A 50,216-nucleotide genomic window follows, 5' to 3' on the forward strand; every position below is an offset into this window, starting at 1 on the left:
ATTGGAAACGAATTGGGCAATTTTCCCCTAAGAAAGTTAAACTGATTCGCAGGTCAAACAAACTGTGCGTTGTTTAAATCACGACGGTTAAAACCGTCGTTCGTCTTTCCTCCCCGAACTAAAGTTACGGGGATTCCAGACTCTCGGTTACTTCTCTTGAAGGGGTTAGCCATTGAATGGGGTAACATTCGCTCCCGAGACGTAAGCGTGCTTCGCCAACGCAGTGCAACAAGAACCTGGCTAGAAGCCGTTTGCCCTATGCCGATGCCGACCCGCTTACTAGCGAGTTTTTGGAGAACAAACCCCGATCGCCCGGAGTTGTTCAAACTTAATTTTGTCAAAGCCTGTTAAGAATTTCTCCTCAAATTAGTTTCCCCTCCGATTGATAATAAAACCCAGTTCGCGCAACTGAGGCCAAGGGGAAAATGTGAAGTCTATAAAATGGAGTGTGTTCGAATATGTCTAATCCTGGTTCTCCTGGAAATAATCCACTTGGATCTGAAGAAAAACTGGCCATTTTGGTTGCCTTCTCCACAATCGGCGCAATTTTTGGGTGGTCTGTGATGGGGATGGAGGGGAAGTTGAATTTTTCAGAACCCTTTTCTACTTCGGTATTTAACATGCCGGAGGCGACGAACCCCCTGGGGGGGGAGAAGCCGCCATTGCCCCGCGCCAGTGAGTCTCCCGCCTTGTTTCCGGGTGTCAGTGACTCGCCCGCTATGTTGCCCGATTTATTGTCCGGTGCGACAAGTGCTGGAGTAGAAGAGCCTTCCTCAGGCTCCACCGAGTCCGAACCGGCGGAATCGGCAAGAGAAGAGAACGGGGAGGGGTTGATGGAAATGCTAGTGCCGGGATTTTCTAGAAAAAACCCCCTCGAAGCTGAGGAAGATGGGATGCCCACCGACCAAAGCAGTCCCGGCGAGGAGGCGACTCCTGCACCGGAGGCGGAACCGGGGAGTTCAACTCCCGACCCCGAAGCAGCCGAACCCGAAGCACCCACAGCTTCACCCTCTGTAGAGGAGTCGGAAGCGCCAGCTACGGAAGCCACCCCTGCGCCATAGCCGGCGCTTGGGGAGCCGCGAGATAGCGGTGACGGTGGCGTGGAAACGGGTGGGCGAGAGTTCACCCGTTTTGTTTGTTCGGTTTAAATTGCGATCGCGCGAGGGCGAAGTTTTGGCCGATGGATGCGGGGAAATGCTCTAGGGCTGGGAGATTTATGCCAGCCTTCCCTCACAGATTCCAGAGAAATGTTAGGCAAATTAAATGGTGTTTAACCCGGGCGAGAGGATCGAAAAAGGTCCGGGTGGGGGAGGGGGCAAAGTGCAGGGTGGGTGGCATCCAGGACGGACTTGCTGCGGTTTGAGGTGGGCTAGGGTGTAGGAGACAAACCACCCCCAAAAACGATCGCAAAATCCACAGATGAGAAACCCAACAGATTGGTGGGAATACTGGGGAAAAGGTAAGGTAAGGGAGCGCACGGGCTTATGCTGCGCCAGTTGAAAAATCTACTATTTGGTCTTCGCACCTACACCGATCTCAGCCCTGATGTGAAAATTAGGAAAGAGGTGAATCAGTTATTGTGTCAGCGAGAGGCGCTGACATTAGATGAGTGGTTTAATTGTTTTTGGCAACCGCGCGGTATTGCTAAACCGGTGGTTGCTTTTGTATATAATCAGTTGGGAAAATATTCGGGTTTGGAAATTGCCCGAGTGCGACCGAGCGATCGCTTAAACGGCGATTTGCAGTTGCCTTTGGTGTGCTGGTTCGACTGGCAAATCCGCTGGTGTGAAGATTTTTGCGAGTGTTTTGGGGTGGATATCAGCGATCGCTTTGACATGAACGCCGTGACTACGGTAGAAGAATTGGTGCTGTGCCTGGATGGCCTGCGCTTAACGGTAAAAGCAGTGTCGCGAATTAACCCCAACCCTTAGCAGAGGGAGTGTTCTAACCCAGTGCCAATAGAAATTAGGACGAACAGTTCGGTTCGTCCTAAGCGCACAAGGAGCTACCCTCGCCGATCGCGGCGATCGCTCGTTCACTTGTGGTTTCCACCCCACAGCGATCGGTTTAAACTTCAGACGAGCTTTTGCCGATGACTTGTTCTTTCAACGCGGAAATGTCGCGAACCAATTCTTGACGATTAGAAGCGCGCAGTAAATAGCGATAGACAAACCAAGCAGAGTAGCCCATCCCGACTAATTCAAAAAATGGTGCGAGCAATGGAATATCATTAATAGCATCCACCACGGCGAGGGTGACTCTGACCGTCACTAATGCCGCCAAGAATAAACTCAGGGTGACAATGGGTTTTTGATAGTCGCTGAAAAAACCACTGACATAAGCGGGCATTTCGGCTAACACCGCCATCACGCGATCGGTAATCTCTTGGAAGCGATCGCTGGTTCGCTCAGATGGCGGCACTGTTGCCAGTGCGCCGGCTTGTTCGTCTTTGACATCCATTCTGAGCTGTTCGGCTTCTTGGGCCAACTGTTCGGCTTTCGGGTTAGAGGGTTCAGAAGTTTCGGTTTTTGGATTCATTATTCCTCCTGTTCAAACAAACAACTATTCGATCGTAACTTGGCAGTGCATCAGGGTGCCAACCGTGGAACTGTAGCGGTCAGCCTGACCCTGTTGCAAGCGATCGCCTTTTTACCCCAAGGGGGCCTCCGGGGCGATCGCAAATCGGTTGCCCGGATCGTATTTTGCCGCAAATGGGGGCGAGCGTCCGGTAGAGCGATCGCCCCCCTTGCAGGGCGATCGCAAGAGATGCCTTAAGTTTAAGGAAAAATCGGCTCTACCGACGAAATTTTTACCTGATTCTGTGATTCTCGTTAAGGGCTGAATCGGAAGAAACGGCTGAGGAGATCGCTCCCCGGGGGCTGGCAGAGCAGAAAACTTGTATAACTCGTAACAACGCTCATCAAACATCCCGATTTCGCAGGAAATCCCTTTTTCTGAGGGATTGACAGCCACAGGTATTTCATCCCAAATTTGTTTTGCAAAACGCTGTGCCTGCCGGCGTTGGGATTTCATGGGCCAATGCGGTGAAATAATATGAAACTTGCCGGATCGGTGTTGACCGAGACAAGAGACAATAAAATCGAAACCCCATAGATGGATGGCCTATGAAACCCGACGATAACGAGTTACAGCAACAGCTAAAAAATTTAAAAGAACGATTGCCTGGGTTGAGTACGAGATTGTCGCAGGCGGCGGTGGAACTCAAAGAAGCCGGGGTTCCCGTGGATGAATCCGCGATCGAGCAGACGATCGCCTATCGGCGCGACTTTGCCGAAGTGCGATCGCAAATCATCGAACTAGCAAAATCGAAGGGCATCCCGGGCACCTCGGGAGTCGTCGCACCGTCCCAAGTCTCCTCCCTGTTGGATCTCGAAGGCATACTGCACGCGATCGCCACTTCCCCATCCACACAGGGAAACGACACCGAAAAAGCCTTAGCCATTCTCGATCGCTTTTTAGCCCTTACCCATCGCGATCTAAAGGATTTTCCGCCATTGCAAGCCGCCCAGGAAAAAGGACAAGAACTGCGCCGCATTATTCTCAATGCTCCTGCGAATAATTTACCCATTGATGTAGAGACCTTGATTTCTGGCAAGCATCCCTGCTGCGCGTTACTGACCTTAATCGACCCCGAGGCAGACATTAGCGACGAGCAATGGGGCATTCTCGTGGAAGTAGCGGCCCGGGCGTTTGGCAAACCGCTCACGGTAGCAGCATCCCGAGGCAAATTACAAGTGTCGCCCCACTCCACGCCGAGCACAGAACCTCCCGTCCAAGAGCCAAAGGTGGAAACGCCGGTAGAGGCGAGTTCTCCCCCGCCGCCTGTGGGGCGGCGGATGCCAGAAATGGTGGTAATTGCCGGGGATGATGAGCCGGAAATGGATGCTGAGTCGGAGGCGGAACGGTTGCTGCTCGATCCTCCCAAGCCCTCCTCTGATTTGCCCGATGTGATTGTGTTGCCCAGTATGGATGAATCCCCGACACAGGGGGTACCCCAGGGGCAACAGCCCGGGATGGAATCCCGGGCACCTGCGGCCCGTGGGGGTGGCAGTGTGGGACTGAAGGTGTTGGCGCATATCGAACGCGAGGGCGATCGCATCTTCCGGGAAAATCAATTTGCGGGGACCCGGGGTCAGGCACAACGTCTGGAAGGATTTGCCATTCACATCGATCCGCCGATTCCCGGTTTGGGTCTGCGCTATATGGCTTACCTGCAAGGGATGGGGGATACGCCTTGGATGAGCGAAGGTGAATTTGTTGGCACCCGGGGCATAGGACGACGGATCGAAGGATTTGCGATCGCTTTGACCGGCGACGCGAAAGCTGAGTACAGTGTGTATTACCGGGCGCATATCGAGAATGTGGGCGACACTCCCGAAGCGGCGAATGGCGAATTCTGCGGTTTTCGCGGCAAACAACTGCGCGTTGAAGGGATGAAAGTCCGTATCGAACCGAAGTAATCTGGGTTGCCCTCTCGGTTTTTATGTGTGGATTGTCGCACTATTGTGACGCTCCTTGACCCCTACCTGTGGCGATGTGGGGGAATGGGTCGCTGTGTGGAGTTCAATTAGCTTGCATCGAGGCAAGGGTTGTCTGTCTAGCCCCACCCGTCTCGGGGATGGGGCTTTTCTTTGAAATAAAACTCAATATTTAGCAACAAATTTCAAACATATTGTTTATCAAAAAAGGTTTAAATTGTCAAGTCAAGCGTTAATAATTATTAACAGGTAGGCGGAATTTGGCGGCATCGCTGCTGGGGGAAAAAGGGGATGAAACTCAGGATTTCAGGTAAAAAAGCACCGTTTCCCCGGAAAGATTCGCTTACAATCCGGCGATCAGACAGAGAAATAAAGCCTCGGTCCATTCCACTACAGCGCCGTAGGTATCGCCGGTATGTCCGCCCAATTTGTAGTTAAACCAAGCACCGGTTAGAATGGCGATCGCGCTGCCTCCGGTGGCCATGCCGGCGGCGACGATCCACTCGTCACTGCCAAGCAGAAGTTGGACGCCACTCAAGCCCCAAAGCAGCAGCAATCCCGGGAGCAGATCCCAGGGCGAGTGCATGGATTCTTTGTGCATCGCTCCTTTCCCGGTGGCTTTCAGATAGGGGTAGCGAGCGATCGCCACCAATTGTCCCCACCGACCCCAACCGGCGGCGGCGATGAGGACGATCGCGCGGTGAGCGTCCAAATCGGTCAATGCTGCGGTTTTTAATAAAATCAGCGCGATCGCTGCCATCACGCCAAATGCACCGGTAACGCTATCCGCCATCACTTCTAATCGCCGTTGGGGGTCTTGCACCCCAAGCCCATCGGCAGTATCTATGGCACCATCGAGATGAAGTCCGCCAGTAATGGCAATCCAGGCGATAACGACAATGGCACTGCGGGTCAGCACGGGCATTTCCAATAGCTGTAACAGCCCATCCAACAGACCCAAAAGCAAGCCGATCGCTACGCCAATCCAAGGAGCAAAGCGAGCGATCCCGCGAAATTCTAATGTCCAATTTAGGGGAACCGGCAAACAGGTATAGAAGGCGATCGCCGCCGCCAGTCCGGACCGTAACTTGCCAAATATTGCTGCTGCATTTCGCAGTGTTCTCATCGGCGATCGCACCCCTCGATTATCTGTCATAAGTCTCTCAGTTTTCAGCCATTTTACGGATCCCGGTCCACCCTGACCTGTGCCAGAATTGAATCGAGACTATGCATCACTCGCCCCTCGTGGCGACATTAACCAGAAAAGCTTTTTTAAATCTCCCTCTAGAGGGCACCTACAGGATGCTTCTACTTCCTTTGAGGGCACCATTGTAAACCAAAGGCGGTTTGTCCATGATTCCAGATAAATTTAATACCAAAGTGCCTGCACCTTGCATTATCGACACCGGAATCGTCGTCAACAAGCAGGACATGCTCCGACTTTTGTCCGATCTCGGTCAAGTCCGTTACATGCACCTCCAAGACGGTCAACTCTACAGTCAAGGGGAGGGTTACGTGATGGAGGTCTTTGCCGATCCCGAACGATCCACTTTGATTGCCAATCACGGCATATATTTAAACGTCTATAGTTTTGATTGCCTCGAGCTGAAACACTCTCCCGAGTCCGACTCCTACTTCGATCTGGTTCAAGAAGGACGTCAGCTCAGATTGATTCCCCTGTCTAATCCTTTGAAAGAGCGAACCGATCGCCAGTTCGAAACCTCAGCATTAGAAGCGGTACTCAGAGAGGTACTCGCGGCTAAATTAGATGCTGAAATCGATGATGAAGGAATGTTACCGTTCTGAAACGAGCTATCTGAACTAGGGATTCAACCCTTCAAGCAAGGCAAGAACCGTGTATTTTCCCGCAATGGCGATGAGTGCGCGGTGGGTTTTGAGCTGCGCGATTTTACCTTTTTCTATGAGAAAATACCGTTCGCCAATATAATTATAATAAAGTCGCAACGAGGAACCAATAAGGCATTTTGGGTCGCGAATTTACATTTCAATTGCAGGCAAATTGCAGCCATACCCACGCCCGGGCGGCTGTGTTTAGCACGCCACATGGTGATGTGGAAACCCCTCGGTTTATGCCAGTGGGAACCTTGGCAACGGTGAAAACCGTTACTCCCGCTCAGCTTAAAGCCACGGGCGCTCAGATGATTTTAGCGAATACCTATCATCTGCACCTGCAACCGGGAGAAGAAATTGTCGCGCAAGCGGGGGGTTTGCATCGGTTTATGGGATGGTCCGGCCCGATTCTCACCGATTCGGGGGGTTTTCAAGTCTTTAGTTTAAGCGAGTTGCGAACCATTACGGAGAAAGGGGTTAAATTTCGATCGCCCCGGGATGGTCGCATCATCGAGATGACTCCAGAGCGATCGATCCAAATTCAAAACAAACTCGGGGCGGATATCATTATGGCATTTGATGAGTGTCCCCCTTATCCGGCGACTCGGGAGGCGGTGGAGTTGGCGACGGCGCGGACTTATCGCTGGTTGTCACGCTGCATCGAGACTCATTCCCGGGCGGACCAGGCATTGTTTGGCATCGTTCAAGGGGGGGTTTATTTGGATTTGAGGGCGCAAGCGGCCCGGGCGCTGGCGAAGTTGGATTTACCTGGGTATGCCATTGGGGGGGTGAGTGTGGGAGAACCCCCGGCCCTGATCGAGAAAATCGTCCGGGCGAGTGCGCCGCAACTCCCGGCGGAGAAACCCCGCTATTTGATGGGGGTGGGGACTTATCGAGAAATGGCTCAGGCGATCGCTTCCGGTGTGGATTTATTTGATTGCGTGATTCCCACCCGCTGGGCGCGTCATGGGGCGGTGGCGGTACAGGGAGAACGCTGGAATATTAAAAATGCTCGGTTTCGCGAGGATTTTACCCCCCTGGATGAGTCTTGCCCTTGTTACACTTGCCAGAACTTTAGCCGCGCTTATTTGAATCATTTGTGGCGATCGCGCGAAATTTTGGTTTATACCTTGCTTTCCATTCACAATATCACCGAGCTGATTGGCTTTACTCGCCGGATTCGCGACGCCATCAAGCGCGATCGCTTCTCCGAGGAATTTGCCCCCTGGCTGACCCCGGGCGCAAGCGAGTAACCCTTCCATCCGCTCATTGACTCTACCCCTATTCTCAATTGGCAATCTGCAAAGTAGAGAAATTGAGAAGAAGACAAAAATGAGAGATTCACCCCGGCTTATGTTAAAATCTGTTTCGATTATGAAAATTCTGTTAGAGAGGTAGAGATCGAGTATGGAAGCAGCGATGCTGTTGGCAAAACTGCCAGAAGCCTATCAAATTTTCGATCCGTTGGTGGACGTTTTGCCACTGATTCCCCTATTTTTCTTGCTGCTTGCGTTTGTGTGGCAGGCGGCGGTGGGTTTTAGATAAATTGCATCAAAAAGCCCGGGGAGAGAAAGGGGTGCTCGAGAGAGCGCCCCTTCGATGATTAATGGGATCGAGAGCCGATGGTTTTCTGAAAAGCCGGACGTTGAGAGAGGCGATTGATATACTCCACCACAGCCGGATAAGCGCTCAAATCGAGCTTCAGCATGATTTGCACGTAAGCGAGCATCGAACCTACAGCAACGTCAGCCACGCTAAAATCGTTGCCGAGGAGGAAAGGTTGGTGGGAGAAGCGATCGTTGAGGGGCTTCAGAAGGCGCTGCACCTCGCGATCGCGACTGGATTCCACAAAAATGCCCGGACCGAGGGTCGCGTTAGCAAACAGCACCCATTGCGTCACCGTAGCCAATTCCGTCACGGAGTCAGAAAGGTTCCCATAGGTTTGCGCCAAATAAATTAAAATTGCCCCAGACTCCCACAGCTTAAACCCTCCATCCTCAATAGCTGGAACCTTTCCCATCGGATTAATCTTCAGGTACTCTGGCTGCAAGTGGTCGCCCGCCTGCATATCTAACAAAACGAATTCATAAGGAATGCTCAGTTCCTCCAAATACCACTGAACGATAGAAGCGCGGCTGCGGGCACCGCCATAGAGTTTTAGCAAGACACACAGTGCTCCTTAATCAGCGAGAGTTGCCACTGTTGATTTTAACGGCTAGAGGTTTATCGTGGAAAAGAAGAAAAGACTCTGCCATTGAGTTTTTCACCCCTTTGCCTCAGTTGCCCAAATGCCGAATCGATGCCAGAAAACAATCAAGATTTATTTCAAATCCCCCCAGAATTGAACAGTAACGACCCCCTGAGTCCCCAATTTAAAAAAGCCAACTTCCTCGCCCCCGATCTGAATCAGAAAGACCTCAGAGGCGCGTCTCTCAGAGGAGCCTACCTGCGAGATGCCAATTTAGCCGGAGTAGATTTGAGTGAAGCCACCCTCGCCTATGCCGATTTGATTGGAGCCAATTTAGAGGGCGCGAACTTAGTGGGAGTCGATCTCAAGGACGCCAACCTGAACTTAGCCAACCTGAGCGAGTGCAACCTGAGTGGTGCCAACTTAAAAGGAACCACCTTAGTGGGAACAAACTTAAGTGAGGCAGATTTAAGGGGAGCCAACCTGAAAGGCTCCAACTTAATCGGTGCCAAACTGACCGAAGCCAACCTCAGCGGCGCTAACTTAAGTGCGGCAGACTTGAGCGAGACCGATCTGAGAGGAACCATCTTGCAAAAAGCGGTGTACGATTTGAGGACCCGCTTCTGCGAGGGTCTCGACCCGGAGACGATGGGCGCTTACGGGATTGGAGCGGATATTGCGCTTCCCGGAGCCAATCTCAGTGGCGTCGATCTCAGCGGCGTGAACTTGAAGCGAGCGGATTTGCGCGGCGCTAACCTCCGTTATGCCAAATTAATGGAGAGCAACCTCGAAGGGGCAAACCTGTTTCGCGCCAACCTCAGTGGTGCGAATTTAACCGGGGCGAATTTAAAAGGGGCGATCCTGCAAAAAGCCGTCTACGACTTAAAAACCCAGGTCAGCGAAGGAATCGAACTGAGTTTAGCCGGGGCCTACTGGATCGCGCCGAATGTCTCCCTTTCCGAAGTGAATCTCAGTGGCGTGGATCTCAGCGGCGCGGACTTGCGCGGGGCGAACTTAAGTAGCGCGAACTTAAGTGATGCAGAGATGATGGGGATTGACCTGACGCGGGCGAACTTGCGGAAAGCGTACTTAGCCGATGCCAATCTGAAAGGAGCCGATCTGCGATGGGCCGATCTGATTGGGGCTAGTTTAAATCAGGTAAATCTTTCTCAAGCAGATTTGAGGTCGGTAGACCTGACGCGAGCGGATTTGCGCGGGGCTAATTTAAAATTAGCCGATTTGCGAGAAGCGGATCTGACCAGCGCTAGTTTAAATCAGGTGAATTTGAGCGAAGCGGATCTGCGCGGCGTGGATTTGACCCGATCGGATTTGCGCGGCGCAAACTTAAGCGGCGCGGATTTGAGAAAAGCCGATTTAACCAAAGCGAATTTGAAGTGGACGAATCTGGACGGAACCAATTTGCTCGAGGTAGATTTAAGCACCACATTTCAATAACAACATCCCCCGATTGGGTGAAGCGCGGTAAAACTGTGTGTGTAGCAGACTACCTTTTGCTGGCTCTCACCCACCATCTACCCGGGAAATTTTCAGATCGATCGCCAGCTTTTATCCGAGAAAATACAGAAGAGCACCCCGAGCGACTAAAGTATCAATAATTATACGGTATTTTTACTAAATCTTTACGAAAAAAGCAATATCTATGAAGAATGAAAAAAGTTGGTCATATCTCCTAGACAAACAGACGCACCGTATATTATCACAGAAGCAACAGGGCACAGCCCCTGGAAATACATCAACGTTAATAGGGTAAGAAAAATGAACGCTAAACTTTATGCCCCAATCTGTGTTGGATTAATCGCGGGTAGTTTGGGCTTTGCCTCATCAGCACAAGCCTTTTCCTTCACCACTCACTACGATGAAGCGTTAAGTACCAACCCGTCGCAAGGAGATATTTGGCTCGAAGCCGTAGAATTTGACGGAAAAATCGTGAGCAACTTCAGCTTGGTCGATCGGGTGGATATTCTCCATAATGACCTGTGGACCGGCGGAAACAGCGGAGCCGGTAGTGCGGACAAGGGAGACCAAGCTACAGTGGGGTTATCCGAGGAACGGCTGACCAATGACGGAGCGCGAACCGCACTGAGAAATACCAACCTGAATAGCATTATCGATGGGGAAGATCGCGGCGAATTTTCCATGAACCTGTGGTTTGATAACGCGGTGGATAATTTGTTCTTCTGGGAACGGGGGCGCAACAGTGCGATGACGATTCAAGCCATCGACACAGCGGGGGATATTTTGGGTGATAGCCTGACCATCAACTCGCGCAATTGGGATAATGCGGGATTCCGGCTAGATACCATAGAAATTGGTGGCTCGCAGCGCGTCGGTTCTCTGGGGGTGTCTTTAGCCGATTTAGGACTGTCTTCTGCGATTCAGGGCGTTCGTGTCAGCGCTGAGGGGACGAGCTTCTACAATGGACCGGACTGGAAAGTGGTTGGTGAGAAAGTTCCGGAACCGGGGACGGTTGTAGGCTTGGGATCGATCGCGATGGCATTGGTGGCATCTCGGCGTCGGCGGTCTTCTGCGAGTTAGCCTAGATGCAAACCATACTCTGGCCACGGAACGTTGCTGCGCAAGCAAAGAAAGCTCCCGTTGGCGGGGAAATTTAAAAAAGCTGCTTGCAAGTGGAATGTTCTATGACTCTTGAAGCATTACGATCGCCCGTAGGATAGGCTCTCAGCCTATCCTATTTTTTTATGGAGGGCAAAATTTGCCATTGCGTCCCACCAGCTAGGGCGATCGCGCCGCAGACCCCGGTGGAGAAACCGATACAATAAAAAACGATGTCTTTTGCTGGGGATAACTCAAACGTGTCGGCAAATTCTCCTACATTTATTTTAGTGGACGGTCATTCCTTGGCCTTTCGCTCGTATCATGCATTAGCCAAAAGCCGCGATGGGGGGTTGAGGACCTCCACGGGAATTCCCACCAGCGCGTGCTTTGGATTTCTCAAGTCCCTGATCGAGGTGATGGCGGCGCAGGAGCCGCAATATTTGGCGATCGCCTTTGACCTGGGTTTACCCACCTTTCGCCACGAAGCCGACGCCACCTATAAAAGCGATCGCCCGGAAACCCCAGAAGACTTGCTCGTGGACCTGGAACACCTGCAAGAACTGCTCGCCGGCTTTAACGTTCCCATCGTCACAGCGGAAGGCTACGAGGCGGATGATGTGTTGGGGACCTTGGCGATGCGGGCCAGCAGCGCCGGACATCAGGTGAAAATTCTCAGCGGCGATCGCGACCTCTTTCAACTAGTAGACGACAGCAAACATATCAGCGTCCTCTATCTCAGGCGCGGATCCTTTTTTGGTCATTCCGCCTTCGCCAGCTACCAAGAATTTACCGACGAAGAGGTGCGAGAAAAAATGGGCATTCCCCCCGCACTTGTGGTCGATTATAAAGCCCTTTGCGGCGATCCCTCGGATAACATTCCCGGGGTGAAAGGAATTGGCGATAAAACCGCCGTCAAATTGCTCAGCACTTACGGTTCCCTGGAGAACATTTACGAGTCTCTAGAAGACATCAAAGGTGCGAACCGCAAAAAGCTCGAAACCGGCAAAGAAGACGCCGATCGCTCGCAACATCTGGCTCGCATTGTCTGCAATGTTCCCTTAGATATTGACTTAGAAACCTGTAAGCTCGAAGGATTTAACGAAGCGCAACTGATTCCGATTTTGGAGAAGTTAGAATTTAAGTCATTTTTGCCGAAAGTCAAGCAACTGCAGCAGCGCTTTGGCGGAACAAGCGAAGAAAGGGAGACGGAACGCGCCAGTGCGGTTTCTGACGACGAGGAGACTGGGTTTTGGAGTGCCGCCGAAACCGAAGCCGCCGCCCGGGAAAAAGCAAAAGAAGAGCCTGCGATCGCCCCGCGCATCATCGACACCGCACAAAAGCTAGAAGCCTTAGTCACCCAGCTCAAAACCTGTCAAGATCCAGCCCACCCGGTGGCTTGGGATACAGAAACCACGGATTTAGAACCGCGCGATGCGGATCTGGTGGGTATCGGGTGCTGTTGGGGAAGCGAGAAATCCGAAGTTGCCTATATTCCCATCGCCCATCACCGGGGAACCACCCTGGAGTTAGCCACGGTTATCGAGGCTCTGCGTCCTATCTTAGAAAGCAGCGCCTATCCGAAAGCCTTGCACAATGCGAAATTCGACCGTTTGGTGCTGCGCTGTCAGGGCATCGAGTTGGCGGGGGTGGTGTTCGATACCATGCTTGCCAGTTACGTACTCAATCCCACGAATAGCCACAGTCTCAGCCAGTTGTCCGAGAAGTATCTCTCGGTTGCGGCGCTCAGTTATAAGGACTTGCGAATTCCCAAAGGCGAAACCATCGCCATCGTGGATATTCCCACCATCGCCAACTACTGCGGCCTGGATTGCTATACTACATATAAACTCCTGCCGATATTGCGTGCGAAGCTGGAAGAAAACCCAAAACTCCATCAATTGCTGCTGGATATCGAACAGCCCCTCGAAGCGGTTTTAGCCGAGATGGAATACAGGGGAATTCGTATCGATACAGAGTATTTAAACGAACTCTCACAACAGATTCAAAGCCAACTGCAAGACATCGAAGGGCAAGCGTATGAGAAGGCGGGAGAAAAATTTAATTTAGGTTCGCCGAAACAATTGAGCGAGATTTTATTTAAAAAACTCGGCTTGAATCGCAAAAAATCTCGCAAAACTAAGACGGGTTACTCTACCGATGCAGGGGTATTGGAAAGACTGCAAGGCGATCATCCGATTATTGACAAAATCACCGAATATCGTACCCTCTCGAAGTTAAAATCTACCTATGTGGATGCCCTACCGCAGATAGTGCGCCAGGATACCGGGCGGGTGCATACGGATTTCAATCAAACGGCGACAGCAACGGGAAGGTTATCTTCTTCTAATCCGAATTTGCAGAATATTCCGATTAGAACGGAGTTTTCGCGACAAATTCGCAAAGCATTTTTGCCAGAACCGGAGTGGCGATTGGTATCGGCGGATTATTCGCAAATCGAGTTGCGGATTTTGGCGCATTTAAGTCAAGAACCGGTTTTGTTGGAGGCGTATCGCAATAATCAAGACGTGCATAGCGTCACGGCGAAACTGTTGTTTGAAAAGGAAACCGTGACGCCAGAAGAAAAACGGATGGGGAAAACTATCAATTTTGGGGTGATTTATGGGATGGGTTCGGTGCGTTTTGCCCGGGCGATCGGGAAAACGACGAAGGAAGGAAAGGAGTTTATCGATCGCTTTTACGAGCGTTATGAAAAGGTGTTCGAGTATTTGGATGGGTTGGAAAATCAGGCGATCGCGCAAGGATTTGTGGAAACCCTCTTCGGGCGTCGTCGCTATTTTGAATTTGAAGATAAAAAACTGCGCGAACTTCAAGGCACCGATCCCAGTGATATTTCCCCGGAAGTAAGGAAAAAACTGTCAGCGCGAGACGCACAAAACTTGCGGGCGGCGGCGAATGCACCGATTCAAGGTTCTAGTGCGGATATTATTAAAGTAGCAATGGTGAAAATGCACCAACTTTTGCAAGACTATCGCGCCCGGTTGTTGCTGCAAGTTCACGATGAATTAGTGTTTGAAATTCCTCGGGATGAATGGGAGGAACTGCAACCTAAAATTAAATCCACGATGGAAAACGCCGTGTCGTTAAGTGTGCCCTTGGTGGTGGATATTCACGCTGGGGACAATTGGATGGAAGCAAAATAACCCGTTGCTCAATTTAACTGTAGGGTGGGCATTGCCCACCACACCGATTACTTCTTCAACGAATTTTATGTCTGTAGGGGGAGCGTTTTTGCCCTGGGTTTTGTGGTATGATGAATGGCGAAAGTGTTGTCTGGTGTGCCCGGAAAACATTAAGGGTCGCATCATGTGATTAGCCGATGGATAGGGAGGATTTGCCTATCAACCAGTTGAATGAGAATCGTTGGAGATTAATTTTATGAGTATGACGTCGTTATTATACCAGAAAGATGTAAAAGAAAAATTTCGGCAAGAGTTTCCGGTGCCCAAACTGAAAGTGAAAAGCAATCCGCTTGCGCCGGCATTGACGAAACATTATGCCCTGGTTGCCACGGCGTTCGATTATTTACTGCGATTTTATCTGGAATTTAGAAATCCGAAGGCGAATTCGCGCAAGTGGATTGCGGAAGTTTCCCTGGGGTTGCTGCGCGAGCTAAAAATGTTGGTGAGTTCGATTGAGGAAGAGGAGTTAGCGCCAGATAAGCTAACGGAAGTGGAGGGCGATCGCCTGTTAAAAGTGATGCCCCAGACGCAACATATTTGTAAATATCTGGTCAAGAAAGGCATTGCCCGCAATCGAGAAGAATTTGTCAATATTTGCACGCGCTTGGAAAGGCAGGCTGATTTTATCATGGCAAAAGCCAAGGAGAATTATTTTTTATTTCTCAAAACTGGGGAATTAACCGATAGTCTGCTAAAATCTTGTTTGTTTCTGGCACAGTTAGACCCGATTTACCGGGTGGGGAAAATTGATAAAAATACGGGCATTCTCAATCTGAAAGATATGGAGGATTTAAAACAATTAATTGCTTTGGTGGATTTCGATAAATTCCACGCCGAGGAAATGATGTTGCTCAATCCCACATTTGGTAGGGGTTCGGCATTGGTGGGCGGTGCGGATGCGGATTTAGCGATCGATGATATGTTGGTGGAAGTCAAAACCGCAAATAAACTGGCGTTAACGAGCGATTATTTTCACAAGTTAATGTTTCAATATCTTTTACATCGGGTGGCGAAAATCGATGGCGCGCCGCCAAACCATGAAATCCACCGTTTGGGAATCTATTTTTCTCGATACGGTTATCTGCATACCATGAATGTGGCAGATATCGTGGATGAAAGACAATTGGAGCGGTTTTTTAACTGGTTTAGAAAGCGGGTAAGTGCAGGAGAGGAGGAAGAGCGGGCGGCGGGGTAATTGCTACTGCACTGAAGCGGAAAGAAGGTTTAAAATTGAGATTCGGCGCGCTCTAAGGCGCTGTCTAAATCTTTGATTGCTGCATCGATTCCGATTTGGATTTCGCCCCAAGCATCGGAACTGGCGGAACGCAGTTGTGCTAACTGTATTTCTAGTTCTTCTTGCTGTCTTTCTAGCTGGGCAATTTCTGCTTCGAGTTCCGCTTGCGCCTGCGCGCCGAGGGTTTCTGCTCTTGCTTCCAATTGCGCGATGCGTTCGTCATAGGTGGCGATTTGTCGTTCGGTTTGTTCGATGTATTGGTTGATTTCTGCTTGGGTATAGTTGGCGGTGGTGCCGATCGCTTCTTCGGTTTCTCGTTCTACCTCTTCTGCGGTGGGTCCGGGGGAAGCATTCATTTCGCTTTCGGTTTCCATTGGCGCATTACAGGCGGCGATCGCGCCAGAAAGGGCAAGAGCGGCGATCGCAATTTCAAAACGGAAGACTTGAGATAATTTCATGATTTTATCGGTTATCTTTGCTTCCTCATTGAACTGCAATATTCGGGAATTGTCATCTATCGGGGGAGAGATGTTCTCAGATGAAATATACTGCCCATTCTCATATTATTTTTCTACAACTGTGATGAGAGTGCGAGCTTCAAGCTCGCACTTCGGGGCGGTGAAGCTCTCGCACTCGCAAGGGAGGCGAATTAAATCATCCTCAAGGTATCGGAAATTGCCACCTTACCGGGGGTGAGGATTTTTGCCAGAACCCCGGTTTGTAGATGTCCGTATTTTTCTTGCAACAAGGGTAACAGAGGCAAATCGCGATCGCCGGTATCCGGATTGACTTCGATATTGGGACAGCGCCCGATCCGCGCGGTAATCGCCACAGTTGCATCACCTAAGTGAAACTGCTGGCCGACCCAGTTAAATTCTTCCCAGGCTGGAACGCCTTCTAGCAGGACGTTTGGCCGAAACCGCCGCACGTCTGCGGGTTGACCGCTTGCATCACTTAAGTCCTGTAACGTGGCCTCACTCAGTAAAGAAATATGAACGGGTTCGCGATCGGGATAGCGGGTGTCGCCGGTGCGGGTACCCACGAGATGCAAGGGCGATCGCTGGGGATGGCGCGCTTCGGGGGTGGGGTGCAAGGAGGCGAGATAGCCGGTAAAAAAGGCACTGATGCGATCGCGCCCTTCGGGGGTGCCCGTCTGTGCCTGCAGTAACCTCGCCCCGCCAGCGCGCACCGTCAGGATATCGTCGCTACTATCGTAGTGACAATCCAGTGCGGCTAATCCGGGCCAGTCGTTTTGCACGGCAAATTTGCCTTTGCTCATCCAGGGCACAATATCCGGGGATTGTGCGCCATCCACGAACATTAGGGCGAAGGCGCGATCGCCGCGAATTCCATGCCCGACTTCGAGAAAAACGCGATCGATTGCTTGCGGGGTCAGCCCTTTAATCGGATAGGTAAATAACTGCTTTACAGTAGCGATACTCATTGTTTTACCCCCCACTTTCCAGCGATCGCTCAGTCTTAAGCATACCCCCAGTAATGCTTTGGAAATACAAGCCCCCGGCGGCGAGCAAAAAGACCAAGTAACTGACCACTTGTGCCAAATAAAGCTGGGCGCGATAGCCAAATAACGCTTTCAGCAAAATTCCGGGAAAGCGATCGTCCGGTAAAAAATTTCGCGCATCCCACACCAGCGGCCCTAAAATACAAGAATCCGACCCACTCATACATAAATTCGCAAATTGGGGGTCGATATTTGCCAAAATTGTCGCCGCCGCATTGGCATTTTTCAGCGTAGAAATTACCAAACCGGAAACGATGAGCAGCAACAGCACGCCCATGATTTGGAAAAATAACCGAATGTTGATTTTTACCCCCCATTTAAACAGCAATACGCCAATTCCCGCCGCCCCGGCTAATCCAATTAATGCCCCGAAAGCCGGTGCGATTCCTTGCTCGAATTTAGCCACGATAAACAGCACGGTTTCAAATCCTTCGCGCAACACGGCGATAAAAATTAACAGGAAAACTCCCCATCCGGCGCGGGTGGGATTGTCTGTCATCGCCGCATTCACCGCACCTTCGATTTCGCCTTTCAGGGATTTGGCTTGTTGGGTCATCCAAATCAGCATCCAACTCAACATGGCGATCGCCACCGCGCAAAATACCGCCTCTAGCATCGGTTTAATTGCCGGCGCATAAACCATATCCGAAGCCCCCACGGCTTGCAGACCCCAGCCTAACAATACCCCCACCAACGCACTAGCAACAATTCCCACCCCCACGCCCAAGTAAACCCAGGGATTGAGTTGGCTTTGTTCGGCTTTTTTCAAGCACGCCAGTACGATACCTACCACCAGAGCAGCTTCCACCCCTTCTCGGAGGGTGACGAGAAATGTCGGTAATGCAGCACTAAATTCTATCATTTGTTAAGAGAAATTTGAACAATTTCAGTGGTAGGGTGGGAAGTGCCCACCCTACGATGGCGAGACCATTAACCAAAATCGCGCAACATTTTTTTCAATTCTAAGGTATGCATTTCTTCTGTCCCAATCATGGTGCGGATGAATTCTTCCAGATAAATGCTGGCATCTTTTACGATGTCGAGCAATTCTTTATAAAGACTGAGGGCGGTTTTTTCGTGGTCGAGACTTTCGGCGAGAATATCTCCCACGGAATGGCGATCGCTTTCTTCCATTGGGGCAATCTGTAGGGTCGGATGTCCATCTAACCCCGTGAGAATTTCGCCCACTTGTTGCGCGTGGAGGAGGGATTCACTCGCCTGCGCTTTAAAAAAGTCTACAATCGGAATCCGATTCGGTCCGGTGACCATCAGGGAATAATGGGTATAGCGCACCACACCCGCCAGCTCAAATTCCATAATCCGATTGAGCAATTCGATGGTTTTTTTGACGTCGAGTTCTTTCATGGTTTTATCACCCATAGTTCAGAAGTCTGTGGGATTAGTTTATCGGCGATCGCCATCCCGTTTTGAATCGACTGATACCTTTGTCATTGGCCTTTTGTCATTATTCATTGGCCCTTTGTCATTGGTCATCGGTCCTTTGTCCTTTGAGGGAGTACCTGTGACCAGTGACCCGTGACCTGTTACCTGTTACCCCATGAACTGTTACCCCATGACCAATGACCTGTTACCTGTTACCCCATGACCAACGACCAATGACCAATGAGCGAAATTTAACTAAAATCGCGCAACATTTTTTTAATTTCCAAGTTGTGCATTTCTTCTTGTCCGATTTGCTGGCGGGCAAATTCTTCTAGATAAACGCTGGCATCTTCTACGGTTTCCAGCAGTTCTTTATACATATCCAGAGCTTTTTTCTCGTGATGGAGACTTTCGGCTAAAATATCGCGTACCGAATGCTGATAGGTTTCCTCAATCGGGGCGATATGAAGGCTGGGATGTCCTTCTAAACCGGTGACAATTTCTCCCACTTGTTGGGCGTGGGTGAGAGATTCGGTGGCTTGTTGTTGAAAGAAAGTCACAATCGGAATTCGATTCGGTCCGGTGACCATCAGGGAATAATGGGTATAGCGCACCACACCCGCCAGCTCAAATTCCATAATTTTGTTGAGCAGATCGATGGTTTTTTTGACGTCGAGTTCTTTCATGGTCCAGAAGTAATCAATTTTAGAGCGTGTTTATTCCTATTGGAGCATTTTTTGGATTTTATCTCAAGGGGGTGAGCTGAAGTTGTGTTATTAACTTGCAATTTGCGCCCTGGGAGGGGGTGGGGCGTAGGGGAGAAGGATTGGCGGTTCGAGAGAACCTGGGGGGGGGAGGACGATCGTCAAAAAAGAGCAATGGGATGGAGGGATTAAACTGTGGCGCTGGGAATTGGCGCGCCCACCCACTTGCTGGATCGCTTCTATACCCAAAGGCAGAGTTTTGGCTACCATTTGCAATCCTTATCCTTTCGGGGTCAAATCCAGCAATAACCCATAGGGAGGCAAAGGGGAGATTTCCTGTAAATCATTGCCAGTTGGTCATTTTATCTGGAGGCAAAGTACCACAACTGTGGGGCGAAATTTTAGGAAAAATTAGGATTTGCCGTGGGAATACTGTGTTAAGGAAACGAAACGATAAAAAAGAGAAGTTGCCTGGAAAAAATATAGGGTAAAAAAACTCTATACCTCGGTCATACTGTAGATTTCGAGCTAAATTCAACCGGATTTTATCCCCGGCGGGGGCATTGTCAATTTCCAAAAAAAGCGCTTTCCTATGTGTTAATGCACTTTGCGGTGGCAACCCTGGGGTTGCGATCGCATTGCCACCAAGAATCACCACCCCACAGGCGCGATCGCGCGGTTTTCTGGCACCGAAGTCAGTTACCTGGATTCCAAACTACCGGAGGATTTAGATGAAAAAACAGCTTGTTATTCTAGCCAGCCTAGGGCTGCTGAGTTCAACCACCCTATTGGGCTGCGCCCAAGGGGGAACCCCGGAAGCCCAGACGGGGAACGTCGAAGCGGTTGGGGAGAGTACCGGGCAAACCGACACCACTTCCACCAGCGCCAGCGGCGAAATGGGAACCCTAAACATCGTAGCCAATGGCGAGGATTTCGTCCGCCAAGGCTTTGTCTCCAAAGATGGCTGGAATATTACCTTTGACCACGTTTATGTCAATCTTGCCGCAATCGACGCTTACCAAACCGATCCCCCCTATGACGCGCAAGCGGGTGGCGAGATTAAAGGGCAAGAAAAAGTCAGCCTCAGCGAAGCGAAAACCGTAGATTTAGCCCAAGGAGATGAAAACGCCGAACCGATTTTAGTGGCGCAAGTGCCCGCGCCTCCCGGACAATACAATGCCCTGTCGTGGAAAATGACAAAAGCCAATTCTGGACCGGCTAGCGGCTATCCGTTGGTGATGATAGGGACGGCGGAAAAAGACGGCGAAACGGTGAATTTCACCCTGAAGCTGGACGAAGAAATGACATTTAGTTGTGGCGAGTTTGTCGGAGACGAACGCAAAGGGTTTGTCAAACCTGGAGACGCCGGCGAGTTGGAGGCGACATTCCACTTCGACCATATTTTTGGCGACGGATCCGCACCGCCGGATGACGAGATCAATACCGGTGCGTTAGGATTTGAGCCACTGGCCAATCTAGCCACCGATGGCGAGGTTAATATGGATATGGGGCAACTGCAGCAAGCACTTTCCGAGTCGGAATATCGCCAACTGCAGGAAATTATGCCCTCTCTGGGACATGTCGGAGAAGGGCATTGTCACCAGTCGGAGTCTGTTTAAGGGGTTTTTGAGTAATGAAGGGCGGATTTATGCAAGCTTGGGGCAAAGGTGGGTGGATCTTGTGCTGCGCCTGTGTGCTGTGGGCGTCAGATGTGGCGTGGCGCGCCCTCCCGGCCCGATCGCATGGGGTGAAGATCGATTATGAAATGACCCAAGCGATCGCGATCGATGCCAAGTTCGATAGCGGCGAACCAATGGCTAATGCCCAAGTGACGGTGTATGCCCCGGAAGACCCCACTGAGCCTTGGTTGCAAGGCACTACCGACAACCAAGGTCGCTTTATCTTCGCCCCGGATCCGGCACAGTGGGGCAATTGGGCGGTGAGGGTTCGCCACGCCGGTCACGGAAATCTGCTCAATATCGCGATCGCGCCACCCGCAGAGGCGGAGGTGGGTGCAGGGGCGCAGGAACCGGAAACTCCCGCGATCGCCGCCCAAGCGGTCAAAGGTAGCACCGGTCTGACGCCCATGCAAACTGGATTAACCATTGCCTCTGGCATTTGGGGCTTCGTGGGCACAGCTCTGTTTTTCTCCCGTCGCCGTCATCACCCGGGGGTCAACCCCGCGAATGAAGAATTCAGCACTGAAAATTGAGAAATCCCCGGATTCTCACTTTGTAGAAAATCGCTTGTTCCTAGGCTCTGCCTGGGAACTCACCCCCCGAGCCTCTGCCTCTTGTATGTCACAATTGATAAACTAAGTCCTATCAGTCGTTTGGTCAATCCTTAAATGCACATTCCCGACGGTATTCTTCCTGCAGGTATTTGCGTGGCCGGTTATGCCACAACCTGCGCCGCTACCTGGTATTCTCTGCGAAAAATCAAGGGAGATAAAAATCCTCAAGCCGAAATTCCCAAAGCTTCTTTACTAACCGCTGCCTTTTTTGTCGCCTCTTGGATTCACATTCCCGTCCCTCCCGCCAGCGTTCATTTAATCCTCAATGGACTGTTAGGCACTGTGTTGGGATATTATGCCTTTCCCGCTATTCTGATTGGGTTATTCTTTCAGGCGGTGATGTTCGGACATGGCGGATTGACCACCTTAGGCGTAAATGCTACCATGATGGGAATTCCTGCATTGCTCGCCTACCAGATTTTTCAACTTCGATTTGTGTTAGGACGCCGGGTGGGAGAATTCGTCACCAGTGCTTTTGCATTTGTCGCCGGTGCTGTGGGATTGGGAATGGCAGCGATCGTCTTTTTTTTCCTCGTCATTTCCACCCTTGAGGGCGGAACCAACGCCGAGACAGAAACCAATGCAATTTACGCTTTAACCCTCGCCCATATTCCGTTAATGGTCATTGAAGGGGCATTTACTGCAATGTTGGTGGCGTTTCTCAAGCGCGTGAAACCAGAACTGATTCGGGGTCAAAGATGAAATTTGGGTTAGACGATTACGCTCATTTAGATTCCCCCCTCCACCGATGGGAACCGCGATGCAAGCTGATTGGTTTGATGGGGTTAATTTTCGCCTTTGCCTTTGTGGAAAATTGGCAGTTAATTCCAGCCATGCTGGGGGTGACGGCGGGCATTTATGCCCTGTCCAAACTGCCCGTCACCTATTGGATGGGGCGGTTGCGCTATCCGGGTTTTTTTCTGATGGGTCTGGTGGTGTTGTTGCCCTTTGTCTCCGGTGAAACCATATGGTTTAAATTGGGGATTTTGTCGGTTTATACCGAGGGAAGTTTGGCGGTAGTGTTGATTGGTTCCCGGTTTTTGGCTATTATGACCTTGGCTTTGGTGTTGTTTGGAACTGCTGAGTTTTTAACCATGCTCAAAGCCATGCGATCGCTGGGTCTTTCTCCGATTTTAGCCGATATGATGTTGTTATTTTATCGCTATTTATTTGAAGTGGGCGATCGCTTGAAAACCATGCAAACTGCCATGCGCTTGCGCGGCTTTCGTCCCAGTACCATAAACCGCCGCACGTTAAGTATTTTCGCCTCCCTCGCCGGCACCCTTTTGGTACAAAGTTACGAACAATCCGAGCGGATTTATCAAGCCATGCGACTGCGCGGTTACGGCGAAGCCGTGGCAACTAACACCCGCTCTCCGGTGCGGAAAGCCGATGCGATCGCTTTGTTATTTATTATAACACTTGCTGCCAGTTTTATTGGAGCAGAATTGTTATTGGTTGCTTGAAAAATCGGGGAATTAATTGGTTTTATCGGGGGAATAACTGGTCGGAGAGGCGGTAGCTTCGCGGAGGCGTAAACCCCAGGGGCAAACCAGTCATAGTTGCGGGTTATTTTGTCCCATATTCCTATTAATGCAAATGAAATCTATCCGTAGCGTTGCGGTAAAGGACAATGGCTAAATCCCGGATAGTTTCTTCGCTTTCTACACTATTGCTAAACTTGTTTTTGGCGGTTTCTAGGCAGAGTTGCATCAGTTCGGAAGAGCGTTCCAAATGGGAGGCGATCGCTTCTTTTTCTTCTGGCGTCCACGGGGTGGAAATGGCGGCAAACTCCTCGATAGTTTGGCGATTTTTTCGCTGGATTTCCTCAGAAAAGCCGGCGGCAACTATCCCCGCCGGTAACGCAAACAATCCAATCCCGATAAACGCCAAGAGTGCGCCGAATAATTTGCCAATTGCCGTCACCGGATAAATATCGCCATATCCCACGGTGGTTAATGTTACCACTCCCCACCACATTGCGGCGGGAATGCTGGGGAATGCTTCCGGTTGCTCTTGACTTTCGGCAAAGAACATGACGCTGGAGGCAAAAATTAATAAAATTGCCACGGTAAATAAGGTCATAATGAGCTGCTGTCGTTTGGAGTTTATTACTCGAACGATGCTTTGCAAGGCTTCTGAGTAGCGAATCAGCTTCAGCAGACGCAAGACGCGAAAGATATTGCTATTTTTGAACAGCAGCATGTGGGGAAAAAGCCAGCGCAAGTAAAAGGGCAAAATGGCGATTAAATCGATAATCGCTAAGGGCGTCATGGCATAGCGCAGTCTGCCCCATACCGGATCGGCGTAGCGAGGATCGGCGGTACAAGACCACAGTTGCAAGAAATAGAGAATTGTAAAGCTGGTAACAGAAAAATATTGGACTTCTTCTACAAACAGGTGGAAATGAGCGGTGATGTAGTCGGAGGTTCCTAAAATAAAGGTGGTGACGTCGAGAATTACTAAACCGCTGACAAACCAATCGTCAAACTGACTGAAAATATCGTTGGGGTCGGAGGATTCTAAAATTTGATACACTCGGGATTTAAGGGATGGACTCATCTGACCTCTGGCTCAGAACGAGAAAAAAATTGACGGTAATATTTGGAAATGGTATCATATCAGATGGAAAAATCGACCCAACCTGGCTTTCCCCCAGGGCAACCCGACAAGGTGACCAACCGGGAAAATCGAAGCGGCAATTCGCCCCAAACGGCGATCGCGATCGCGGGAGTGTGCTTTTCCTATCCCGACAAACCCAATGTTTTGCAGGATGTGAGCCTAACAATTATGGCAGGAGAACGGGTGGGCGCGATCGGGGCCAATGGTGCGGGAAAAACTACCTTATTTTTATCCATTTGCGGCGTATTAACCCCCAACGCAGGAGATATTCGTTTATTCGATAAACCGGTGGTTGCGGGAGAGTTTCGTCCCGAGGTGGGATTGGTGTTTCAAAATCCCAACGATCAATTATTTTGTGCCTCGGTATGGGATGATGTGGCATTTGGTCCTCAAAATATGGGATTATCGGAATCGGAGGTGGAAAACCGCGTCAGCGCTGTATTAGAATTGACCGGAGTCTCCGCCCTGAAAAATCGCGCGCCGCATCATCTATCGGGAGGACAAAAGCGAATGGTGGCGATCGCCGGTGTACTGGCGATGCACCCGCAAGTGGTGATTTACGACGAACCTAGTGCGAATTTGGATTTGCGATCGCGTCGTCGCCTGATCGAATTTTTACAAGCATCCCAAGAAACAGTCCTCATTTCCGCTCACGATTTAGAACTGATTTTGGATGTTTGCGATCGGGTGATTCTCATGGATGAAGGACGTATTATCGCCACCGGCACTCCCGAGGAAATTATGGCAGATACCCAATTAATGGCAGCGCATGGGTTAGAAAAACCCCATTCCCTCACCCCTCATCACCGCAATTCTCGCGGATAGAACAAAAGACCCGCACTCTAGAAGGGTAGGGCTAAAGTCGCACCTAGCCCGCCTACGGGGGCTAATTTGGATACTTTTTCCTGCAAGATTTGCTGGTCGCGAAGTTCCGGAAAAACTCTGTTTATTTCCGGAATTTATTCCCGGCAATTTCTTCCTCTCGGAGAAAAAAAGAAACTGGAATTCAGCGGAATTCGTCGCTATATCCGTCAACGAATTTTCCCCCGGATCCCGAACCCTACCGCAGACGCAGAAAAGCTGGTGTAGGAAGCAGAACTTCTCAGTCTGCTTGCGGATCCACACTTTAACAGATTCACAGGAGGCACATCAATGACTTCTATGACAATTCCGATGAATATCGTTCAGATTGTCATCACCTGGTTGGTGACGGCGGTGAGCTTGTTCTTGATTTCTAAAATTCCGATTGGCGTGGAAATCGATGGGTTCCCAAAAGCCCTGGTTTCCGCTGCGGTTTTTGGATTATTGAATGCATTTCTGTTACCGCTGCTCAAAGGTATCACTCTGTTTAAACTGACCAATACCATCACCTTGGGATTGTGGGCGGTTCTTTTAAACACGATTATCTTTGGGTTAGCAGCTTGGTTAGTTTCCGGGTTTCGCTTGCGCTTGGGAATTCTCAGTGCGGTTCTCGGCGCGATCGCCCTCGGAATTGTTAACTCGATTTTGTTTCACCTGTTAGCATCGCTCAACCTGTAAGGGAATGTTGAGTAACCGCAGGAGTTTGAAGGGTTTAAGAGTTGCTAGCCAGAAGCGATCGCCTTAATTTTCCCTCAAAACAAGGATAGTTGAACGAACTCCGGGCTTTTTTGGGTGCAAGTCTCGGGCGATCGCTTCTTTTTCTCAGAGGAAAAGCACTCCCCTTCATCTATTGATGTTAAAGCTTGTTTCACATTCTGTGCCAACACCCGCGCAAAATTTATCGGCACTGCATTGCCAATTTGCTGTTGAATGTCCCGCTTATTCCTCCCGCAAAACACCCAATCATCCGGGAAGGTTTGCAATCGCGCATATTCTCGATGGGTAAAGGCGCGAATTCGCGATGCTTCAATCCGCCACAACAAAATATTGGGGTTAGAATTGCAGACAGAATCACCGGGCATTTTATTTTTCGGAGAGCGTCGCGCCACCACATTTCCCTGCGCCCATCCCCAAATTGTCGCCGTATCCACCGCCGGAAAAGGCGCATCGAAAGAGCGAATCGGGTACCCATCCGATGCGGTTCTCGATAAGCGAACGGGCAGCACTTCTTCCTCTATATTAACTGGATTTCCCGTTTCTACATGAACTTTACTGTTAAATCCCCATTGTGGATTGTGATTGGGGAGTTGGATGGGGCTTTCTCCCGCTAAATCGTCGATAAATTCTCGAATTGTGGCGATCGCCCCGGGTTGCGGTAAATGATAGTCCGCCGGTGGATTATCTCGAAATCCGATAAAAATAAAACGCCTGCGGGTTTGGGGGACGCCGTAATGACAAACCTTAAATACATCGAAAAAAACTCGATAGCCAATTTGGTTGAGTTCCTTGACAATTTGCTCGGCAAAGGGTAAATTGGTCTCGGGCGATCGCATGGTTCTCAAGTTCAGCACGTTTTCAATTAACACCACCCGAGGCTGGCAAAGCGTGGCGATGCGAATCACTTCTTTATAAAGCAGATTTCGGCGATCGGCTTCTTGACGATTTCCGCCTAGGGAAAATCCCTGACAAGGAACTCCCGCTAATAGCACATCCGGGGCTTCTTTGAGTTGCGGAGAATAACTCCGAACGTCATCTAAAATTATCTTCCATTGCGGACGGTTTTCCCGCAGGGTTTTCACGCACCACGGATTAATATCAATGGCTTCTCGAAGCTGAAATCCCTCTGCTTCAAATCCTAAATCCAGTCCCCCAGCACCGGAAAATAAACTGAGAACGGAATAGCCTGGATTGGAAGCAAGATTGGGCAATAATGATTTGGGTGAATTATTCATGGATAATTTGAATTGTGATTTACGAATTTTTCAAAGCGACAGTCGGCCCACCTATTCCCTTGGCTCTATAGGCGATAAAAGAATGAATCTGGCCTGCTGAAGGGTTAGATTGGTAACGAGGAGTTAGCTGGTTGGTGGTCAAATCGAAGGAATAGCCGATAACAAGGCGATCGGCTTCTACACGAGTCAGTTGTCCCACCACTTCTAGCCTCGAATCGCGGCCATAATACTCGGGTAGAATTAGGGTAATTTGGCGATCTGCTCCTCTAACAAGTCCGTAAGGAGTTGGCGCAATGTACATTTTGCGATCGCGAATTTTTAGGTCGCCGTAACTGCCAAAACCGGTAAAACTTTTATTTTTGTGAACGTACTCGCGATCGGCATTTAAAAAGTCACCATGACAGATGACCAAATCGATGACTGGATACTCATTCTCCGTAGCTGCTGAAGAATAGCTTCCAAAGACATAGTAAATGACTCTACCGTTATGATAGCCAATAGGCACTTGACTATTGCAATCGTAATCTGCCTCTCGACCAGGGAAACCTAGACCTTTAACTTCATATCCTTCCGCCGTTTCAACTAGGGTAAAATCCGGGTAAGAATTGCGGCCTTGTTGCTCGTAGTCAATGGTCGCTTCTTTCAGCCTTTCCTCAAACCAATTTTGAAAGTGAAATTCTTTGTCTTTCCGGCTTACGCGCTGAATTAAAACTTTTTGGGCGATCGCATTATGGCACGCCAGAAAGATGTCCACGCTGCTGTAACTTAGTTGTTGCTGACTCATTTTACATTTTTCTCTAAAAACCCCACTTTATTTGCTCTGCTTGCAGGCTTTCTCCAATATACAGCAATTTAACAGCTCAGGGAATCCCTCCACCTCGCGAACATGCCCGATCGGCGATCGCCCTCAACATTGCACCGGGAAAAATGCAGCAGTGGCGCGAAAAAACATTCCCAGACCTGCGTCTGGGAAAGAAAACCATTCTGCAACCCAATCTAATCTTGTTGGTTGGCAAACTTCTTCGCCCCGAGAATCGAAAGCACAATGGTGCCGCCGAGTAACACCGCAATACTGTACCAGGGAAAATTCTCTAACCCCTGATAAGCAGCAGCACGCAAACCGATACTGGTATAGGTGAGCGGAAGTAAGTAAACCAGACTTTTAAGCGCCGCCGGAAGCTGTGCGGGCTCAAAGAACGTCGCCCCTAAAAATGACATGGGAACGATGATAAAATTATTGTAAATTCCCACACTTTCCAGGGATTTGACGTTCAATCCAACCAGCACGCCCAACCCGGAAAATACGGCGCAATTGAAGAGCAAAACCAGCAAGAATAAGGGGTTGAGAAAGCTCCAAATTTTCCCGGTAAATACAATTGCCACGAGCAAAACCGAACCGGAGGTCATCAACCCGCGCAAAATACCGGCCATCATTTTACCGAGGTACAATGCCAGGGGATGGATTGGTAGCAGTAGCATTTCTTCAAAGTTTTTGGTAAACAGTCTTTCGCCGCAAATGGAAAAGACGGTACCGGCAAAACTAATCGTCATGGAAGACAGAGCAACCATTCCCGGGAGCATGAATTCTAAGTAACTGTTACCCATTGCGGGGCTAATGGTGCTTCCCAACCCCAACCCAAAGGCGAGAATGTAAATTAGTGGCGATACGAGTCCCGATGCGGCAACTTGCACGATCCGCACGCGCAAATCTAGCCAATCTCCCCATAAAACGGTGAGACTATCTTGCCAAATGGTGGACATTGGCGAGGGGTTGGCGGTGGGGTTGGTGAATTGGGAGGTTAAAGATTCCACGATGTCTGTTTCAAAATAGGGTTCGGTTATTTTTTTCTTTGCGGTTTGTAATGTATCATTTTTTGGCCAATATAGTATTGTGAATTTGCAATCTGCGGCGGAAAATTGTTGCCGGAACCGATTGACAAAAAAAGGGGCAGCGGGTATAATGAATGAAGCGGATGGGTCAGGCAGGAGAATTATGCAATGCACAAATTGCTTTGCCGGAGCTGTAGGGTAAGCAACTCGTTGCCCAGCCTACCCGTGAAAGCGCACCAGCAACGCCAGTGGAATTAAGGCAATTCGATGAGTTTGTTTTTGGAGGACAAACCGGACTTAATGGTAATTTGAGATTTAGGCACATTGAAGCGTTTGGACAACAGTTTAATTAACTCGGCATTAGCCTTGCCATCCACTGGGGGAGATTTGAGACGGATTGTCAGAGTGCCATCGGGTTCTTCGGAGATATTTTGTTGTTTGGAATTGGGTTTAACTTTAACGTTTAATAGGGGCATAATTAACCGATCGCGGTAAGATTAAGCCGATCCAATGCCCTACGAGCGGCGGTCAAATCGTAAGGAATCGGGGGTTTCAGGGGACGATAATCCTTGGGGTGGGGGGAACCCTGTCGCAGGACCGCATTAACCATCAAACAAGGTTCGTCGTTTAAATTAATCGCGCTGTGAACCACGCCGGGAGGAATGGTGACCACCTTGCCACAGCGATCGCTTAGGGGAATGTACTGATATCGGCGATTCTGCAATACTACTAACACAAAACTGCCGCGCACCACCAGCAGTTGATCTGTTTGAAAGCGATGCACGAATAAATCTTCCACGGCGCGCGATCGCACCTGAACTAACATCGTCTCGTGACTCGAGTGCGGGGTATAAAACTCCGTAGTGCCCGAAGTCATCGATTCCAGATGGCGGATTTCAATTTGCGTATTTAAAGCCATATTTAAGAGTCCTCTTCACAGATAAGTGGCGCTATATCATCTATTATTAACAAATTTTTATTAAACTTTTGTAAAGTTAATAACCGTAATGACAAAAATATGGTATAGGAGACTGCATTTAGCCGAGAATCTTCAGAAAGTAGTAGGCAAAACCGCCAGCAAATGCTAAGTTCAGGAGAAATCAACTCGGCCACATTCTTTTAAAAAACAAGGGATGACGTCCCATGAGCCAAAATAGGGATCCCAAACGCCGCCCCGACGGGTTTCAGATTAGCGTGCGGTTTGGAGTCGGGGGGCTAGTAGGCACCTTCATTGCCATATTTTTCGTATGGGATGGGATGACCATTGGCGGTGCGCTGTTGACGATCGCGATTCTTGCATTGAGTTGCGGCATACTATCTGCCCTGGTAGGCGATCGCTTTTGGAGAATGCTCGCCTCTTGGTGGAACTGGTTTTGAGCCAATTCCCCCGGGAAAATCCGCCGCAAAAAAACCGCCCCAGGGTCAGCTAGGGCGTGGGTAGAACGTTAAAGCCAATCGGCACAGAACCGGGGAGAGGGTGGGAGGAAGACAGCTAAACCTCAGCCATTTCCCGGTGTTCGATTTTCGTGCCCAAAACAGCAGAGAAACTCAGCCAACCAAGCCGGATGAGCCGGCCAAGCCGGGGCCGTCACCAGATTGCCATCCACCACCGCGCGATCGACCGGCGTTTCCACATACTCGCCCCCAGCCAGAGAGACCTCCGGACCGCAAGCCGGATAAGCCGTGCAGCGTTTGCCTTGGAGGACTCCCGCCGCCGCCAACAGTTGCAACCCGTGACAGATGGCCGCGATCGGCTTATTTGCATCAGCAAAATGGCGAGTCATGTCCAGGACCTTTTGATTGAGGCGAAGGTATTCCGGGGCGCGACCGCCAGGGATAACCAAAGCATCGTAACGCGCCGGATCCACCGCATCGAAGGTCGCATTCAGGGCAAAATTGTGACCCGGTTTTTCGCTATAGGTCTGGTCGCCCTCAAAATCGTGAACCGCAGTGCGAACCAGATCCCCTGCCTTCTTGTCGGGGCAGACCGCATCCACCGTATGGCCCACCATTTGTAGGGCTTGGAAGGGAACCATCACCTCATAATCTTCCACAAAATCCCCGACTATCATTAGAATGAGTTTTTCAGCCATATTTATCCCTCCGAATGAATGTAAGGCCATTGCAGATACAACAAAGCTGACTTACCGGGGGGCAAGTCAGCCTGCTCTATTTTAAAGTTGTCCGTGGTAGAGATGGGAACGAGTCCCTGGGCGAACGGCAAAGGGTTTAGAAACCGTTGCGACCCCAAACCACCATCGTAATCGAGAAAGTGAACACAGCCAGAATAGCGGCCCAACCCACACTGAGAATATCCATAGTTGCGATCTTTGAGTGAATGATAACTAGCGATTTTCAACTTTTAATGATAGGTCAAAGTGGCGCGCAGTTCACCCAAGCAGAGGCAATTGAGGGAAAGGCGGGGAGAAGCAGATACCTTCTGGAGGAGCGATCGCACTGGTCACAGAGGGCAGATGTAGGGGAACATAGAGCAACAGGCCAGTTTTAACCGAAACCAGGATTTTGCCACAGAGCCTGTCAAAATAGAAACATCTCCAGAGGTAAAAACCCTTACCCATGAAACGATCGACATTCCATTAGCCCGCATTGTAGATGGTTGACCAAACACTTTCAACTTTTTTTACCCGTCGGGATGGATGCTATTGCGCTCAGTACCCTAAACCGTATTGACCATGACAAAGATTTTAGTGATTGAAGACGAAGACTCCGTGCGCTCCAATATCATGGAACTGCTCGATGCAGAGGATTTCGATGCGATTGAAGCAGACAATGGCCGTTATGGGGTGCAGCTTGCCCGGGAAGAGAGTCCCGATTTAATTTTATGCGACGTAATGATGCCGCAATTAGATGGCTACGGCGTCCTCAGTGAATTGAGAAAGGATCCGGTGACGGCGATTATCCCGTTTATTTTTCTCACCGCCAAAGCCAGTCGAACCGACTGGCGACAAGGAATGGAGTTAGGGGCAGATGATTATTTAACCAAGCCATTTAGTCGAGACGAGCTGCTGTGTGCGATCGCCACCCGGTTGAAGAAACAAAACGCCGTAGAGCAACGCTATAGCTCAAGGACCAAAGAACTCGAAGCGCAGCTCAACCAGTTGCTCAACACCGACGAAATCACCGGACTACCGAACCAGCGGCAATTGCGATCGCGATTGCACCAGATCGCAGAGGAATTTGCCCGGAATGGGGATCGGGATAAACTGGTGCCGATTGTTTGCGTGGACATCGATCGGTTCAATCGAATCAACGAAAGCTTAGGGCCGAGCAACGGCGATCGCTTATTGCGGGCGATCGCCTCGCGACTCGCCACTTGCATCGGTAGCGAAGACTTTATCGCCCGCTTGAGTGCGGATCAATTTGCCTTAATTTTGAACCCGGTGGAGAGAGAGGACGCGGCTGCCAATATTCCCCAGATTCTACTCAATAGTTTATCCATCCCGTTTATTATTAACGGCCAAGAAATATTTCTCAGTGCCAGTATTGGCATTAGCCTGTATCCTCGAGATGGCACCGAGATCGACACCCCGATCGCCCATGCCGAAACCGCCATGTTTGCCGCCAGAGAGCAAGGCGGGAATCAATATGAATTTTACAGACCGCAGCTACAGATTTCTGCTCCCGAAAGACTCACCCTCGAGACCAACTTGCGATATGCGATCGAACGAGAAGAATTTGAGGTGTACTATCAGCCCCAGGTGAATTTGAGCAGCGGGCAGATTATTGGTGCAGAAGCCTTAGTGCGCTGGCAGCATCCCGAACGCGGCATCATTTCCCCGGCGTCATTTATTCCCCTCGCCGAAGAAACCGGATTGATTATTCCCTTGGGAGAGTGGGTGCTAAAAACCGCGTGCTTGCAAGCCAAAGCGTGGCGCGATACCGGCTTCGATCCCCTGCGAATTGCAGTAAACCTCAGCGGTCGGCAATTCAGCCAGTCCCAGCTCAAACAGCGTTTAATCGAGATATTAGAGCAGACCGAACTCGAAGCGCAATGGTTGGAATTAGAATTAACCGAAACGATGGTGGTGCAAAACATCGATGCCACCATTGCCCGGTTTCAGGAAATCCGCGAGTTGGGGATACAGGTCTCCATTGACGATTTTGGCACGGGATATTCGTCCTTAAGTTATTTGCAAAAACTGCCCTTTGATACGTTGAAAATCGATCGCTGCTTCGTGCGCGAATTAAGCAGCAACCCGAAAAATGCGGCCTTGACCGAAGCGATTTTGCAAATGGCGCGATCGCTAAATTTGCAAACCATCGCCGAAGGGGTAGAAACCGACACCGAACTGAAGTTTCTGTGCGAACATCACTGTAACGCCATGCAAGGCTATTTATATAGCAGACCTTTACCGGCTCAGGAGTTTCAAAAGTTATTGGATGGTGGGAAGCGCTTGCCGATTCCGTGATGCACTCCCAAGGGTACTGGGGCTTTTGCTGCGCCGCGAGTGCGGCGAGTTCGGGAGAGATCATTCAATGTTGGCAATTTTTGTCGCTTCCCTTGCCCCGGAGGTTGGGGTGGCCTCCGGTGGTGTCAGACCCCAATGGCCCTCATCGATCGCCTTGAGATCCGAGGGTGGATGTACCTCCTTGAGGTCTCCAAATTTGTAGTGTTGAGGTCATTCGCGATCGCCCGAAAGCAGGGAACAGATTACAGTAAAAAAAGTAAAAAGAGAAGTCTTGTCTGAGAAGGGCGGTTATCCTCACCCTGTTATTAGTCAACCGGAGCAAACGCCATGAAAACCATTTTGGTCATTGAAGACGAACAAGCCGTGTTAACCAATATTTTAGAAATCCTCGAAGGCGGAGGGTTTCAAGGGATTGGAGCCGAAAATGGTGCCATCGGCATAGAACTGGCGAAGAAACATTTGCCAGATTTGATTTTATGCGACATTATGATGCCCGGACTCGACGGGCACGAGGTCTTGGCCAAACTGCGCGAAGAATCGGTGACGGCGACGATTCCGTTTATTTTTCTTACTGCAAAAGCCGAACAAACAGATTTACGTCAGGGAATGAATTTAGGAGCTGATGATTATATCACTAAACCGTTTCGACGTAAAGAACTGCTCGAAGCGATCGACTCTCGGTTGGTGAAAAAAGCGCTCGTTATGCAGCAGTACGAGAGCCAGCGCCAACGCGCCGAGGGACTACAGAGCAAAATGCACGAACTCGAGCAATTGAATAATACGAAAGAGGAACTGTTGAAAAAGCTGATCGAAGACTTGCGAAATCCTCTTTCTAAGATTAATCTGGCCATTCACATGCTAAAAAGCACGCCCACGGATGTTTCGCGCGATCGCTATTTAGAGATTTTGCAGGAAGAATTCGATCGGGAGATTAATCTGATCAATCAAGTGTCGGAATTGCAGGATTTACTGACGGTAGAGAATTTTAAACTGTTACGTCAGTTTAATTTAATTACCGGCCAGAGAAAAGATGGGTCAAAGGCTCCGTAACCCTGGCAATGCTTGCTGGGGAATAGGGAAAAGGATATCCGAGGAAAATAAAATGCTAATATCGAGAGAACACCGTCTAAACCGAGGAGAAGATTGCAGCAAAATAATTTTTTTGCGAATCGCCTAAATCACTTCCCGTCAATCCAGGTTCTCGAAGGCATGGCAAATATCGAGCGTTCGAACGAGGAATGAATATGAAAAAAATTTTAGTGATAGAAGACGAAGAATTAGTCCGAAACAACATTTTAGAGATTTTAGACACGGTTGATTTTGTGGCGATTGGCGCTCCAAACGGTCACCTGGGAGTGCAATTAGCCCAGCAACAGGTTCCCGATTTGATTCTGTGCGACGTGATGATGCCAGAACTGGATGGATATGGCGTACTGAGTGCAGTGCGAAATAATCCGGCAACGGCAACGATCCCGTTTATTTTTCTCACGGCAAAAGGGGAAAAAACCGACATTCGCGAAGGGATGAACCAAGGCGCGGATGATTATTTAACCAAACCGTTTCGGCGGAAAGAATTGCTGGGAGCCATTGAAGCCAGACTGGCAAAACATGCCGCCATGTATGGGGGATATGCGCGGGAAAAAAACCGCTTAATGGCCTCTTTGCAACAGGTGGAAGCGCAGCTCAATACAGCGATTCATTATGATGGACTGACTCAACTTCCGAATCAACTGTTGCTGCGAGAGCAATTTTATCAGATTCGCGATCGCGCGGCAGCTAAAAATCAGACAATTCCGATTTTGGTGATTGGGTTAGACCGATTTAGTCGGATCAATAAAACCGTGGGTCCAGGGGACGCCGATCGCCTGTTGCAACAAGTGGCAGAACGGTTACTCCAGTGCTTGGGAGAAACCGATATAGTAGCGCGATTGAATGCCGATCGATTTGGGATTATTCTCGGTTCGGCAACCCCGAAGCCAACCCAGAGCGATCGCCCTTTGTCCCCGGAAAATTCCTCCTTACCGCTCGCCCAAACTCTCCTCGAGACCATCGCGCAACCCTTTCGCCTAGATGGTCACGAAATCTTTCTCACTGCCAGCATCGGCATTAGTCGTTATCCCCAGGATGGCGATGGCATCGATCCGTTGATGAAAAATGCCAATGTTGCCATGTCCCATGCCAAGCAACTCGGCGGCAATCAATATCAGTTTTACACCCGCGAGATCGAAACCTCCCAACTCGAAGATCTGATTTTGGAAGCGAATCTGCGCTATGGGTTAGAACGCTCTGAATTTGTGGTGTACTATCAACCGGTGGTGTCTTTAGAAACCGGCAAAATTGTCAGTGCAGAAGCGTTGGTTCGTTGGCAGCATCCGGAAAAAGGACTCATTTCTCCGGGAAAATTTATTCCTTTAGCTGAGGAAACTGGCTTAATTATGCCCCTAGGGGAATTGGTGTTACGAACTGCCTGCGAACAAGTCCGACGCTGGCAAAGCGCTGGGTTGCCATCGGTGCGAATTGCTGTAAACCTTTCCTTACGACAGTTCAATTTACCGGATTTCAGCCAAAACTTGGCGCGAATTGTCCGAGAAATTGACTTAGATCCAAGGTGGCTGGAATTAGAACTAACGGAAACCATATTGGTGCAAAATGTGGCAGAAACAATAGAGAAATTGAAAAAATTAAAAGCCTTGGGATTTTCGATTAGTCTGGATGATTTTGGCACGGGATATTCTTCGTTAAGTTACTTGCAGCAATTTCCATTTGATACGTTAAAGATTGACCGCTGCTTCGTGCAAAATATTCCGAGAAATTCTACCAATACGGCGCTGACGAATGCGATTATCCAAATGGCGCATTGTTTAAATTTGAAAGTGATAGCAGAGGGAGTGGAAACCGAACCAGAACTGGCTTACTTGTGCGAGAAAAATTGCGACAAAATGCAAGGGTATTTGTTTAGCCGTCCCGTGAGTGCGGCGGAATTTGAAGCCATGCTGGCCAACGGCGATCGCATGGCGGTGATTCCCGTACAATCGAGATAGTGGAACCTCGCCGCGATCGCGATCGCCCTGGCAAAGCACTGCTGTGAATTGTGCTGTGAAAAGCAAGGAAGGAGGCTCTCAATTTAGCCGCAAACGCTCGAAAACCGGGAAGTAATTGTTCAAACGGGCGATCGCGATCGCGATCGCCTCGGCTAGCAAAAACGGCGCGAGTTGCCCGCCAAATCACTTTACAGGCGTCATTAAAGGACGGTTAACCATGACAAAGATTCTTGTCATCGAAGATGAAAAATCTGTTCGCTACAATCTGGTAGAAATGCTGATAGCAGAGGAGTTTGCAGCGATCGGCGCGCCGAATGGTCGAGTCGGGGTAGATTTGGCAAAAAAAGAACAGCCAAATCTAATCATTTGTGACATAATGATGCCGCAGATGGATGGTTACAGCGTACTCATAGAGTTGCGCGAAGATCCGAATACTGCTAAAATACCCTTTATTTTTCTAACGGCGAAAGCAGACCGAAGCGATCTGCGTCTGGGAATGGAACTGGGTGCAGATGATTATCTGACCAAACCCTTTACCCGAGATGAACTGGTCGCCGCGATCGCCATTAGACTGGAAAAGCATGCCGCCATGTTACAAGAATACCAAACCGAGCAACGCAGAACCCAGGCGCTGCAAAAACAAATGCAGGAATTGCGGCAGATTCTCGACACCAAAGAGGACTTATTGCAAAAACTCTCTCAGGAGTTGCGCGATCCCCTTTCCAATATTAACATGGCGATTCACATGCTCAAAAACTCACCAGAAGGGGAAGCGCGAGAGCGATACTTGCAGGTTTTGCAACAAGAATGCGCCAGAGAAATTGCCCTACTCAATCAAGTGTCTAACCTGCAAAACTTTCTCTCCCCAGAAAATGCAAGGTTGTTGCGTAAACTAAATTTAATTAACCGGAAAAACAATGAAGAAAATTCTAGTAATTGAAGACGAAACAGCAGTTCGAGAAAACCTAGTAGACCTGTTGGACGCGGAAGACTTTGATGCGATCGCAGCCGAAAACGGTCACCAGGGGATTCAAGTGGCAACCGAAGAAGTGCCCGATTTAATCGTCTGCGATGTAATGATGCCCGAAATCGATGGCTATGGCGTCTTGACCGAATTGCGAAAAAATCCACAAACCGCAACGATTCCGTTTATTTTTCTCACCGCTAAAGCAGATAAATCCGACACCCGCAAAGGCATGGAACTCGGGGCAGATGATTATCTAACCAAGCCGTTTAGCCGGGAAGAACTGCTTGCCGCGATCGCTACTCGCATCCAAAAACAAGAAGTCAGCGAAAAAAATACGCAAAAAAAACTCGAAGAGTTAAGCAGTAACATCGCTCACGCTCTCCCCCATGAATTGCGAACGCCGCTCAATGGCATCCTGGGCTATTCTCAACTGCTGTTCGATGAGTTTGAAGACCTGGAAAAACCAGAAATCCAAACCATGTTACTGGATATCCAGTCTTCGGCAAAACGGTTAAATCGACTGATTCAAAATTATTTGCTCTATGCCGAACTCGAACTCGCCGCTCATCAACCGCAACGGATGGACGTTCTGCGTCAAGATGCAATGAGTTCCGCCCGCAGCACCATTTCCGCTAGCGCGCAACGGAAAGCACAACAAGCAAAGCGCGAAAGTGACCTACAACTGGACCTGGAAGAGGCGACTTTGGCAATTTCCGAGATTCACCTGCACAAAATTGTGGAAGAATTAGTGGATAATGCATGCAAGTATTCTGAAAGCGGAACCCCGATCGCCGTTTGCGGTAGCACCAGCGGCACCCATTCTTATACCCTGACGGTGATGGACAAAGGGCGGGGCATGACTCGCGAACAAATCGCCAATCACGGGGCATATATGCAATTCGAGCGCAAAATCTACGAACAACAAGGATCCGGACTCGGGATCGCGATCGGCAAACGTCTTGCCGAATTATACAGCGGCAAACTCACCATCGAAAGCATTCCCGAAGAAGAAACCACCGTGTTTGTGGTGCTGCCTATTTACCAAGCGGATTAAACCGATGAGGGGGCAAGTGGACAAAGATACCAGGGGAAAGTTGAAACAATCCACAAAATCCACCGTTAAAACCTAAAAACTTTCTCAATTCCTGGGTTCTGAGTTCTCAATTGTTATACCCCCCTCTCGATCGCTTGCTCTGGGTGGTTCGCGTCTCCCGCACCCGCTTTACAAGGGGGATCTCCAAACCGGCGATCGCCCCCGACGCCTTAACCTGTAGCTTCACTCCCTTGATTAACCTCCCCCGGCGACCCTTTGGAACAAGATGGCGATCGCAGCTCAAAACATCTCTGAGTGCAACTACAGGATTGCTCGCAGCAATTCATTCCCGATCCTTTTTTTGGTTCTTTGTCTGATGAGCTGTTCCCCATCGTAGTCATTTAAACGCAGGAAGTACGGATCGTGGCCAATCAACAAATTTTAGTGGTTGAAGATGAGCAGATCCAGGCGCTCGAACTTCAAAAAATGTTAGAAAACTTGGGATATCAAGTGCCGATCGCTGTCACCTCCGGAGAAGCGGCAATTGCAGCAGCAAAAGATCGTCAACTCGATGTGGTGTTGATCGATCTGAATTTATCCGGAACAATAAATGGGGTCAGTGCTGCCAAACAAATCCGCGATCGCTTCAATATTCCGGTGGTTTATTTAACAGAATCTAGTGATGAAGAAACCTTACAGCGCGCTAAGCTGACCACTCCTTTCGGCTATTTAGTTAAACCTTTAGAAGCCAACTATCTTAAAACTACTATCGAGATGGCCATTTATCGCCATCAACTCGAACAAGAATTAAAACAAAGTCAGCAATGGTTTGCTACCACTTTGCACTCCATTGGCGAGGCGGTTATTGCCACTGACGCTGGCGGAATTATCCGTTTTATTAATCCCGTTGCCGAATCGATTACCGGCTGGAGGCGATCGCAAGCTCTGGGAAAAGATGTTTCAGAAGTCTTTTGCATTGTCAATCCCTCAGCTCATCTTCCTTACCCAGAAGCGCCCGGTAAACACAATTTGCAGCTAGCAGAAGGCAACGAAATCTCCCTCGAAAATATTGACGAGCCTTCACCGGTCGATCGCGGGTGGACAGCCAGTTGCGATCGCCTACTGATTGCTAAAGACGGACGTCAAATTCCCATTGACGATACTGTAGCCCCGATTAATGACGAAAATAATAAAATTATTGGCGCGGTTTATGTCTTTCGCGATATCAGTGCCCGCCAGCAAACCGAAGCCCTAGAAAAAGAAAGAATCCGCCTGGAAACTGAAATCAAAGAACGCTCCTTAGCTGAAGCCGAAATCCGCCGCTCTTTAGAACTGGAAAAGGAACTGAGCGAATTAAAAAGCCGCTTGATTACCACCATTTCCCATGAATTTCGCACCCCGATGAGCGTGATTTTATCATCCAGCGAATTACTCCAAGTTTACGGCGATGGATGGCAGGAGGAAAAAAAGCAAACTCATTTTAATCGGATAGAAACCGCTATAGAATACATGACCGCTTTGGTGGAAGATATCATGTTGGTCGGTGAGGCGCAAAGCGGAAAACTGAGGTTTAACCCCACCCCGGTGGAGTTAGTGGGATTTTGCACCCAGCTCATCGAAGAAATGAACAGCACCAAGAGCGATCGCCATCACATTCAGTGGATCTGCGATCGCCAGGCGATCGAGGTCATTCTCGATCCGAAATTACTGCGCCAAATCCTCAAAAACCTCCTTTCTAATGCCATTAAATATTCCCCCGACGGCGGCGAAATCAAGCTAGAACTCACCTGTCATCCCTCGAATACCCCATTGGTAAACACGCAAAATGCCCCGTCTCTCCTGGCAATTTTCCGCATTCAAGACCCGGGCATTGGCATTCCTAAAGTAGAGACGCAACACCTGTTCGAGTCTTTCCAACGCGCTACCAATGTGGGCACCATTCGCGGCACCGGTCTGGGATTGGCAATCGTACAAAAATGCGTTCAACTACACGGCGGACAAGTGGAACTCGAAAGCGAACTCGGTATCGGTACCACCGTTACCGTCAAACTGCCCATCGATGTCTACCAAGGCGATTAAGCGGGTTGTTAATGACCAATGACCAATACCATCTGATGTTATGAAAAAAATCTCCTTTGAATCGATAATGAAAACCGGGCGAGAAAAAATCATTGGGGTACGAAAATTTTTGGGCGATCGCCCCTTCTCGAAAATGAACTACACGCCTTATTTATTTTTACTTCCCGCCGGGATAATCCTAACTTTCACGGTATTTTGGCCTGCATTACAAGCTTTTTACCTGAGTTTCACGCAATATGAATACGACCTTACCCAACCGCCGACCTGGGTGGGACTGGCCAACCTGCGGCGTTTGTTGAGCGATCGCCTGTTTTGGGAAACGCTTCGCAACACCTTAGTTTATCTGGTTTTTGTAGTTCCCTTGTTGGTGGTTTTACCCCTTGGACTCGCTATTTTAGTCAACCAAAAATTGCGCGGCATTAGTGCGTTTAGAGCCGCGTTTTACACCCCAGTGGTGATTTCGATGGTGGTAGCGGGAATTGCGTGGAAATGGCTTTATGCCGACAATGGACTATTCAATCAACTGCTACGAGGAATTGGTTTAGTCAGTGAAGGAGAGGGAATTGGCTGGTTAACCAGTCCCGACCTTGCCTTATTTAGCGTAATGACCGTTACGGTGTGGAAAGGATTGGGATATTACATGATGATTTATTTAGCGGGGTTGCAATCGATTAGTCCAGAGCTGTATGAAGCAGCAGAACTCGACGGTTCCGATGGCATTCGCAAGCATTGGGATATTACAGTGCCTTTGATGCGTCCGTATTTGCTCCTCGTGGCGGTGATTTCGTCCATTGCGGCAACGAAAGTGTTTGAAGAAGTGTACGTGATGACCCAAGGCGGGCCGCTGAATAGTTCTAAAACAATTGTTTATTATTTATATGAAAAAGCATTCCAAGAGTTAGAAATTGGCTATGCTTGTAGCATTGGCATGGTGTTGTTTGTCATTATTTTATCCTTGTCGATTGTCCGACTGAGCGTTAAAAGTTGAGGATGAAAGCCACGGGATGGATATTTAACCAATTGTCCACAGCAAAAACTGCCAGTGGGGGAAACCACTGGCAGTTTTGACAGATGTGAAAGAAAAATGGATCTGAGGAGAGTCGAACTCCTGTCCGATTTTGCTATTCGCCGATCGCTCGTTCACAAGCTTAGCTCATTTAATCCCATGAGTGAGAATTCATCCTTTGTCCCGGATGAGGGAATTCCGAATGAACGCTTAGCTAGCACTACATCGGAAAACTCGTGCTAGAGCATCCGTTGGGGTTTTGTCCGCAATTCTTAACGGAGTCAAATTGCAGACCGCTCGAATCTGTGAGAGAGTTTTAGACAGTAACGGTGAGTGTCTGACGAGCGAAAGGAACGATGTTGTTCGCAGTTACTTTGGTTTTGAGTCTGAGATTTACGAGAGAAGACTCGCTCTCGGCCTGGGTCACGATGTCGCTTTCACAAAACCGTCGAAACCATTTCAGGCCCACTGACTATGATGCCGCGAATCGCGATTGACAACCGCCGGGAAGCCGTAATTTTCAAGTAGAGTTTTCCCGGAAGTTTGACCCAATGGGATTGCGATCGCACCCCAAGCACTGACAGTGGATTATTTCAGTATCGGATCCAAGCGAGCAATTGTTGAAGTGGGTTAAAGTGAATTGGCGATCGCGCGAGGCGTCGCTGTCACTCTCCCCGCCACCCCCGCACCTCGGTTTCCGCCTCCTAAAATCGGACTAATTTTTTCATCGATTCCGGCGAACTTGATATTAAAAGCGCAATTGGTACTCAAACAAAGCGCGGTGGTTGTCATCAAAATCCGTAGCGCCGCGCAGAATCACCTCATCATTAATCCGATAGCGGACACTAAAATCCGTGGGTCTTTCATCCACCAGAACTCGTTCCACAGAAACCGAGAAATTAGAAGTAATATCGACCCCAGCTTTCACCTCTAAAGCCAACTGCTCGAAACTGCCGCGATCGACGATCGCAGGCCCGAGACGAAATTCGCTTAACCCCAGAGCATTGGCGATCGAATTTTGCACATCCAACAGCAGAGTATTCCCGGCAATATTCGCCAGTGCCAAGGTAGTATTTCCCTGACCAAACGTATTGACAAACCCACCACCAATCAGCGCCACAATTTCCTGTTCGCTGCGCGCCGGGGAACTGCTCAGCTCCAGATTTTGCTCCAACTGAGAGGCCCTTCCTTCCACCGAAGCAATCACCCGAATCGTTTCCCCATCGCCGATCGTGGTCTCGATGGGGTCATTCACCTCACTCTGGGACGCCACCGAGACCAAATTAGTATTTCGCACTTCCGGCACGTTTGCCACCAATCGCACGTCCAAATATGGATTCAACGTCCCCGTAAACACCGCCACATTTTCCGCATCTCGAGCCAATCGGAACTGAGTGGTAAACAAATTCACCAATCCGCGATCCAAACGAATCGTTCCTTGCGGGCGCGGATCGTCGATAAACCCATTAATCGTTAAATCCCCACTGGCCACAAACTGCAACAAGGGCGGACTGCTAATCTTCAAATCCTCTCCGAGAACCACCCGCAAACCGTCATACTCCACCCCGAATTGCTCCTCATCCCCTGCCCCAGGTGCTCCATTTGCCGCTGCTTGACCGGAGGGGTCGCTGGGCAGCAACACGGTGCCATCAGACAGCAGAATTTCGCCACCCAAATCCGGTTCTAGGGCCGTGCCGGTAATCGCGATCTGCCCGTCCACACCGCCTTCATATAACCCTTTTAAATTCAGCCTTAACTCATCCAAGCGCACAGTTAGCGGATTCTCCACCTGGGATGTGGGGGTATCGATCGGCAACACTCCTTGCGCCAATACCTCACCTTCACGAAACTCGCCCCGGATGCCCTCCACCACGATCCGATCGCGCTCAAACTGCGCCGTCCCCGTGACATTTGTCAGCGGTTCCGGGAGTGCCTGGGCGTCAATTGTCGCATTAGCGATCGCCGCACTTCCCGTGGCGACCAAATCCTCAATGACCCCTGCCTCCGGATCCAACCGCCCCTGCGCCTGAAACTCCACCGTTGCGCTACCCTCCACCCATTCCACCTGCTGTCCGGTGGCCACATCAATCAAACTCAACCCATCATCCTCGATATCCACGCTCAAACTAAACTCATCATTCCCCGGCGTCGGCGGAAGAGGCACGCTGGCACTCACCCGCAAATCCTCCGGTGCGATACTGCTAAAATTCAACCGAGAGCGATCGTAACTAAACGCCCCGCGCAATCCGGGAATCTCCTCCCCATTCACCGTGCCATTATCCAACCAAACTTCTCCGCGCGACTGGGGATTTTCCACACTTCCCGCCAGAGTCGCCCGTAAATTCACCAACCCTTCCACATCAAAATTATCCGGCAATTCCACAAAATTGCGAATCAAATCCACCGCCAAATTTTCCACCCGCAATTGTCCCGACTGATTTTCTCCCCCGATCGCACCGCTAAACGAAATCAAACTCTCCTCCGTGCGAATTCGCGCAGGGAGCAACGTCACCACCCCATTGGCAAAACTGCCACGGACGATCGCCTCCTCAATATCAACAACCCGCCCCTCGCGCAATACCACGCGATCGCCCACCACCGCCTGATAGGGGCGTTGCGTAAACCACTGCAAGCCATCGCTAACAATATCAAAATTCGCCTCCACTCCGGTTTGCGCCGTACCGGCAAAAGTAATCTCCCCATCAAACTCGCCGCGCACCTTAATAATCTCCGGCACCCCCGGTTGGCGAGCGATCGCCGCCTGCTGCTGCACCAAGGTCGCGATTTCCGACAACCGCCGTAACTGCGTCAGCAAGCGTTCCCCGGGCAATCCCACCGAAATCAAATCCAACTGCTCCGACCCCGCATAATCCGGTGGCGTCAACCCCCGCTGCGCGTCTTCCACAGTAAATAACTGTAGTGCCTGCAACACATCCTGGACCCGACCTTCCACCACCTCAATTTGCCCTTCAAAGCTGGGATTTTCCGCCAACACGGCGCGCGCTGCCAACCGATACTCACTTTCGCCCAAACGCAACAGCGCCTCATCCACCACCACCAGGCCCTCATCGTAGGCCACTTCTGCCACAAAGCGCTCGGCGTCAATATACCCCACCCTCGGACCGGCCACCGCAATGTTTGCTCGTCCTGCATTCCGGGCCAAATCGTACTCCCCACTGCTGTAAATCGCACCCCCCACCGGTCCGGGGGGCAAGTCAAACGCCAGATTGGCAATTCCCAACGGGAACTCCTCCACCACAAAACGCAGCACTTGGTTCTCCACCGTCCCTCGGGCCAAAGTATCCCCCCGTCGCAGCAAGAACGATTCCGGGAAAAAGCGATCGTCCAATGTCACCGCGATCGCATCCATATCCCCCCGCAAATCAATCTCCACCCCTTGTGCCGTATTCACCCGCACCGGACCACTTATCAGCGGCTCAAAATCCAACGTCGCCACCTGCAAATCCGCCAACCGCATCTCCCCGGTCGCCGTCACTGCAAACGGCAAAGGCGAATCCGGATCCGGCGTCGCGGTCCCGCGCACTTGCCCCGCAAAGGATACCGCACCCGCCAAATACGGCGGTGGCGGCACCTCATCCCCCTCCCTAGCGGCAACTTGCGGCAAATTCTCCACCGGTAACGGCAACCCCGCCAAATTAAACTCATCTAGCGCCACATCGAAATTAAATCCCCTCACCTGCGGCGCTTGTTCCCCCCTCACATCCACAAACACCGTGCCGCTGGCATTCAACCCCGGCGCATCGAGCTGCGTGACCTGCAAATTATCCCCATTCCAGCGAAAAGCCGTCCGCAAGGGCGATATACTCGAGGCAAACGGCGACAAAGCCGATTCCGGATCCGGATCCGCCAAAATCAACCGAGCCTCACCCCCCGCTCTCACCTCCGCCAGGGCAAACGATTCCGCCGTGCCCGAAACCCGCACCGTGCCTTCGGAGAGTGCCAGAGGTTCCGACAAAGCCGGCACCAAGGGATTGAGGGGCAAGTTTGACGTGCGAACCGTGGCTTGCCACGCCCCATCATTCCACCCGAAATCCGTCGTCACCGGCGCGCCCGCCACCTGCAATCGCGCCTCTCCCCTGGCATCCAACCCCTGGGGAGAGAGATTCGCGATATCTCCCGCCACCACTGCTTCCGCATCGGCTAACTCCACCTGCACCGGCAAATCCGCAGCCAGTTGATTCCCATCCAATCCGGACGCATATACAAACGCTCTCAAGTCGCCATTATTTAACGTGCCGTCCCCGCGAATTTCGCCTCCAGCCAGCCCCAATTGCACGTCAGCTTCGGCATATATATCCTCGATATTCGCTGATGTGAGACTTCCCGCCAGATTCACCCGAGCGCCAGAAACCCGGAGCGGATTTTCCCTTTGTGAGATTACCGTCAGCTCGTCCGCCAACAGGGTGGCCTGAAACGCCCCATCATCCAGAGACCCGCTGCCGAACACCGACGAAGAATCCACCAACAACTCGACTCTAGTCGTCGCATCCAGGGTAGAGAGTTCCAACTCGGACAGATTGCCCCGCACCGTGGCTTCCCCAGTAGCCACCTGCACCGGCACTGGCAAGTCTGGGGCAAATTGATTCACCTGAATCTCCCGCGCATCCACAAATGCCCGCAAATTTCCCTCGCTCACCGCCCCACGAGCGCTGACACTGCCGCCGGCGAGCTGCAACTGCCCCAAGAGCCGCGCATCGATCGCACCTGGCTCGAACTCCCGAACGTTCCCCGTCACCGTCACCCGCGCCTCGCCAATTTCCAGGGTACTGGGTAAATTTTCCCCAAAATCACTCTCTCGCACCTCCTGGGTCGTTACCGTGGCCACAAACTCCCCATTATTCAACCGGGCACTGGCCACCGCATCAGCATTGGCCACCGCTAACCCCAATTCCACCTCCGCATTCAGCCCTCTCGGGTCTAAATTCGGCACCGTCCCCGACACCGCAAACTGCCCCTGCAACAGCTCCACCGGGAACGGCAACTGGGCAAATCGATTCACCCCGATATCCGCCACCGTTCCCCTAGCCTGCAGCGCCCCATTGCGTAAGTTGCCCTGGGCAAACAAGCGACCCTCGCCGGATTGCAGCACCAATTCCGTATCCGCATTAATCGCGGAGGGTTGGAAATTTAGCACATTATCTAGAGTGCTATCTAATGTGATAGCGGCACGCTCTAACTCCAGAGGCGCATTCAAGTCGGGCAGGAATTGAGCGAGTTGCAAATCGGCAGCATTCACCACCGCCGCCAAACGTCCGTCCTCCAGGGTTCCCCGACCGCGCACCCGCCCATCGGCAACCTGAAGCTGCACCAGCGCCGTGGCATCCACGCCGAAGATATCCAAAGCGTCAATATTCCCCCGCACCGTCACCCGCGATCGCCCAATTTCCACCGGGGCAGGCAAATCCGGAGCAAACCGATTGGCGATCGCCTCCTCGGTGCTCAGGGTCGCTTGAAAATTCCCCCGTCGCAAACTGGCATTCGCTCGCGCTGCAGTATCCGCCACATTCAAATCCAGCCGCGCGGTGGCGTTAAGATTGTCTGGGTCGAAAGTGGCCGGATCCAGAGCCGCCAAGGTGCCCGAAACCGTGACATTGCCGGAATCGATTTCCGTGCGCAACGGCAACGCCCGCCGGGTCAGGGCATTGACCAGCACTTCCGACGCTCTGACGCTGGCTTGAAAGTTGCCGTTTCTCAGGCTACCATCGGCAAACGCGCGACCGTTGGCCAGGGTGAGGCGCAATTGGGTGGAGGCATTCAGGGTCGCGAGGGATAGGGAAGCCAAATCCCCTTCCAGATTGACGCGCGAGCGATCCACCCGCACCGGTGTGGGGAGTAAATCCGGGGCGAAGCGATCGAGCTGCAGGCTGTTGGCACTCAGGGTAGCGTCCAGATTGCCCCGTCGCACAGTGGCATTGGCGCGGATGGCGGCATCTGCGACCGAGAACTGCAATTGGGCGATCGCATTAATCCCCTCAGGCTCCAACGAGTCGATATTCCCACTCAAGCGCGCTTCCCCTCGGACTAACCCCACCTGCACGGGCAAGTCTGCCGCCAGCAGCGGATCCAGCGGTACCCCATTCGCATTCACCACCGCTTGGAACTGCCCGTTCACCAACCGACCCTCCACCCCCACCGGGGCATCCGCTACCCGTAACTGCAAGTTCGTGGTGGCAAACATCTGCCTCGGATCTAACTGGGCGATATCCCCGGCAAAGTTCACTCGACCCCGGGCTAATTGCACCGGAACCGGGAAATCCGCCGGCACGAAGGGGTCCAGGGGCACGGTATTGGCGGTGACGGAACCCACCAACTGCCCCCGACGCAACTGCACCCGCGCATTCAACGGATTGCCCGCCACGTTGAGCTGAATTTGGCTAGTGGCATTCAGAGCTTCCGGCTGCAAGGCATCTAGATTGCCCGACAGGGTGACGCGCGCATCGGCAATGCGGACGGGGACGGGTAAGGGTTCGGTCAGCCAAGGGTCGAGGGGAACGCCTTCCGTAGTGGCGGTGAGGGAAAACTGCCCGCGATTTAAGCGACCCGTAGCGATCGCCACTGCCCCGGGTACCCGCACTCGGGCGGTGGCAGTGGCGCGCAGGCGATCGGGTTCGAGGGAGTCGATATCGGCGGTGAGGTTTGCTTCTACCTCGGGCAGGGCCACTGGTGCGGCTGAGGTGGGAACCAGGTTGGCTAGGGCAATCTCGTCACCGCGAACCGTGGCCTGTAGTTGAGCGTTGTTTAAACGGGCGTTGGCGCTCAGGTTGCCCCCGTCGGTGGTGGTCAGGGTGGCGCGACCCATCGCTTCGAGGGTTTCGACGCTGAAATCTAGAGTGCCGGAGGCGCTGAAGCGGGCGTCCAGGATGCCCTCAGCTTCGATGGGCGGCGGTTGTGCCGGCAGGGCGAGGCGATCGGCCCGCAGACCCTGCGCCGTAACCGTAGCCCGCCATCGTTCGTCCCGCAGGGTTCCGTTGGCAGCGATGACGCCCCCGGCGACTTGGATGCGGGTATTGGGTATCAGGATGGTTTCGCCCACGGCGATAATTTCCCCCCGGGCCGGGTAGGTGCCTTGCAGGGCTTGCCATTCCACCAGGGTGGTGGCCTCGTCTGGGGACCCGGTGATGCGGGCAGTGGCAAATACCGGCCCGATCGCTAGGGGGAGGGGGTCTTCTAGGTAATTGTCCGCGATCGCATTCCCGGGAATCGAGGTGGCCTGAAAGGTCAAATCCAGAGCCTCCGTCGGCTGCAAGGGCACGGTTCCGCCGCCGCTGATTTCTCCCCCCACCACCGGTTCGGCGAAAAATTCCGTCAGTCGCACCTGTTCTTCCCCAACGTCGATCGCCACACTGGCGCGAACCGTCTCGAATTCGATTTTATCCACTTGGGCGGTTTCCCGGTTGCTGATGCTGGCAAATACCACCGGCGCTTGCAGCGGTCCGCTGACGTTCATCTCCCCCGCCAAAACCCCGGTAATCGGCACTGGGGCGGGCAAGTCCAGGGTTTCGATAAAGTTCTCCGCTTTTACCGGTTGGATGTCGATGTTGAGGTTGTATTCTCCTTCCCCCGCCGTATCGATGACTCCCGCAGCGGTACCGGGAATTTGCCCGTAGAGCGCCCTGGCATCTTCGAGACCCACGGTTAAGCCGGAAAATCGCAGGCGACCCCTGGCGTTGTAGAGTTTTTTGGGCAAACCGGCCAGTTGGGCGTTTAGGGAATTAAAGCCCGCAGTTCCCTGCCATTGCAGCACCTCGGCTTCTTGCAGCGTGATGCCTAAGTTGGCATTCAGGGAGCCATCGAACGCGCGGATGGGTAAGTTGGGGATTAAGGTCAGGATGTCCGGGGCGTAAAGATTTTGTCCCCGGATCTGGAGCTGGGTATCTAGGGTTTCAAAGGCGACTTCGCCACTGATGTCGAGGGTGCCGTTGGGGGTGGAATCGCCGCTGACGTCAAAGGCAACCCGGGTTTGATTGTCGAGAAATTCCGCACTCCCGTCTAGGTCTTGGATGGTGACCGGGTTGGGCGGGAGGAGGGTTTCGCGTCCGAGTCGTTGCGCGAGCAGTTGCGGGTTGGCAACCAGAACCAGTTCGCCGTTGATGAAGTCGATGGTGTCGAGTTCGATGGAAATCGGACCGGGTTCGCTGTCTTCGTCAGTGGCGAGTTGGGTGTCTACCCAAGCGCCGTCGCTGTTTTGTTCCAGGTAGATATTGGGGTCGATCGCGGTGATGTCGAGGCTGAGGGTGCGGGTGCGAATCAGTTGCCACAGGTCGAAGTTGACTTCGATGGTGGGGATGGTGGCGCGATCGGGATCCGTGGGGGTGGGGGGCACTTCGGTGGTGCCGAGGGTGAGTCCGGTAAGAGAAAAGCGCTCTACCGGGCCGACGTCTACCGGGCGCTGCACCAGTTTGGTCAGTTGGGTGCTGACGAACGGGGCCAGTTCGTTGTTGACAAAATAGATTCCGTATGCAATGCCTGCCGTGGTGCCGACCAATAGAATTCCGCCCACGGTGAAACTCGTGCGTTTTAACAGCGTGACCCACCGGGGTTGGGTTGCAGTTGACTCGGTTTGATTTTGCGAATCTGGGGAGTTGCTCATCTCCTCGGAACACCAAAAGGGCAGAATTTATCGACGGGCAGGGGGTCGGTCGGACTTGAGCCTCGCGCCGTGGACTTCTAAACTCGATCGAGACTCGGGCAAGAGAGTGTTTGATTCCCCATCGTTGACTTTTACTGTAGTCGAAAGTGCCCAGAAGCGCTACTCCCTGGGGTAGAATGTCGATTTGGCAGCGATCGCAAAAGGGGGTAGAGAACTTGTCTGGAAGAAGTCTCTCGCCATAAAGTAAGGGAAGTTAGTGCGAATCGTTCCCGCCAAAGTTGAAGTTGAAATACTGAAAACGTAAGCGGGGCAAGGAATCTAAGGCTTAAAGCC

At 51.0% G+C, this 50,216-nt stretch carries 42 protein-coding genes, 1 other RNA gene and 1 pseudogene; 25 read left to right on the plus strand and 19 right to left on the minus strand.

What is annotated here, in order from left to right; all coding sequences use genetic code 11:
• The first annotated feature begins 458 nt into the window (after window positions 1–458).
• Both AC0QH1_RS22100 and AC0QH1_RS22105 read left to right on the plus strand, forming a co-directional pair.
• On the plus strand, window positions 459–1,061 hold the full coding sequence (locus tag AC0QH1_RS22100; RefSeq protein ID WP_324633506.1) for a hypothetical protein: 603 nt from the start codon (window positions 459–461) through the stop codon (window positions 1,059–1,061).
• Between the two features lie 504 nt (window positions 1,062–1,565).
• Complete coding sequence (locus tag AC0QH1_RS22105; protein ID WP_324633507.1) at window positions 1,566–1,931, plus strand: hypothetical protein; 366 nt, start codon at window positions 1,566–1,568, stop codon at window positions 1,929–1,931.
• A gap of 136 nt (window positions 1,932–2,067) precedes the next feature.
• On the opposite strand, the gene AC0QH1_RS22110 is transcribed toward AC0QH1_RS22105, so the two are convergent.
• Complete coding sequence (locus AC0QH1_RS22110) at window positions 2,068–2,538, minus strand: CAAD domain-containing protein (protein ID WP_324633508.1); 471 nt, start codon at window positions 2,536–2,538, stop codon at window positions 2,068–2,070.
• Between the two features lie 39 nt (window positions 2,539–2,577).
• Here AC0QH1_RS22110 and AC0QH1_RS22115 point away from each other — a divergent pair, with 39 nt between their 5' ends.
• Together AC0QH1_RS22115 and AC0QH1_RS22120 are read left to right on the plus strand one after the other, a co-directional pair.
• Complete coding sequence (locus tag AC0QH1_RS22115; RefSeq protein WP_324633509.1) at window positions 2,578–2,775, plus strand: hypothetical protein; 198 nt, start codon at window positions 2,578–2,580, stop codon at window positions 2,773–2,775.
• A 350-nt stretch (window positions 2,776–3,125) separates the two neighbouring features.
• On the plus strand, window positions 3,126–4,481 hold the full coding sequence (locus tag AC0QH1_RS22120; RefSeq protein WP_324633510.1) for a hypothetical protein: 1,356 nt from the start codon (window positions 3,126–3,128) through the stop codon (window positions 4,479–4,481).
• Between the two features lie 361 nt (window positions 4,482–4,842).
• Here AC0QH1_RS22120 and cobS read toward each other — a convergent pair whose 3' ends face one another.
• A complete protein-coding gene (gene cobS, locus AC0QH1_RS22125; protein ID WP_442957354.1) occupies window positions 4,843–5,655 on the minus strand; it encodes an adenosylcobinamide-GDP ribazoletransferase in 813 nt (270 codons plus the stop codon).
• A 197-nt stretch (window positions 5,656–5,852) separates the two neighbouring features.
• Here cobS and AC0QH1_RS22130 point away from each other — a divergent pair, with 197 nt between their 5' ends.
• From AC0QH1_RS22130 to AC0QH1_RS22140, 3 genes are all read left to right on the plus strand, one after another.
• On the plus strand, window positions 5,853–6,305 hold the full coding sequence (locus AC0QH1_RS22130) for a hypothetical protein (RefSeq protein WP_324633511.1): 453 nt from the start codon (window positions 5,853–5,855) through the stop codon (window positions 6,303–6,305).
• Between the two features lie 179 nt (window positions 6,306–6,484).
• Window positions 6,485–7,603, plus strand: a complete 1,119-nt coding sequence (tgt, locus tag AC0QH1_RS22135; RefSeq protein WP_324633512.1) for a tRNA guanosine(34) transglycosylase Tgt — start codon at window positions 6,485–6,487, stop codon at window positions 7,601–7,603.
• Between the two features lie 154 nt (window positions 7,604–7,757).
• A complete protein-coding gene (locus tag AC0QH1_RS22140; protein ID WP_071880619.1) occupies window positions 7,758–7,895 on the plus strand; it encodes a photosystem II reaction center protein K in 138 nt (45 codons plus the stop codon).
• Between the two features lie 58 nt (window positions 7,896–7,953).
• Here AC0QH1_RS22140 and AC0QH1_RS22145 read toward each other — a convergent pair whose 3' ends face one another.
• Window positions 7,954–8,514: a glutathione S-transferase family protein gene (locus AC0QH1_RS22145; protein ID WP_324633513.1), complete on the minus strand. Its 561-nt coding sequence runs from the start codon at window positions 8,512–8,514 to the stop codon at window positions 7,954–7,956.
• A gap of 135 nt (window positions 8,515–8,649) precedes the next feature.
• Here AC0QH1_RS22145 and AC0QH1_RS22150 point away from each other — a divergent pair, with 135 nt between their 5' ends.
• The 4 genes from AC0QH1_RS22150 (at window position 8,650) to AC0QH1_RS22165 (ending at window position 15,510) form a co-directional block, all read left to right on the plus strand.
• Window positions 8,650–9,993 carry a pentapeptide repeat-containing protein gene (locus AC0QH1_RS22150; protein WP_324633514.1) on the plus strand — a complete coding sequence of 448 codons (1,344 nt, stop codon included), beginning with the start codon at window positions 8,650–8,652 and terminating at the stop codon, window positions 9,991–9,993.
• A 321-nt stretch (window positions 9,994–10,314) separates the two neighbouring features.
• Window positions 10,315–11,094, plus strand: coding sequence for an exosortase-dependent surface protein XDP2 (locus AC0QH1_RS22155; RefSeq protein ID WP_324633515.1), 780 nt, complete (start codon window positions 10,315–10,317; stop codon window positions 11,092–11,094).
• Window positions 11,095–11,345: 251 nt separating this feature from the next.
• Entirely contained in the window at window positions 11,346–14,276 is a 2,931-nt protein-coding gene (gene polA / locus AC0QH1_RS22160; protein WP_324633516.1) for a DNA polymerase I, read from the plus strand.
• A gap of 235 nt (window positions 14,277–14,511) precedes the next feature.
• Window positions 14,512–15,510, plus strand: coding sequence for a hypothetical protein (locus tag AC0QH1_RS22165; RefSeq protein WP_324633518.1), 999 nt, complete (start codon window positions 14,512–14,514; stop codon window positions 15,508–15,510).
• A 29-nt stretch (window positions 15,511–15,539) separates the two neighbouring features.
• Here the strand turns inward: AC0QH1_RS22165 and AC0QH1_RS22170 are convergent, their stop codons facing one another.
• The 5 genes from AC0QH1_RS22170 to AC0QH1_RS22190 all read right to left on the minus strand — a co-directional run bounded on the left by AC0QH1_RS22170 (window position 15,540) and on the right by AC0QH1_RS22190 (window position 19,140).
• Window positions 15,540–16,007, minus strand: a complete 468-nt coding sequence (locus tag AC0QH1_RS22170; RefSeq protein ID WP_324633519.1) for a sll1863 family stress response protein — start codon at window positions 16,005–16,007, stop codon at window positions 15,540–15,542.
• Window positions 16,008–16,198: 191 nt separating this feature from the next.
• Window positions 16,199–16,993: an MOSC domain-containing protein gene (locus AC0QH1_RS22175; RefSeq protein WP_324633520.1), complete on the minus strand. Its 795-nt coding sequence runs from the start codon at window positions 16,991–16,993 to the stop codon at window positions 16,199–16,201.
• A 4-nt stretch (window positions 16,994–16,997) separates the two neighbouring features.
• Window positions 16,998–17,930: an FTR1 family iron permease gene (locus tag AC0QH1_RS22180; RefSeq protein ID WP_324633545.1), complete on the minus strand. Its 933-nt coding sequence runs from the start codon at window positions 17,928–17,930 to the stop codon at window positions 16,998–17,000.
• Window positions 17,931–18,001: 71 nt separating this feature from the next.
• Complete coding sequence (locus tag AC0QH1_RS22185) at window positions 18,002–18,436, minus strand: ferritin-like domain-containing protein (protein WP_324633546.1); 435 nt, start codon at window positions 18,434–18,436, stop codon at window positions 18,002–18,004.
• A gap of 269 nt (window positions 18,437–18,705) precedes the next feature.
• A complete protein-coding gene (locus AC0QH1_RS22190) occupies window positions 18,706–19,140 on the minus strand; it encodes a ferritin-like domain-containing protein (protein WP_324633521.1) in 435 nt (144 codons plus the stop codon).
• Window positions 19,141–19,889: 749 nt separating this feature from the next.
• Here AC0QH1_RS22190 and AC0QH1_RS22195 point away from each other — a divergent pair.
• The 4 genes from AC0QH1_RS22195 to cbiQ all read left to right on the plus strand — a co-directional run bounded on the left by AC0QH1_RS22195 (window position 19,890) and on the right by cbiQ (window position 22,917).
• Window positions 19,890–20,777 carry a DUF4382 domain-containing protein gene (locus AC0QH1_RS22195; protein WP_324633522.1) on the plus strand — a complete coding sequence of 296 codons (888 nt, stop codon included), beginning with the start codon at window positions 19,890–19,892 and terminating at the stop codon, window positions 20,775–20,777.
• Window positions 20,778–20,791: 14 nt separating this feature from the next.
• Entirely contained in the window at window positions 20,792–21,370 is a 579-nt protein-coding gene (locus AC0QH1_RS22200) for a carboxypeptidase-like regulatory domain-containing protein (protein ID WP_324633523.1), read from the plus strand.
• A 135-nt stretch (window positions 21,371–21,505) separates the two neighbouring features.
• The gene (gene cbiM / locus AC0QH1_RS22205) at window positions 21,506–22,153 is read left to right on the plus strand and encodes a cobalt transporter CbiM (RefSeq protein WP_324633524.1); all 648 of its coding nucleotides are present in this window, start codon (window positions 21,506–21,508) and stop codon (window positions 22,151–22,153) included.
• Entirely contained in the window at window positions 22,150–22,917 is a 768-nt protein-coding gene (gene cbiQ / locus AC0QH1_RS22210; protein WP_324633525.1) for a cobalt ECF transporter T component CbiQ, read from the plus strand. The genes cbiM and cbiQ overlap by 4 nt, the downstream gene beginning before the upstream one ends.
• A gap of 124 nt (window positions 22,918–23,041) precedes the next feature.
• Here cbiQ and AC0QH1_RS22215 read toward each other — a convergent pair whose 3' ends face one another.
• On the minus strand, window positions 23,042–24,013 hold the full coding sequence (locus AC0QH1_RS22215; RefSeq protein ID WP_324633526.1) for an ion transporter: 972 nt from the start codon (window positions 24,011–24,013) through the stop codon (window positions 23,042–23,044).
• Window positions 24,014–24,076: 63 nt separating this feature from the next.
• On the opposite strand from AC0QH1_RS22215, the gene AC0QH1_RS22220 reads away from it, so the two are divergent.
• Together AC0QH1_RS22220 and AC0QH1_RS22225 are read left to right on the plus strand one after the other, a co-directional pair.
• Window positions 24,077–24,898, plus strand: coding sequence for an energy-coupling factor ABC transporter ATP-binding protein (locus AC0QH1_RS22220; protein WP_324633527.1), 822 nt, complete (start codon window positions 24,077–24,079; stop codon window positions 24,896–24,898).
• A gap of 348 nt (window positions 24,899–25,246) precedes the next feature.
• Window positions 25,247–25,612 carry a phage holin family protein gene (locus AC0QH1_RS22225; RefSeq protein WP_324633547.1) on the plus strand — a complete coding sequence of 122 codons (366 nt, stop codon included), beginning with the start codon at window positions 25,247–25,249 and terminating at the stop codon, window positions 25,610–25,612.
• A 74-nt stretch (window positions 25,613–25,686) separates the two neighbouring features.
• Here the strand turns inward: AC0QH1_RS22225 and AC0QH1_RS22230 are convergent, their stop codons facing one another.
• From AC0QH1_RS22230 to AC0QH1_RS22250, 5 genes are all read right to left on the minus strand, one after another.
• Window positions 25,687–26,886: a DNA cytosine methyltransferase gene (locus AC0QH1_RS22230; RefSeq protein WP_324633529.1), complete on the minus strand. Its 1,200-nt coding sequence runs from the start codon at window positions 26,884–26,886 to the stop codon at window positions 25,687–25,689.
• 19 nt (window positions 26,887–26,905) lie between these two features.
• Window positions 26,906–27,670, minus strand: coding sequence for a hypothetical protein (locus AC0QH1_RS22235; RefSeq protein WP_324633530.1), 765 nt, complete (start codon window positions 27,668–27,670; stop codon window positions 26,906–26,908).
• Between the two features lie 212 nt (window positions 27,671–27,882).
• Window positions 27,883–28,698 (minus strand): ABC transporter permease, encoded by an 816-nt coding sequence (locus AC0QH1_RS22240; RefSeq protein ID WP_442957355.1) that lies wholly within the window; start codon window positions 28,696–28,698, stop codon window positions 27,883–27,885.
• A gap of 272 nt (window positions 28,699–28,970) precedes the next feature.
• Window positions 28,971–29,192 (minus strand): DUF167 domain-containing protein, encoded by a 222-nt coding sequence (locus AC0QH1_RS22245; protein WP_324633531.1) that lies wholly within the window; start codon window positions 29,190–29,192, stop codon window positions 28,971–28,973.
• Between the two features lie 2 nt (window positions 29,193–29,194).
• Window positions 29,195–29,635, minus strand: coding sequence for a dTDP-4-dehydrorhamnose 3,5-epimerase (locus AC0QH1_RS22250; protein ID WP_324633532.1), 441 nt, complete (start codon window positions 29,633–29,635; stop codon window positions 29,195–29,197).
• A gap of 224 nt (window positions 29,636–29,859) precedes the next feature.
• On the opposite strand from AC0QH1_RS22250, the gene AC0QH1_RS22255 reads away from it, so the two are divergent.
• The gene (locus AC0QH1_RS22255; RefSeq protein ID WP_324633533.1) at window positions 29,860–30,093 is read left to right on the plus strand and encodes a hypothetical protein; all 234 of its coding nucleotides are present in this window, start codon (window positions 29,860–29,862) and stop codon (window positions 30,091–30,093) included.
• 115 nt (window positions 30,094–30,208) lie between these two features.
• Here AC0QH1_RS22255 and AC0QH1_RS22260 read toward each other — a convergent pair.
• Together AC0QH1_RS22260 and petN are read right to left on the minus strand one after the other, a co-directional pair.
• A pseudogene (locus tag AC0QH1_RS22260) lies at window positions 30,209–30,809 on the minus strand (DJ-1/PfpI family protein).
• 136 nt (window positions 30,810–30,945) lie between these two features.
• A complete protein-coding gene (gene petN / locus AC0QH1_RS22265) occupies window positions 30,946–31,035 on the minus strand; it encodes a cytochrome b6-f complex subunit PetN (protein ID WP_324633534.1) in 90 nt (29 codons plus the stop codon).
• 374 nt (window positions 31,036–31,409) lie between these two features.
• Between petN and AC0QH1_RS22270 the strand changes: the two genes are divergently transcribed.
• The 7 genes from AC0QH1_RS22270 to AC0QH1_RS22300 all read left to right on the plus strand — a co-directional run bounded on the left by AC0QH1_RS22270 (window position 31,410) and on the right by AC0QH1_RS22300 (window position 41,254).
• On the plus strand, window positions 31,410–33,146 hold the full coding sequence (locus tag AC0QH1_RS22270; protein ID WP_324633536.1) for a putative bifunctional diguanylate cyclase/phosphodiesterase: 1,737 nt from the start codon (window positions 31,410–31,412) through the stop codon (window positions 33,144–33,146).
• A 327-nt stretch (window positions 33,147–33,473) separates the two neighbouring features.
• Window positions 33,474–34,196 carry an ATP-binding response regulator gene (locus AC0QH1_RS22275; RefSeq protein ID WP_324633537.1) on the plus strand — a complete coding sequence of 241 codons (723 nt, stop codon included), beginning with the start codon at window positions 33,474–33,476 and terminating at the stop codon, window positions 34,194–34,196.
• A gap of 194 nt (window positions 34,197–34,390) precedes the next feature.
• A complete protein-coding gene (locus AC0QH1_RS22280) occupies window positions 34,391–36,187 on the plus strand; it encodes an EAL domain-containing response regulator (protein WP_324633538.1) in 1,797 nt (598 codons plus the stop codon).
• A 217-nt stretch (window positions 36,188–36,404) separates the two neighbouring features.
• Entirely contained in the window at window positions 36,405–37,127 is a 723-nt protein-coding gene (locus AC0QH1_RS22285) for an ATP-binding response regulator (RefSeq protein ID WP_324633539.1), read from the plus strand.
• Complete coding sequence (locus tag AC0QH1_RS22290; protein ID WP_324633540.1) at window positions 37,105–38,208, plus strand: hybrid sensor histidine kinase/response regulator; 1,104 nt, start codon at window positions 37,105–37,107, stop codon at window positions 38,206–38,208. Before AC0QH1_RS22285 ends, AC0QH1_RS22290 begins: the two co-directional genes overlap by 23 nt.
• Window positions 38,209–38,610: 402 nt before the next feature.
• Window positions 38,611–40,266: a hybrid sensor histidine kinase/response regulator gene (locus AC0QH1_RS22295; protein WP_324633541.1), complete on the plus strand. Its 1,656-nt coding sequence runs from the start codon at window positions 38,611–38,613 to the stop codon at window positions 40,264–40,266.
• A 133-nt stretch (window positions 40,267–40,399) separates the two neighbouring features.
• A complete protein-coding gene (locus AC0QH1_RS22300; protein ID WP_324633549.1) occupies window positions 40,400–41,254 on the plus strand; it encodes a carbohydrate ABC transporter permease in 855 nt (284 codons plus the stop codon).
• A 94-nt stretch (window positions 41,255–41,348) separates the two neighbouring features.
• Here AC0QH1_RS22300 and ssrA read toward each other — a convergent pair.
• The 3 genes from ssrA to AC0QH1_RS22315 form a co-directional block, all read right to left on the minus strand.
• Window positions 41,349–41,739, minus strand: a transfer-messenger RNA (tmRNA) gene (gene ssrA / locus AC0QH1_RS22305).
• Between the two features lie 163 nt (window positions 41,740–41,902).
• Window positions 41,903–42,043, minus strand: a complete 141-nt coding sequence (locus AC0QH1_RS22310) for a hypothetical protein (protein WP_324633550.1) — start codon at window positions 42,041–42,043, stop codon at window positions 41,903–41,905.
• Window positions 42,021–49,883: a translocation/assembly module TamB domain-containing protein gene (locus tag AC0QH1_RS22315; protein WP_324633542.1), complete on the minus strand. Its 7,863-nt coding sequence runs from the start codon at window positions 49,881–49,883 to the stop codon at window positions 42,021–42,023. The genes AC0QH1_RS22310 and AC0QH1_RS22315 overlap by 23 nt, the downstream gene beginning before the upstream one ends.
• Window positions 49,884–50,216 lie beyond the last annotated feature (333 nt).

The organism is Phormidium sp. CCY1219, from assembly GCF_055795085.1.

What these genes read in the sequence shown, in the direction of transcription:
- AC0QH1_RS22100 (WP_324633506.1), top strand. Translation starts at nt 459, where the DNA reads ATGTCTAATCCTGGTTCTCCTGGAAATAATCCACTTGGATCTGAAGAA.
- AC0QH1_RS22110 (WP_324633508.1), bottom strand. Translation starts at nt 2,538, where the DNA reads ATGAATCCAAAAACCGAAACTTCTGAACCCTCTAACCCGAAAGCCGAA.
- AC0QH1_RS22120 (WP_324633510.1), top strand. Translation starts at nt 3,126, where the DNA reads ATGAAACCCGACGATAACGAGTTACAGCAACAGCTAAAAAATTTAAAA.
- cobS (WP_442957354.1), bottom strand. Translation starts at nt 5,655, where the DNA reads ATGACAGATAATCGAGGGGTGCGATCGCCGATGAGAACACTGCGAAAT.
- AC0QH1_RS22130 (WP_324633511.1), top strand. Translation starts at nt 5,853, where the DNA reads ATGATTCCAGATAAATTTAATACCAAAGTGCCTGCACCTTGCATTATC.
- AC0QH1_RS22140 (WP_071880619.1), top strand. Translation starts at nt 7,758, where the DNA reads ATGGAAGCAGCGATGCTGTTGGCAAAACTGCCAGAAGCCTATCAAATT.
- AC0QH1_RS22150 (WP_324633514.1), top strand. Translation starts at nt 8,650, where the DNA reads ATGCCAGAAAACAATCAAGATTTATTTCAAATCCCCCCAGAATTGAAC.
- AC0QH1_RS22155 (WP_324633515.1), top strand. Translation starts at nt 10,315, where the DNA reads ATGAACGCTAAACTTTATGCCCCAATCTGTGTTGGATTAATCGCGGGT.
- polA (WP_324633516.1), top strand. Translation starts at nt 11,346, where the DNA reads ATGTCTTTTGCTGGGGATAACTCAAACGTGTCGGCAAATTCTCCTACA.
- AC0QH1_RS22165 (WP_324633518.1), top strand. Translation starts at nt 14,512, where the DNA reads ATGAGTATGACGTCGTTATTATACCAGAAAGATGTAAAAGAAAAATTT.
- AC0QH1_RS22170 (WP_324633519.1), bottom strand. Translation starts at nt 16,007, where the DNA reads ATGAAATTATCTCAAGTCTTCCGTTTTGAAATTGCGATCGCCGCTCTT.
- AC0QH1_RS22175 (WP_324633520.1), bottom strand. Translation starts at nt 16,993, where the DNA reads ATGAGTATCGCTACTGTAAAGCAGTTATTTACCTATCCGATTAAAGGG.
- AC0QH1_RS22185 (WP_324633546.1), bottom strand. Translation starts at nt 18,436, where the DNA reads ATGAAAGAACTCGACGTCAAAAAAACCATCGAATTGCTCAATCGGATT.
- AC0QH1_RS22190 (WP_324633521.1), bottom strand. Translation starts at nt 19,140, where the DNA reads ATGAAAGAACTCGACGTCAAAAAAACCATCGATCTGCTCAACAAAATT.
- AC0QH1_RS22195 (WP_324633522.1), top strand. Translation starts at nt 19,890, where the DNA reads ATGAAAAAACAGCTTGTTATTCTAGCCAGCCTAGGGCTGCTGAGTTCA.
- AC0QH1_RS22200 (WP_324633523.1), top strand. Translation starts at nt 20,792, where the DNA reads ATGAAGGGCGGATTTATGCAAGCTTGGGGCAAAGGTGGGTGGATCTTG.
- cbiM (WP_324633524.1), top strand. Translation starts at nt 21,506, where the DNA reads ATGCACATTCCCGACGGTATTCTTCCTGCAGGTATTTGCGTGGCCGGT.
- cbiQ (WP_324633525.1), top strand. Translation starts at nt 22,150, where the DNA reads ATGAAATTTGGGTTAGACGATTACGCTCATTTAGATTCCCCCCTCCAC.
- AC0QH1_RS22215 (WP_324633526.1), bottom strand. Translation starts at nt 24,013, where the DNA reads ATGAGTCCATCCCTTAAATCCCGAGTGTATCAAATTTTAGAATCCTCC.
- AC0QH1_RS22220 (WP_324633527.1), top strand. Translation starts at nt 24,077, where the DNA reads ATGGAAAAATCGACCCAACCTGGCTTTCCCCCAGGGCAACCCGACAAG.
- AC0QH1_RS22225 (WP_324633547.1), top strand. Translation starts at nt 25,247, where the DNA reads ATGAATATCGTTCAGATTGTCATCACCTGGTTGGTGACGGCGGTGAGC.
- AC0QH1_RS22230 (WP_324633529.1), bottom strand. Translation starts at nt 26,886, where the DNA reads ATGAATAATTCACCCAAATCATTATTGCCCAATCTTGCTTCCAATCCA.
- AC0QH1_RS22235 (WP_324633530.1), bottom strand. Translation starts at nt 27,670, where the DNA reads ATGAGTCAGCAACAACTAAGTTACAGCAGCGTGGACATCTTTCTGGCG.
- AC0QH1_RS22245 (WP_324633531.1), bottom strand. Translation starts at nt 29,192, where the DNA reads ATGCCCCTATTAAACGTTAAAGTTAAACCCAATTCCAAACAACAAAAT.
- AC0QH1_RS22250 (WP_324633532.1), bottom strand. Translation starts at nt 29,635, where the DNA reads ATGGCTTTAAATACGCAAATTGAAATCCGCCATCTGGAATCGATGACT.
- AC0QH1_RS22255 (WP_324633533.1), top strand. Translation starts at nt 29,860, where the DNA reads ATGAGCCAAAATAGGGATCCCAAACGCCGCCCCGACGGGTTTCAGATT.
- petN (WP_324633534.1), bottom strand. Translation starts at nt 31,035, where the DNA reads ATGGATATTCTCAGTGTGGGTTGGGCCGCTATTCTGGCTGTGTTCACT.
- AC0QH1_RS22270 (WP_324633536.1), top strand. Translation starts at nt 31,410, where the DNA reads ATGACAAAGATTTTAGTGATTGAAGACGAAGACTCCGTGCGCTCCAAT.
- AC0QH1_RS22275 (WP_324633537.1), top strand. Translation starts at nt 33,474, where the DNA reads ATGAAAACCATTTTGGTCATTGAAGACGAACAAGCCGTGTTAACCAAT.
- AC0QH1_RS22280 (WP_324633538.1), top strand. Translation starts at nt 34,391, where the DNA reads ATGAAAAAAATTTTAGTGATAGAAGACGAAGAATTAGTCCGAAACAAC.
- AC0QH1_RS22285 (WP_324633539.1), top strand. Translation starts at nt 36,405, where the DNA reads ATGACAAAGATTCTTGTCATCGAAGATGAAAAATCTGTTCGCTACAAT.
- AC0QH1_RS22290 (WP_324633540.1), top strand. Translation starts at nt 37,105, where the DNA reads ATGAAGAAAATTCTAGTAATTGAAGACGAAACAGCAGTTCGAGAAAAC.
- AC0QH1_RS22300 (WP_324633549.1), top strand. Translation starts at nt 40,400, where the DNA reads ATGAACTACACGCCTTATTTATTTTTACTTCCCGCCGGGATAATCCTA.
- AC0QH1_RS22315 (WP_324633542.1), bottom strand. Translation starts at nt 49,883, where the DNA reads ATGAGCAACTCCCCAGATTCGCAAAATCAAACCGAGTCAACTGCAACC.